Here is a 57671-nt window from a genome sequence, read left to right as displayed (position 1 = left end):
CTGACTCCCAACATATCACCGAACAGGCCTTTTTCGGGCGGCGTAAAGCCCAGTGCGGATCCATCCCACTCAGGGGCAGAAGCCGCCACGTTTCCAGCGAGCAAAAACATGATAATTGTGCTGATGCGGGTTAACTTCAAAAACTTTCGGTTATTTCGCTCAGTTAAAAGGTGAGTGTTATTCTCTGGACACAAGATGTCCTTTATTTCTGAAAAATAATGTGAGATCCGTTTCATCATTTATTCCTTGCTTAAAGCTTATAGTTATAAGTGGCCATGCAGGATAAATTCCCGGAGCCGGTTTCGTGTTTAAATAATAATGAGGGCAGGGAACTGCCCTCAGAGAGGCATTATTTTAATGAAGCACCGTTCGACTGAATAACTTGTTGGTACCAGTAAAAACTTTTTTTGCGTTTACGCTCCAGCGTGCCCTGGCCGTCATCATCGCGATCGACATAGATAAAGCCGTAGCGTTTGGAGAGCTGAGCCTGTGAGGCGCTGACCAGGTCGATCGGCCCCCAACTGGTATAACCCCAGACCTCCACGCCGTCCTCAATCGCTTCACGGACCTGCACCAGGTGGTCATTGAGATAGGCAATACGGTAGTCGTCGTTAATGCTGCCATCGGCCTCCACTTTGTCGCGGGCGCCCAGGCCATTCTCCACGATAAACAGGGGCTTCTCGTAACGATCGTACAGCTCGTTCATCAGCAAGCGCAGACCTTGTGGATCAATCTGCCAGCCCCACTCTGAAGCGGGCAGGTGCGGGTTCGGTACCATATCGAGGATATTGCCGCGCAGCTGTTGCTGATTTTCATCGGCAGTTACGCAACCCGTCATGTAATAACTGAAGGAGATAAAATCGACCGGCTGGCGCAGCTCGGCTTTATCCTGCTCGCTGATGTCAAGCTGGATGCCTTGTTCGCGGAAGAAACGGGTCATATAAGCCGGGTAATAACCGCGAACCTGCACGTCACCAAAGAACAACCACTCCCGGTTTTTTTGCAGCGTTTCCAACATATCGGCCGGTTTGCAGCTCAGCGGATACAGCAGGCCGCCCAGCAGCATGTTGCCAATTTTGCCATCCGGAACAATCTGGTGACAGCTTTTAACCGCGCGGGCGCTGGCAACCAGCTGATGATGGATAGCCTGATAGATCGCTTGTTTGCTGCTCTCTTCCGGCAGGCCAACTCCGGTGAACGGGGCATGCAGCGACATATTGATTTCGTTGAAGGTGAGCCAGTATTTCACCTTATCTTTGTAGCGTTCGAAAACCGTGCGTGCATAGTGTTCAAAAAAGCCGATGGTTTTACGATTGCCCCAGCCACCATAGTTTTTTACCAGGCCCCAGGGCATTTCATAATGGGAGAGGGTCACCATTGGCGTGATGTTGTATTTCTGCATCTCATCAAAAAGTCGATCATAAAAGGCCAGACCTGCCTCACAAGGCTCTGCTTCATCTCCGTTGGGAAAGATACGTGTCCAGGCGATGGAAGTGCGCAACACGGTAAAGCCCATCTCAGCGAACAGCTTAATATCCTGCGGATAACGATGATAGAAATCGATGGCAACATCTTTAATGCCGTAATCACCTGGCTGACGTTCTGCCCGCTCACCAAAGATACCTTTGGGTTGAAGATCCGAAGTCGACAGGCCTTTTCCTCCTTCCTGCCAGGCTCCTTCCACCTGATTGGCCGCCACGGCACCGCCCCATAAAAATGAGTCCGGAAAACGTTGAGTCATAATCATCTCCTTGAGCAAAATTAAACGAAAAGCGTCAGCAACGGCGTATTTTCCTGCACTTCTGTCTCCCTGCTGGCAGGAAGAACTTCAAGATAGTCATCGGTGTTACTGACAATAATGGGGGTGGTCAGGTCATAGCCCGCCCGGTTGATGGCCGCCATATCAAATTCAATCAGCAGATCACCGCAGCGAACCGGCTGGTTCTGAGTAACGTGAATGGTGAAGTGTTCCCCCCCGAGTTTGACGGTATCCAGCCCGACGTGGATCAGCAGTTCCACGCCGTTATCTGCCAGCAGCCCGATAGCGTGTCCGGTGCGGAACAGAGAGGCAACACAGCCGTTAACGGGTGACACCACACGACCTTCAGCGGGGACAATGCCGACGCCTTTACCCAGCAGGCCGCTGGCGAACGTCTGGTCAGGAACCTCTTCCAGCGGGATCACCTGCCCTGACATCGGGCTGTTCATCGTCAGCGTTTTTAGCAGGGAACTGGCTTCGGGTTCAGAGTTGGAGGCTTTCGCTTCTGCCACCAGCGCAGCAGCCTTTTCAGCGGGCAGGCCGAAGAAATACGTGGCGACTGTCCCTACCACGAATGCCAGTAATGAACCCGTAAAAGCGGCAATCACCGTAGCGTCGATCCCGCTATTGGGCACCGTCTGGAACAGTGTGAAGATATTGGCAAGGCCGAAGGAGTAAACCTTGGCTTGCCAGAAACCGATAATTGCCGCGCCGAGCGCGCCACCGATGCAGCCAAAGATAAACGGACGGCGGGCAGGCAGGGTGACACCGTAGACTGCCGGTTCAGTGATCCCGAACCAGCAGGTGCTGAAAGCAGAAGCGGCAATCCCCTTTAATTTTTGGTCGCGGGTACGTAACAGAACCCCCAGTGTGGCTCCGGTCTGGCCCAGTACAGCGGCCAGCAGCAGTGGCAACATTGAATCCTGCCCGTAAATACTGAGGTTATTGATCATCAGTGGCACCAGCCCCCAATGCAGGCCGAAAATGACAAAAACCTGCCAGAAGCCACCAACAAACAGCCCGGCGGCCAGCGGGCTGAGTCCGTAAACCCACAGATAGCCATTAGCCAGCAGATGGCTCAGCCAGGTGGCAACCGGGCCGATCAGCAGAAAACTCAGCGGCACCACAATGGCCAGACAGACCAGTGGGGTGGTGAAGTTACGTATCGCTCCCGGAAGGCGGGGATTGAGGAGACGCTCAATCAGGCAGGAAACCCAGGCAGCCAGAATTATTGGGATCACCGAAGAGGCGTAGTTGATCAGGATAATCGGCACGCCGAAGAAGTGCATCGGCGCCTGGCCTGCCTGTTCCTTGCTAAAGGCCTCCAGCATCACCGGATGCATCAGTGCGGCACCAATTGTCATGCAGACAAACGGGTTGCCGCCAAATTTTTTCCCCGCGCAATACCCCAGCACCACAGGCAGAAAATAGAACAGGGCGTCACTGGCGACAAAAAGGGTTTTATAGCTGCCGCTCTGCTCGTTCAGCACTCCCAGCGCCATCGCCAGAGCCAGCAGGCCTTTGAGAATACCGGAAGCGGCCATCACCCCGATAAAGGGGGTAAATATCCCGGAAACGATGTCAATAAAACGGGCAAAAAGAGTCTGTTTTTCTGCCGGTGAGTCGCCGTCTGCATTGTCACCGTCGCTGAGACCGCCCTCACTAAGCAAAGCCTGATACACCTCGCCGACGTGATTGCCAATCACCACCTGGTACTGGCCGCCGCTTTCCACGATGGTGATGACATCCGGGTTTTGCTTTAACCCCGAATCTGTTTTACGCGAGTCTTTCAGCCGGAAACGCAGGCGTGTGGCGCAATGTACGACCGACTGTATGTTTTCCCTGCCACCCACTCCCGTCAGGATCTGCCGGGCCAGCTGCTGATATTTCATCATTTTCACTCCTTCGAACCTCAGTTTCAGCACGGGATGGCTGAATAACGACAAAAAAAAAACCTAAACCGCTTATCTCCGCCCCGTAAAGGGGGAAAGAAGCGGTTTAGGTTTTGCCTGATTAAACAGTCACAATCCTCTTAGCTGGGAGAATATTTCCTTACTGGCCGGGAAATAACAAGCAATGGTGTGAGGAGGATGTGTAATTCGTGAGCCGGATCTGGTTTTATTCGCAGACTGATACGTTTTTTAACGGTTATCGTTCACACGCCCATTTTGCATCGGCTCAGGCTCAGGCTAGACTGTATCATATTGATAATATTAAATGCGGAGTGGCTGTGGACGTCATTGAAGGTAAAGATCTACAGATATCGGACGCCATAATTTCCTGCCAGCTTGATGGCAAAGGTGGGTTAATTCCCATTGACGATAAAGATGTGATTCACTGCGATAAGCCCTGCTGGCTGCACCTGAATTATACCCACCGTGAAAGTGCAGACTGGCTGGTGTCCACTCCGCTGTTGCCTGACGCGGTGCGGGATGCGCTGGGCGGCGACAGCATGCGTCCGCGCGTGAACCGTCTGGGGGATGGCACCATGATTACGCTACGCAGCGTGAACCTGAACAGCGAGTCACGTCCGGACCAGCTGGTGGTGATCCGCGTATTTATTAACGACAGGCTGATTGTTTCCACCCGTCAGCGTAAAGTTTTCGCGATTGATGAAGTCCTGACCGACCTGCAAAACGGTAATGGGCCGGTGAATGGCGGAAGCTGGCTGGTGGAGGTTTGCGATGCACTGACCGATCATACCAGTGAATTTATCGAGCAGCTGCATGATAAAATTATCGATCTTGAGGATGCCGTGGTGGACCAGCAGGTGCCGCCAAGAGGAGAGCTGGCGTTGATCCGCAAGCAGTTAATCATTATGCGTCGCTATATGGCTCCGCAGCGCGACGTATTTTCCCGTATCGCCAGTGAGCGCCTGCCGTGGATGAGTGATGATGATCGCCGTCGTATGCAGGATATTTCCGACCGGTTAGGGCGTGGGTTGGACGATCTGGATGCCAGCGTGGCGAGGACGGCAGTGCTGGCCGACGAAATCAGCACCGTCATGGCGGAAGCGATGAACCGACGCACTTACACTATGTCGTTACTGGCGATGGTCTTCCTGCCCACCACCTTCCTTACCGGGCTGTTTGGCGTCAACCTTGGCGGCATTCCTGGCGGAGGCTGGCACTATGGCTTTGGCGCATTCTGCTTGCTGTTAGTATTACTGGTGCTGGGTGTTGCGTGGTGGTTAAGGCGACGTAAATGGTTATAGAAAGTACAGCAGGCATTATGGGAAAGGGCGTAAAAGGGGCCTTAAAGCTGATCAACATCAATAAAAACCCGTCACAGCTGAGGCAAACTCTTTTTCGCAGGTGAATGCAACGTCAAGCGATGGGCGTTGCGCTCCATATTGTCTTACTTCCTTTTTTGAATTACTGCATAGCACATTTGATTCGTACAAGCCGGTGATTACCGGCTTTTTTTTGTGCATTTGCCAGCACTGGCCAGCGTGCCTATGCTTAAGGTTCATGCCAGAAAAGAGGAGGAAGACATGAATTCAGCCATGAAAATGGATACTCCACGAGCTTCTGAGATCCCCACCGAACCTGTTCCGATCCCCGAGCCCATCCCGACACCACAACCGATGCCCGATCCGCCGCCCTCCGATCCGGATCCGATCCTTGACCCACCACCCCATATGTAAGAATACTCAGCCGGTTGGCAGGTAAGGCTGCCAACCGGCCAGTTGATACCTTCACCACCGTTCGACAGGGCGCACTCTGTTTCAACCTTTTCTAAAAAAAAGTATAATTGCCCGAAATCAGTCAGGTACAGGTTGCATCCGTGCAGTCTTCAAATTTAAATATGATGAATCAAGAAGATACAAGAAAAGACACCCTCGAGTTCAATAAGCTGCAGAAGCGCCTGAGGCGAAACGTCGGCAATGCCATCACCGATTACAACATGATCGAAGAGGGCGATGTGGTGATGGCCTGCATGAGCGGCGGCAAAGATTCGTTCGCCATGCTGGACATTCTGCTCAGTCTGAAAAAAGCCGCCCCGATTCGTTTCGAGGTGATTGCCGTCAATCTGGACCAGAAACAGCCGGGCTTCCCGGAGCATATTCTGCCAGCCTATCTCAGCAGTCTTGATATCCCTTATTATATTGTGGATAAAGACACTTATTCCGTGGTGAAAGAGAAGATTCCGGAAGGCAAGACAACCTGCGGATTATGTTCACGCCTGCGCAGGGGAACGCTGTACTCCTTTGCTGAGAAAATTGGCGCGACCAAAATTGCACTGGGTCACCATATGGATGACATCGTTGAGACGCTGTTCCTGAATATGTTTCACGGCGCGAAAATGAAGGCAATGCCTCCCAAGTTGCGTTCCGATGATGGACGTAACGTGGTGATCAGGCCGCTGACCTATTGCCGTGAAAAAGATTTGATCCGCTACGCGGAACAGAAAGACTTCCCGATTATCCCCTGTAATCTTTGTGGTTCTCAGGAGAATCTACAGCGCCAGGCGGTGAAAGGGATGCTGACAGAATGGGACCGTAAGGATCCGGGCCGCGTGGAAAGCGTGTTTAAATCCCTGCAGCATGTCAGCCCAAGCCAGCTGGCTGATAAAAACCTGTTTGATTTTGAACAGCTGCCGCTGGACCGTACCGGAGACAGGGCGGAATATGCCTTTACCGAGGCAACGGTCTCTTCAACCAATATTGACGAGTCTCTCTTTATTAACGTCGCCAATATCTGAATCTGAAGCGATTAAAAAAGGCCGCTGCAGGTGATATGCAGCGGCCTTTTTATTTGGTCAGTCAGATTATCCCAGCCAGTAAACCATCACCGCAGCGAAAATACAGTAACCACCAAACAGGTGCCATCTGTCATGCTCCAGCCAGCGAGAAAGCCAGCGCAGTGCCAGCAGGCCCGCGAGGAAACTGAATACCATACCGATCAGAGAAGGAACCACTACGCCGTGCATTGCACCGGTCGCAGCTCCCGCTCCGGATGTCACGGCAGCCTGACCGTCTTTGTAAACCCGATAAACTTCTTTCACGATCACTGCCGGAGTCAGCACTACGGCCAGTGCGAAACTGAACTCCTCCACACGCTTGCGGGCTACACCGGCCGACAGACCGGCAGAAATTGTTGCCCCGGAGCGTGAGAAACCCCGGAAGGGCAGACACAGCCCCTGGACCACACCAATAATCGCCGCACTTTTCAGCGTTAATTCGCCGTCTTTCTTTTCTTTAAGTTTCGAAGAAACAATAATCAGTATCCCTGCCGCCAGCAAACCGCAGGCAATCAGGGTACTGTTGCCAAATAACATTTCAATCTGGAAGCCGGGATGGATTTTCGCATAATAAGATTCAATTGCCTTCATTAATATCAGGCCGACAATGCCGGTACAGAGCGTCGCAAGGATAATTAATATCGCGTTCTTTTTAAAAGCCTGACCTGAGCTGAAATAAGTCTCCACCCAACTTTTCCAGAAATAAACAATGACGGCAAACATGGTTCCTGTGTGTAACATCACCAGAAGGAGTGTCATGTCCGGTGCGCTGGGGTCCAGTCCCAGTAACTTTTCTGTCATAATCACGTGCGCCGAGCTGGAAACGGGCAACAGTTCGGCCAGCCCCTGAACAACAGCAAGCAACAGTACATGGAAAAAACTCACGGCGTACTCCCTTTATTACAAAAGCTGAAGACGAAAATAAACCTGCTGCAGAAATGCAATGAAAGATTATCACAGCAATAAATTCTTACTCATAAGTTAATTCTTAAATGCAAAGAAGTATGTTTCCGTTTCTTTCCATGGTTACAAGGTGTCATTCATTTAAGTTTTAAATTCATTGCTGCATTTAAACCCATTCTTAACGCTAATTTAATTCTGTTTAAGGTTTATTTAAGGAAAGGGCATTATCGCAGCAATAATTAAACAACCCGGCCTGTTCTGCACATTCTCTCTGTGGCCTAATGGCCATCCCGGGAGAAAACCGCCCGTGCCTGTAACGGCTGGCAACGGTTTTCTGCTACACTCAGCCACAATCCTCCCTCCGGTTTTCTCAGAGAGTAATTTGTGACCGCTTTTTCAACCCTGACTTCACTACCAGCCAGCCAGATCGATAATCTGAACGAACTTGGCTACCACACCATGACCCCGATTCAGGCAGCGGCGCTGCCGGCTATTCTGGAAGGGCGTGACGTTCGCGCGCAGGCCAAAACCGGCAGTGGCAAAACAGCAGCCTTCGGGCTTGGCGTGATGCAGCGCATAGATGCCACTCAGTTTGTCACCCAGTCGCTGGTGCTGTGCCCGACCCGGGAGCTGGCCGATCAGGTGGCTAAAGAGCTGCGTCGTCTGGCGCGCTTTACCGCCAACATCAAAATTCTTACCCTTTGCGGCGGGCAGCCAATGGGCGCTCAGCGGGACTCGCTGGTGCATGCGCCGCACATTGTGGTGGGCACTCCTGGCCGTATCCTCGATCACCTGCAGCGTGAGACGCTAAAGCTGGACCAGTTGAAAACACTGGTGCTGGATGAGGCGGATCGGATGCTGGAGATGGGTTTTCGCGATGATATTGATACGGTAATGGGTCATTGCCCGGCATCACGTCAGACGCTGCTGTTTTCCGCGACCTGGCCGCAGGATATTGCGAAGATCAGCCAGCGTATTCAACGCGACCCGCTGACCGTGGAAACCGACGTTGTTTCGGATTTGCCGGCGATTGAGCAGAAGTTTTATGAAGCCAGCGCCCGTGAGAAGCTGCCCGCGCTGATTGGTTTACTCAGTGAGCAGAAGCCATCGTCCTGCGTGGTGTTCTGTAACACCAAACGTGAATGCGATGACATTGCCCACACGCTGGAGAACAGTCAGATCAGCGCGCTGGCGCTGCATGGCGATCTGGAGCAGCGTGACCGCGATCAGGTGCTGATCCGCTTCGCTAACGGCAGCTGCCGGGTGCTGGTGGCTACGGATGTCGCGGCCCGTGGGCTGGATATTAAGTCGCTGGCCATGGTGGTGAACTATCAGCTCTCTTTCGACCCGGAAGTACACGTTCACCGCATTGGTCGTACTGCCCGTGCCGGTGCAGAAGGGTCAGCGATCAGCTTCGTCTCGCCCGATGAGATGGTGCGTGCTCATGCGCTGGAAGAGTTCCTGGCTCAGAAGCTGAGCTGGGATGGCGTTTCGGCGCTGAAAGCGGTCAGGCCCCAGCCGCTGCTGGCTGAAATGGCAACGCTGAGCATTGACGGCGGCAAGAAAGCGAAAATTCGTCCGGGGGATATTCTCGGTGCGCTGACCGGAGAGGCCGGTCTGAGCGGTGATGCGATTGGTAAAATTGATATTGCGGCAACTCAGGCGTACGTGGCTATCCGTCACGACAGCGCCCGTCAGGCAATGAAGCAGCTGCAACAGGTTAAAATCAAAGGTAAATCCTGCCGGGCACGTCTGCTGAAATAGTTTGACTGACCAGCAAAAAAACAAGGCCAGAAAATCTGGCCTTGTTTAGCTTCAAATCACATCTTTATCACTTCTGGCGGCTGTGCCAGCAGCGACGCAGACTCTGCCATCAGCGTTTTAAAGTGTGCCTGGTCACCGTGGAAATCGACGGCTGCCGCGTCTTTCCAGGTCTCATGGAACAGGAATACGTTGCCATCTTCCACGCTGCGGTACAGATCGTAATGCAGACAGCCTTCTTCCGCGCGGGCTGGCTTCACCCCGGCATTCAGCACTCTCTTCAACTCATCGGCTTTGCCGGCTCTGGCGATAAACTTCGCCACGATACGAACGTTTTTATCGGTCATGCTGTTCTCCTTTATCACCTTTGGCAGGCAGGCCAGAATCCGGCCTGTTCAACGTTCTTCAGCTCTCTGCTTTTCCGGCCATCTGCGCCAGACGCTGATAATTACGCTGAGCTTGTTCACTGGCATCATGCCGCAATTTTTTCGCCACTTCAGGCTGTTGCGCATTCAACCGGCGGAAACGCTGCTCGTTCATCAGTGCCATTTCCAGCTCACTGGACGGCGCGCGCGAATCCAGCGACAGGGGAACTTTACCCTCGTCGGCACGACGTGGATCAAAGCGGTAGAGCGGCCAGAAGCCGCTGCTGGTCAATTGACGCATCTGATCGTGGCTGAGTGCGAGGTCGTAGCCATGCTCTTCGCACGGGCTGTAAGCAATGATCAGCGACGGACCATCATAAGCCTCAGCCTCCTGAATGGCCTTGACGGTCTGGTTCAGCTGCGCCCCCAGCGAAATCTGCGCCACATACACATGGCCGTACATCATTATGCTAACGCCCAAATCTTTCCTGGCCTTACGCTTCCCATGCTCTCCAAACTTGGTCACCGCGCCCAGTGGGGTAGCCTTGGAAGCCTGACCACCGGTATTGGAGTAGCACTGCGTGTCCAGCACCAGGATATTGACATTCTCAGTCAGGCTCAGCACGTGGTCCAGCCCGCCAAAGCCGATGTCATAAGCCCAGCCGTCACCGCCAATCAGCCAGATTGATTTGTCGACCAGCGCATCGGCACTGGCAACCAGCTGCCGGGCTTCTTCACTGCTATCCGCAGAGAGTGTGGATCGTAACCCGGCAATCAATTCACGCTGGCGATCAACGGTGACAGTGTCACTTTGTAGTTCCTCTGCCAGCTGGCCAGGCAGGCGATCGGCCAGAGAATCCAGTAGCCGGCTCACACGTCGACGGTGCTGATCCACCGTCAGACGGAACCCCAGCCCGAACTCCGCATTGTCTTCAAACAGTGAATTAGCCCAGGCCGGACCTCGTCCCTCCGCATTGGTGGTGTAAGGTGTGGAGGGCAGATTGCCACCATAAATCGAGGAGCAACCGGTCGCGTTGGCGATCAGCAGGCGGTCACCATACAGCTGGGTCAGCAGCTTGATATAGGGTGTTTCGCCACAGCCGGAACAGGCCCCGGAGTATTCGAACAGCGGGGTGATCAGCTGCGAGGTACGGATATCAATACGTTCCAGCTCAGCCGCAGTGATTTCCGGCATCTGCAGGAAGAAGTCGTAATTAATTTTCTCCTCTTCCACATGCTCGAGGCGTGGCAGCATATTGATGGCTTTCACCGATGGATCCTGGCGGTCTTTGGCCGGGCAGACTTCCACGCACAGATTGCAACCGGTACAGTCTTCCGGTGCCACCTGCAGCACGTATTTCTGGCCTTTCATGTCGCGGGATTTTACATCCAGCGACTGCAGCGCCGATGGGGCATCCGTCAGTTCGTCTGGCTGAACCACTTTGGCGCGGATTGCCGAGTGCGGGCAGGCCGCCACGCAGTGGTTACATTGGGTACACAGGTCTGGCTTCCAGATGGGGATCGCTTCGGCGATATTGCGTTTTTCCCAGCGGGTGGTGCCCACCGGCCAGGTGCCATCTGGCGGCAAAGCGGAAACCGGCAGGGCATCGCCCAGCCCGGCCAGCATCGCCGCCGTGACTGTTTTGACAAAATCCGGCGCGGCATCGGACACAACCGGCGGACGATGCGGGCTTTGCGTGTCCACCTCCTGTAGCCCGACCGGCTGCACAGCCTTGAGTGCGGCAGCCAGCGCCTGCCAGTTGCGCTCCACCAGCTCCTGACCTTTGCTGCTGTAGCTGCGGGCGATGGCGTTCTGCAGCTCAGTCAGCGCAATATCGCCGGGCAGGATTTGGGTCAGATGGAAGAAGGCCATTTGCATGACGGTGTTAATACGTGCGCCCAGCTGGCATTCACGGGCTATCTTTGCAGCATTGACCACGAACAGTCGGGCCTGTTTCTGACGCAGTTCGCTCTGCACTTCCTGCGGCAGCCGGTGCCAGACGTCACCGGCGTCGTACGGGGTGTTCAGGAGGAAGATACCGCCAGGTTTGAGCTTCTCCGCCATCTGGTATTTATCGATAAATTGCAGCTGATGGCAGCCGACAAAATCGGCCTGCTCAATAAGATAAGCGGAGTTGATCGGCTGCTGGCTGACGCGCAGATGGGAAACCGTCAGACCCCCGGCTTTCTTGGAGTCATAAACGAAATAGCCCTGGGCAAACAACGGCGTGGCGTTGCCGATGATTTTGATGTTGTTCTTGGTGGCTGAGACGCTGCCGTCGCTGCCCAGCCCGTAAAACAGTGCCTCAAGCTGAGCATGAGAAGGCAGAGTTTCGTCCGGCAGTGGCAGGGACAGATGGGTCACATCATCATAAATACCCACCGTAAAGCGCGGCGGCGGCGAGGGTTGCGCAAGGGCGTTAAACACCGCCAGTACACAGCGGGGATCGAACTCCTTCGAAGAGAGACCGTAACGGCCACCGATAACGCGGGGCAGCGTTTCCCGTTCACCCAGACTCCAGGCTTCGGCCAGCGCGGTCATCACGTCAAGGAACAGCGGTTCTGCCTGAGCGCCTGGCTCTTTAGTGCGGTCGAGCACGGCAATGTTCCTGGCAGAGTGTGGGATTGCCGCCAGCAAATGGCAGGCGGAGAAGGGCCGGAACAGCCGGACTTTGACCATACTCACTTTTTCACCGCGTTTCAGCAACTCATCGATCACTTCTTCACAGGTCCCCGAAGCCGATCCCATCAGCACAAGGACTCTTTCGGCCCGGGGATGACCGTAATACTCGAAAGGCTGGTATCGCCGTCCCGTTTCCTGCGCAAAATCATCCATCGCTTTCTCAACGTGGGCAAAAGTGGCGTTGTACCAGGGATTGGTTGCCTCACGGGACTGGAAATAGGTATCCGGATTAGCAGAGGTTCCGCGTATCACCGGATTGTCCGGCGTCAGCGCGCGCTGGCGATGCTGGTCAATAGCCTGCTGCGGCATCAGCTTACGCAGTGTTTCATCGCTTAACGGGGCAATTTTGTTGATTTCATGAGAGGTGCGGAAGCCGTCGAAGAAATGAATAAAGGGCACGCGGCTGTTCAGCGCGGCCATTTGTGAAATCAACGCAAAATCCTGCGCTTCCTGCACGTTTCCTGCCGAAAGCATCGCACATCCGGTTTGCCTGACCGCCATCACATCTGAATGATCGCCAAAGATGGAGAGCGCGTGGGTGGCAACGGTTCGCGCCGCCACGTGGAGCACGAAGGGGGTCAGTTGTCCCGCCAGCTTATAAAGAGTTGGGATCATCAGCAGCAAACCCTGCGATGAAGTAAACGAGGTGGAAAGGGCACCGGTCTGTAAAGCACCATGCACGGTGGCAATTGCGCCAGCCTCGGACTGCATCTCAACCACGCGGGGCACGTCACCCCAGATATTACACCGGCCATCACCGGCCCAGGCATCGGCCTGTTCGGCCATCGTGGAGCTGGGAGTAATAGGATAAATAGCGATGACTTCACTGGTGCGAAAAGCAACGGAAGCGGCTGCGTTGTTACCGTCGGTTGTGATCATAAAAGGTCCGTAAACTTAATAACGCGAAGAAACTGCCATGCTGACAGTGAGGTTATTAGAAGTTTAGCAAACCTGCCCGAGACGACTTTGACCTGAGTGCGTCGTCAGGGAGCAAACGCACCGGCGGATAAATCTGGCGATTTTTAATGCATTTCTACCGACGCTACGCCTTTTATTTCCAGAAGTGAGTCGTAGATCTGGTGCGGGGCAATCTTGCGTGACAGGGTCACATCAATCATCATTTCACACAGTCCGGACTCAGCGTCCCGGTTAACCACCGAAACCTGCCCGGTACGCACCCGCTCTTTCTCCAGCGCTATCAGCACCATCGGCACGCTCTTCGGTTTGAGATGGAAAACCAGCGTGTGATGACGGCCGATGATCCAGTGGCTGATGCGACGGAAAGTTTCCAGCACGATCAGCGCCAGCAGGGTGCCATAGATCCCTATCTCATACAGCCCGCTACCAATGACCAGCCCGATGGCCGCCGTGACCCACAATCCGGCAGCGGTGGTCAGGCCTTTGACAACCTGTTTCTGAATAATGATGGTGCCGGCACCCAGAAAGCCCATCCCGCTGACCACCTGAGCCGCAATGCGGCTTGGATCCAGCCCGATATGGGTCTGGCTGAGAATATCGTCAAATCCGTATTTGGAGACGATCATAAACATGGCGCTGCCGATACCCACCAGAATATGGGTACGCAGACCGGCCTCTTTAGCCCTCAACTGGCGTTCCAGGCCAATTAATCCCCCCAGCGCCCCCGCCAGCGCAATCCGCAAAAGAAGATCCATTAACATAAGCTATCCTTTTGTTTTAAAGTGATGTTTAGTCCTGCTTCGGGGCTATTTATAAAATAAGACCAGAAGCTATTGCTATTTTACTGCTTTTAATTTGGTAAATATTCGTGACAGCTCTCGACCCGCTCTGGTTCGTAGCTTATGCTGGCTTTCTGCCTGTTTATCAATCCCGGAGTTTCTGAATGAAAGCAGCGACCTTTCTGCTTGTGGGTGCCGCGCTATTGCTGTCTGGCTGCAGTAGCGATACCGACAACGAACCGCCGCAACAAGCAACCGCCGCACACGCGCCACCGCGGGTGGTGATGTCCAGCCTCGCTGAAAGCGCCTGCTCGAATGCCGGAGGAACATTGGCCCTCTCGCGTCAGCTGGATGGCAGTGCGATCGGGATGTGCCAGTTAGCTAATGGTCGCCGCTGTGGTGAAAGTGCGCTGGCCAGCGGCAGTTGCGCACGCTGACACCAGTGTAGTCAGTCAGGCCGGAGAAACCGGCCTGAAGTCGCATAAATCAGACCTTCAGCTCATTCGGGCAGGACTGGCCGTTTTCCAGCAGGCGCAGGTTTTCCAGCGTGGTTTCAGCAATGCTGGTCAGTGCTTCAGCCGTAAGAAAAGCCTGGTGACCGGTAAACAGTACGTTGTGGCATGAGGAAAGGCGGCGGAACACGTCATCCTGGATAACATCGTTTGACTTATCTTCAAAGAACAGATCGCGCTCATTCTCATATACATCCATGCCCAGCGATCCGATTTTCTGCATTTTTAGCGCATCAATAGCCGCCTGCGAATCAATCAGGCCACCCCGACTGGTATTGATAATCATCACGCCATCTTTCATCTGCTTAAATGCTGACATATTCAGCAAATGATTATTTTCCGCTGTCAGAGGACAGTGCAGAGAAATCACGTCTGACTCTTTGAACAGCGTATTCAGATCGACATACTCTGCGCCCAGCTCCAGTGCCAGTGGGTTTGGATAGGGATCGAAGGCCAGCAGACGCATGCCGAAGCCTTTCAGTATGCGCAGAGCGGCGATACCTATTTTGCCGGTGCCGATCACTCCGGCAGTGCGGCCATGCATATTAAAGCCAATCAAACCTTCCAGAGAGAAGTTGGCATCGCGGGTGCGCTGATAAGCGCGGTGGATGCGGCGATTCAGCGTCATCATCATGCCAACAGCATGCTCGGCGACCGCTTCCGGAGAGTAGGCGGGAACGCGAACAACTTTGATCCCGAACTCTTTAGCTGCTTCCAAATCGACGTTATTAAATCCGGCACAGCGCAGCGCCACAAATTTAACCCCCAGCTCCGCCAGCTCTTCCAGCACTGCGCGGTTGCCATCATCATTAACGAAGAGACAGACGCCCTCGCAGCCAGTGGCCGTTTTGGCCGTTTTCTCAGTCAGCAGAAAGTCAAAAAACTCCAGTTCATAACCGTAGGCTGCGTTGACCTGCTCGATTGATTTCCGGTCGTACTGTTTGGTGCTGTAAACCGCGAGCTTCATTATCCCTCTCCTGTGACCGTAAGGTTAAAATTGCCTGAGTTAATAGTAACACGGGATATAACGTGCCATCATTCAGCCCTATGATATTCACGGAAAGAACGGAATTTTTACTGTCATGACCCGGGGCTGGAAGCTGTTTACTGCGGCGGTAGCGGCATTGCTGTTGTTGATGGCGGCACTGTTGCTCACTGTCACCCACTGGCTGCCACGACTGGCGGGGATATGGCTGCCTGCGGAGACCTCAATCCGTCTGGATGGCAACCCGCGCTGGAGCAATGGGGGGATCGCTCTGTCCGGCGTTCATTATCGCGTGGGGGAGTGTGAACTGGCCACCGTCAGCGACTTGTCTCTGAAGCGGGCTGGAGGTCGCTGGCACCTTAACGCTGGCAAGGTGGATGTGGACAGCGAATGCGCGAGCAAACTTCCCCAAACCGATCAACCCACAGCGCCCAAATCACTGGCCGAGTGGCAGGCGATGCTGCCTGCAGCAGAGGTTACGGTGGGACAACTGACCCTCACCCCCTGGCAAACCTGGGCCGGTTCGCTGCAGCTGAACCTGGATGGGCAGCAGCAAAAAATCAGCTATCAGGGTAAAAATGTTTCCCTGCAGGCTGAGTTACAGGGGCAGGAGCTGGCTATCCGGTCTCTGGTCCTGCAAGCGCCCGGGGTGCCGCAGCCAGTCAAAATAGCCGGAACCCTTTCTTTACCGAAAATCCCGGATTCATTGCCAGCCGCCGGTATGCTGACCGCAGACCTGGCGATGGAGGGCATTCCTGCTCCTCTGAGCGCAAAACTCAACTGGCAGCAGGATAAGGGCGAACTGGTGGTAATCCAGCAGAATGAAGCGACGCCGCTGGTTTCCCTGCCGTGGCAGGTTTCAGCCGACCGCATCAGCATTCAGCAGGGGCAGTGGCGCTGGCCCTATGCCGCACAACCCTTATCCGGTGGCGTTAACCTGACGCTGGGTCACTGGCAGCAGGGCCTTCCCGCCACCGACATCAGCGGACGGCTGAATGTGCTGACTCAGGGGCGCGGCGGTAAGGGTAACGTGGTGCTGACGCTTGGACCAGGCAGGCTGGACTGGATCAACAGTCAGCTGCCGTTCCGGGTTACCGGCGACGCGAAAATGGCGCAGCTGCTTTTCTTTGCCGGTATTCCTGGTGAGGTGCAGGGGCCATTGCTCGATCCGAAACTGTCTCTTAAACCGGGTTCGCTGCTGAGAATGCGCGGCCGTCTGCTTTCCACGCTGGAAGTGGATGAAGCCCGCTGGCCACTTTCCGGTCTGACCGTTTCTTCTGCGGGCATCGACGGACGGCTGCAGGCGATCCTGACCGCGCACGATCCGACCATGGGCCGCTTCAGGCTGCATCTTGATGGCCGGGCAACCGATTTCTGGCCGGACAAAGGGCAGTGGCAGTGGCGATACTGGGGGGATGGCCTGATGGCACCCCTGTCCGCAAAGTGGGATGTCAGCGGGCGCGGGCGCTGGGAGGATCGGCTGATTGAGCTGGCGTCACTGTCGACCGGCTTTGACCAGATTGATTACGGCAGCGTCAATGTTCATGCCCCCAGGCTGAAGCTGGATGACCCCATACGCTGGCAGCGCGATCCGGAAAATCCCTCCTTCTCGGGCAAACTCCGGCTTGATGCGCAGCAAACCTCCTTCAGCAGCGGAGGTTATTTGCCACCAGCCACGCTGACGCTGACGCTGGCGCTGAAGGGGCACGATCCGGCCAGTTTCCTGTATAACGGCACGCTCGAAGCCAGGCCTATCGGACCGGTACGTGTGCAGGGGCGCTGGGATGGTGAGCGTCTGCGCGGACAGGCATGGTGGCCGCAGCAGCCGCTGAGTGTATTCCAGCCACTGCTCAGTGACGATCTCAAAATGAAAATTCAGGGCGGTACCCTTAAAGCCCAGGTGGCGTTCTCTGCTGCCAGCGATCAGGGCTTTGAAGCGGGAGGCCACTGGGCGGTGAGAGATGGCAGCGTGTGGATGACGGATAATCAGTTCAACGGCATCGACTTCTCGCTGCCGTTCAGGCTGAAAGCTCACCAGTGGTACTTTGGTGCCAGAGGGCCGGTTTCGCTGCGAATCAAAGAGATTACCAATCAGTTTGCCCTGCAAAATATTACCGCCGATCTGCAGGGTTGGTATCCATGGAACGCCCGTCAGCCGCTGCGCCTGACCCATGTCGGTGTGGACGTGCTGGGCGGTAAAATGAGCCTGGAAAGCCTGCAAATGCCCCAGACCGAAGCCGCCACACTGCGGCTGAAAAACATCAGCATGAGTGAGCTGGTCACCGCCATCCGCCCGAAGCAGATTGCCATGTCCGGCCATATCAATGCCGCACTGCCGCTGTGGCTCAATGACTCGCGCTGGCTGGTGAAGGACGGCTGGGTTGCCAACAGCGGGCCGCTGACCGTGCGGCTGGATAAAGACTTTGCCGACGCGCTTTCGGCCAATAACCTCGCTGCCGGTGCGGCAATGGACTGGCTGCGTTATATGGAAATTTCACGCAGCTGGGCCACGCTGGATATCGATAATCTTGGTCAGATGACGCTGAAGGCGCAGGTTAACGGTACCAGCCGCTTTAGTGATAAGAACCAGCGAGTGTCACTGAACTACTCGCAGCAGGAAAACCTGTTCCAGCTCTGGCGCAGCCTGCGCTTTGGCGATAACTTGCAATCCTGGGTGGAACAGAATGCCACCCTGCCGACGCAGAAGGAAAACACAAATGAAACGCATTAGCCTGCTGATGCCTGCCGGAATACTGCTGCTCAGCGGCTGTGTTCCCCGCATTGAGGTGGCTGCTCCGAAGGAACCGATCACTATCAATATGAACGTGAAAATTGAGCACGAGATCCATATCAAGGTCGACAAAGACGTTGAGGCACTGCTGAAAAACCAGAGCGGTCTGTTCTGAGGAGAAAAAATGAAACAGCTGAAAAGTTTGCTGCTGGTGTGGTTACTGATCTCCCCGGCGGTGATGGCGCTGACGCTGGATGAAGCCAGAAAGCAGGGACGGGTGGGGGAAACGCTGTCCGGCTACATTGCGCCTGTTAAGCAGGACGGTGACACGCTGGCGCTGGTGGAACGCATTAACCAGGGCCGCAGGCAGCAGTACGACGCGCTGGCACAGAAAAATAACCTCACCAGCGTTGAAGTAGCCCGCATTGCTGGCCAGAAACTGGTTGAACGCGCCGCTCCCGGCGAATATGTCCGCGGAATTAACGGGCAATGGCTGCAGAAAACGCCATAAAAAAAAGCAGCCAGATGGCTGCCTTCTCTCAAACCTCAACGTCACTTAAGCAGCAACGATCTGCTTCAGCACGTCTTTCGCGTCGTTAGCGGCTTTGGTGGCCACTTCTGGTCCGTACGCGATGCCTTCAGCGAAGACAAATTTCACGTCTGACATGCCCAGGAAGCCCAGGAACAGCTTCAGATAAGGGGTCAGCAAATCGCTTGGGGTATCTTTATGAATGCCACCACGGCTGGAAATAACCACCACTTTCTTACCGGTAACCAGGCCTTCCGGACCGTTTTCGCTGTAGCGGAAAGTCACGCCTGCACGGGCAACCAGGTCGAAATAATTTTTCAGCTGGGTTGGGATGTTAAAATTGTACATTGGCGCGGTAATAACGATGGTGTCGTGAGCCTGCAGCTCAGCAATCAGCTCGTTGGACAGGTCCAGTGCTTCCTGCTGACGTGGAGTCAGGGTAGCATCGGAAGGACGCAGAGCACCAACCAGTTCGCCGTCCAGTACCGGGATTGGGTTCGCAGCCAGGTCACGTACGGTGATTTCATCGCTGCCGTGAGAAGCTTTCCACTCTTCAACAAAGTGATCGGCCAGCTGGTTGGACTGAGAGTAACCGGCAAGAATACTGGATTTCAGAACTAAAACTTTGCTCATGATAATTTCCTGTGTGTTATGCGGAAGGCCTTCCGCTCAATGATTTACACTCTATGAGGAAACCTCAGCGAGTGATAGTTCAATATTCTGAGGCCTATGTTCGAATTTACTGAACAAGCTTACCTGCCTGGGGGCCTGGCTAAGTGATTGTCTGTGCTACACTACGCAAAATTTTGACAACCGAATCATCAGAATCAGCCAGTCTGCTGGCGACTAGCGAGCTTTAAACTTTATGTCTGATACACCTCATTCGCCACTGGCGGCACTCTCACCGCGCCTTGACTCGCTGATGCTGCGCGACCGCCAGCGTCTGCTCAAACGCCTGCACGGTGCAAAAAAAGTGAAGAATCCTGAGGCACAGCAGGCGATAGCCGAAGAGCTGAGCGGAGAGATCGCCATCGCTGAGCTGCGGATCAGCCAGCGCCGCGCGGCTACGCCAGTCATCCGCTATCCGGAAAATCTGCCGGTCAGCCAGAAGAAGCAGGAAATTGCCGATGCCATCCGCGACCATCAGGTGGTGATTGTGGCGGGTGAAACCGGCTCCGGTAAAACCACTCAGCTGCCGAAAATCTGTCTTGAGCTGGGCAGGGGGATTACCGGGTTGATTGGCCACACGCAGCCACGTCGTCTGGCTGCCCGTACCGTTGCCGACCGTATCGCAGACGAGCTGGAAACCACGCTTGGTGGCTGCATCGGCTATAAGGTGCGCTTTAACGATCAGGTCGGTGAAACCACTCAGGTTAAACTGATGACCGACGGTATTCTGCTGGCCGAAATCCAGCAGGATCGCCTGCTGATGCAGTACGACACCATCATTATCGATGAGGCGCACGAGCGCAGCCTGAACATCGACTTCCTGCTGGGTTATCTGCGCGAGCTGCTGCCGCGTCGTCCGGATTTAAAGGTCATCATTACCTCTGCGACCATCGATCCGCAGCGCTTCTCAAAGCACTTCCACCACGCCCCAGTGATTGAGGTTTCTGGCAGAACTTATCCGGTTGAAGTTCGCTATCGTCCCATTGTGGAAGAGGCCGACGATACCGATCGCGACCAGCTGCAGGCTATTTTTGACGCTGTGGATGAGCTGGGTAACGAAAGCCGCGGCGACATTCTGATCTTTATGAGCGGTGAGCGCGAAATCCGTGATACCGCCGACGCACTGAATCGTCGCGATATGCCGCACACCGAGATCCTGCCGCTGTATGCCAGATTATCGAATGCCGAGCAGAATCGCGTATTTCAGTCGCACACGGGGCGTCGCATTGTGCTGGCGACCAACGTGGCGGAAACGTCACTGACCGTGCCGGGCATTAAATATGTCATCGATCCGGGGACGGCACGTATCAGCCGCTACAGCTTCCGCACCAAGGTGCAGCGCCTGCCAATTGAGCCAGTTTCTCAGGCTTCGGCCAACCAGCGCAAAGGTCGCTGCGGCAGGGTTTCTGAAGGGATTTGTATTCGTCTCTATTCCGAAGACGATTTCCTCAGCCGCCCGGAGTTTACCGATCCGGAAATTCTGCGCACCAACCTGGCGTCGGTCATCCTGCAGATGACGGCGCTGGGCCTGGGCGATATCAGTGCGTTTCCTTTTGTTGAGGCACCGGACAAACGTAATATTCAGGATGGCGTCAGGCTGCTGGAAGAACTGGGGGCGATTACCCAGAGCGACGATCAGCACTATAAACTGACGCCCTCAGGGCGTACGCTTGCTCAATTGCCGGTCGATCCGCGGTTGGCGAAAATGGTGCTGGAAGCGCAGAAGTATGCCTGTACGCGCGAGGTGATGATCATTACTTCCGCGCTTTCCATTCAGGATCCGCGTGAGCGCCCGGTGGAAAAACAGCAGGCATCTGACGAGAAACACCGCAGGTTTGCTGACAAAGAGTCTGATTTTCTTTCGTTTGTGAATCTGTGGGACTATCTGCAGGAGCAGCAAAAATCGCTCTCTTCCAGCCAGTTTCGCCGCCTGTGCAAGACCGATTACCTGAACTACCTGCGAGTGCGCGAATGGCAGGATATTTACACCCAGCTGCGCCAGGTTGTGCGTGAGCTGGGGACCCCGCTGAACAGCGAACCAGCCGATTTCCGTGGCGTGCACACGGCGCTGCTGACCGGCCTGCTGTCGCATATCGGGCAGAAAGATGCTGAAAAGCAGGAGTTCACCGGCGCACGCAACGCCCGCTTCTCGATTTTCCCAGGATCGGGTTTATTTAAAAAACCGCCGAAGTGGACGATGGTTGCCGAACTGGTGGAAACCAGTCGCCTGTGGGGACGCATTGCCGCCCGCATCGATCCGGAATGGATCGAGCCTGTTGCGCAGCATCTGATCAAACGCAGCTACAGTGAACCACACTGGGAAAAAGCCCAGGGCGCAGTCATGGCCAGCGAGAAAGTCACGCTGTACGGGCTGCCGATCGTTGCCGCGCGTAAGGTAAATTACAGCCAGATCGATCCGGCACTGTCGCGTGAGCTGTTTATCCGCCATGCGCTGGTCGAGGGAGACTGGCAGACCCGCCATGCCTTCTTCCGGGCTAACCTCAGGCTGCGTGAAGAGGTCGAGGAGCTGGAGCATAAATCCCGCCGCCGCGACATCCTGGTGGATGAAGAGACGCTGTTCAACTTCTACGACCAGCGCATTCCGCATGAGGTGGTGTCCGCGCGTCATTTTGACAGCTGGTGGAAGAAAGCCAGCCGCGAAGCGCCGGAGCAGCTGAATTTCGCCAAAGAGATGCTGATCAAAGAGGGCGCGGACAATGTCAGCAAGCTTGATTACCCAAACTTCTGGCAGCAGGGCAACCTCAAGCTGCGCCTGAGTTATCAGTTCGAGCCGGGCACTGATGCCGATGGCGTGACGGTGCACATTCCGCTGCCGCTGCTTAATCAGGTGGAAGAGAACGGATTTGAATGGCAGATCCCCGGCCTGCGTCGTGACCTGGTGATTGCGTTGATCAAGTCACTGCCCAAACCGATACGTCGAAACTTTGTTCCGGCACCGAACTATGCCGAAGCTTTCCTTGGCCGCGTTGCCCCACTGGAATTGCCGCTGATGGAAGCGCTGGAGCGCGAATTCCGTCGGATGAGCGGGGTAACCATTGAACGCGAAGCCTGGCAATGGGATCAGGTGCCCGATCACCTTAAAATGACTTTCCGCGTGGTGGATGAGAACAACCGCAAACTGAGTGAAGGCCGTGACCTCTCAGCGCTGAAGGTGGAACTGAAAGGTAAGGTTCAGGAAACGCTGTCGAAAGTCGCGGATGACGGGCTGGAACAGAGTGGCCTGCACATCTGGAGCTTTGGCAACCTGCCCGATCACTTCGAGCAGAAGCGCGGCAACTACAGCGTCAAAGCCTGGCCCGCACTGGTGGATGAAAAAGACAGCGTGGCGATCCGCCTGTTCGATTCTCAGCATGAACAGCAGAAAGCGATGTGGCGTGGGCAGCGCAGGCTGCTGTTACTGAACATCCCGTCGCCGATTAAATATCTGCACGAGAAACTGCCGAACAAGGCCAAGCTGGGGCTGTACTTTAACCCTTATGGCAAAGTGCTGGATTTGATTGATGACTGCATAGCATGCGGCGTTGACAAGCTGATCGCGGAACATGGCGGCCCAACCTGGCAGGAAGAGGAGTTCACTAAGCTGCACGATAAGGTGCGCGCCGGGCTGAATGATACGGTGGTGGATATCGCCAAAAAAGTGGAGCAGATCCTCACTTCAGTGTTCAACATCAATAAGCGCCTGAAAGGTCGGGTGGATATGGCAATGGCCCTTGCGCTGTCTGACGTCAAAGCGCAGATGGGCGGACTGGTCTATCGCGGGTTTGTCACGCAGAACGGCTGGAAACGTCTGTCAGATACGCTGCGTTACCTGAATGCGATTGAGCGCCGTCTGGAAAAGCTGCCGGTGGACCCAAACAGCGACCGGGCCAGAATGCTGAAGGTGGAAAAGATTCAGCAGTCATGGAGCAGCTGGTTTAACAAACTGCCTGCTGTGCGCAAGGATGATGAAGACGTGCAGGATGTTCGCTGGATGATTGAGGAACTGCGGGTCAGCTTATTCGCCCAGCAGCTGGGTACGCCTTATCCGGTTTCCGAGAAGCGTATTCAGCAGGCAATGGATGAGATCGTGCTCTGACAGAGATGGCCTGCGCTGGAAGCGCAGGCCCATCACCACTCAGCCTGATTTTGTCCGGCGGCTGCCGGGCCTGAAGCCGTGAGTGCGGGCTGACCACGCAATAACAAAACCCGCCAGCAACAGCAGCAGCATCACCGGAGGAAAGGCAGACGTTCCCCACCAGTTGAGCAGTGCTCCACCTGCCAGACCACCGCCAGCAATCGCGCTGTTCCACGCCACCACGTTCATCGACAGCGCCACGTCTGCACCGTCTCCTGCCGTATCGGCCAGCGCGGTTTGCAGCAGAGTGGCTGCGCCACCAAAGGTCAGTCCCCATACCGCAACGCCAATACAGATGAACAGAGCAGAGCCGGATAACCAGATAAACAGTAAAGCGATCAGAGCAAAAGTCGCCAGGCTGACCAGCACGGCGGGGCGAAGATAATGATCGACAAGACGCCCGACGATAAAGATGGCTACCAGTGCCGCCACTCCAAACGTCAGCAGCACCCAGTCCACCTGGTGCAGTAGCCCTGCCTGCCGGATAAACGGTGCAATATAGGTATAAAGAATGTTGTGTGCGAGCATCCAGGCAATCACCACCGCGAGCACGGGCTTCACGCCGGGAGTGGTAAAGACCTTACGTAATGGCAGCCGGTCCTGACTGGCCTGTCCGGGATAATCCGGCACTTTCGCCAGCACCCAGACAATCAGGATAAGCGTCAGAGCCGACATCACGCTGAAGGTGCTACGCCAGCCAGCGACACCGCCCAGCCAGGTTCCCAGCGGCACACCCAAAGATAAGGCGATGGGTGTGCCAACCATCGCCACGGCCAGCGCTTTGCCCTGCTGTGCGGGGGGGACCATACGGCGTGCGTAACCAGCCAGCAGGCTCCAGGCCAGCCCGGCAGCCACGCCAGCGAAAAATCTCGCCGTCAGCGTCAACCAGTAGCTGGAAGACCATGCCGTCACTGAATTGAAGATCAGGAATCCGGCGATGGTCATCAGCAATACCGTGCGCCGACGCCAGCCCTGAGTTGCAATGGTCAGCGGAATGGCCGCCAGCAGGGAACCCAGAGCGTAGGCGGTTACCGTCTGCCCGGCCAGAGAACTGGAAACATTCAGCCCCAGCGCCATCTGCGGCAGTAGTCCGGCAGGCAGTGTTTCGGTGATGATGCAAATAAATCCGGTCATCGCCAGGGCAAGGAGGGGAGCCATTGGTAGCCGGTTCTCCTCTTTACTGGCCTTTGAGGCGTGTCGGGTTGTCATCGTTTTCCTCAGTGTCATAAAAATCCCCATCTGAACTGAATGCTTGTTTTGTATCGATTGGTATGTATTTGAGTGAGAAAACCTCATGACGGACGAGGTAGACGAAAGCCAAACGGAATCGCTTGCTGAAATATATATACCGATCGGTACGTTAATCGGGTGGAGTTGGATTGTCAAACACATCTGTATCGATTAGTATACCTGTCAATTGAACAGGTCAGTTTCCGGAGATCACCATGGCCACAATGGGACGTCCGCGCACCTTCGACCGCGATCGTGCAATCGAACAGGCGCTGCATATCTTCTGGCAGAACGGCTATGAATCCACTTCGCTCAGCCAGTTAAAAGCGGGTATCGGTAACGGCATCACTGCCCCCAGTTTTTACGCGGCCTTTGCTTCGAAAGAGGCGCTGTTCGGGGAGTGTGTGCAACGTTATCTGCATACCTATGCCAGAGTCACCGATCCCTTGTGGGATTCGGCATTGACACCACGCGACGCGATCGAAACCGCGCTGCGTCACTCCGCCAAAATGCAGTGTGAGCGGGGGCATCCTAAAGGGTGCATGGTGGCACTTGGGATCCTGAGTGCGCCTTCTGAAGTGAACAAGTCGGTAACAGAACCACTCACTCGTTCACGCGAGCGGACCCGTGCGGGCATTAAGGCCTGTGTGCAGCGGGGGGTAGAGAGCGGAGAGTTACGTACAGGCGTTGATGTGCGTGCCCTGACCACAGTTTTTGACTCTTTCCTGCTTGGATTGTCGACGCTGGCGCGCGATGGTGTACCTCTGGCGGCGATGAACGCAGGCATCGCACAAATCATGACGGTCTGGGATGCCTCTTGTCAGCACGTTTAAGAATGGAGTCACTCGTCCCTGAGTCTGCTTACTGCGCCAGCGCTTCCAGATTATCGCGGAAGGCCGTAACGGCTATCGCCCGGTTATCGGCCAGATAACGGTCTTTCGCTGCCGGTGCTGAGCTTTGCACCGCAATCAGCTGCCATGCATTGTCCACCTTCATTAACAGCGGAGAACCGCTGTCGCCAGGCAGGGTATCGCACTGGTGCGAGAGCACGCCTTTCTGTGCCCAACCGGTGACCAGGCAATCGCTGTGAGAATAGAGCGTGTCCAGATGATCCAGAGGATAACCAGCCTGGGTCACACGTCGCGAGGCAGTTTTCAGCGCGGCTGCAAGATCGCTGCGGCTGCCATCAAATAACGGCAAAGGCGTAATGCCCGAAGGCGGATTCCTTAAAATTATCAGGCCGTAATCATAAGGAGCGGCGGAAGAAGGGACGATCCAGCCTTCGCCATCGGCCTTGAGTTTTTTACCCAGTTCCGGATCGACGCGGCTAATAATGTCGTGGATTTCATAGCGCCAGCCGCCTTTGCCGTTGGAGATAAAACGCAACGCGATGGCCTTGTCGAGTTTACCCGGAGGGGCGAACAGACAGTGTCCGGCAGTTAACGCCAGATGAGCAGATATCAGGGTGGCGGTGCAGAGGTTACCGCTGGCGGTTTCCAGCTGGCCAATGGCTTCCCAGGGTTGTGTCGCCGTTTCGGTGATCGCCTTGCGGTCATCTTTCCCGAAGAACAGCGTTTTGACTTCCGCCGGGCTTGGGCCTTCATCATCATCGTCAGCATGGGCATAAAACGAAAAGGCTAAACATCCGATTAAAAAAACAGCAGTCAGGCGCATATCTCTCTCTGAGTGGAGAATTATTGGAAAGTGTCGGAACCACCAGTGACGATAACTATAGTCGGATAGTGAGAAAAAAGGGAGTTGAATATTGGAATATCAGTAAGCAGAGTATTAAAGATAGAAGCTGACAGCGACAACGCCGCAGAGGATCATTAAACCCAGGATAATTTCGAATAAATAGCGACGCACCATCATCCGATACTCCAGAAAGAAACACCCGGACGAACCGGGTGTTTAAGTTATCAGTCTTGAGAGGGAGCAAGGCTCCCGCTTCATCAGTTATGCTTTAGGGGCAGCGGATTTTTTAGCCACTTTTTTGTGATGAACTTTTTTAGCAGCCTGAGCTTTCTGAGCTACTGGCTTTTTAGCTACTTTTTTGTGGTGTACTTTTTTAGCGGCCTGAGCTTTCTGAGCTGCTGGTTTTTTAGCTACTTTCTTGTGATGCACTTTTTTAGCGGCCTGAGCTTTCTGCGCTACAGGTTTTTTAGCTGCTTTTTTGTGGTGCTTTTTGGCAGCCTGAGCTTTCTGGGCAGCGGCTTTCTTTGCCACTTTCTTATGATGTACTTTTTTAGCAGCCTGAGCTTTCGCAGGTACAGCTGAAGTCGTGGTAGCAGCAGGAGCAGCTGGAGCAGCGGTGGTTTCAGCTGCGAAAGCAACTGAAGACAGACCCATAGCAGCGGCTACAACCAGAGCAAATAATTTTTTCATTGCAAAACCCTCAAAGTTTATTTCACGTGTCAGCCCACTGCGGGGCCGGTGAAACAAATATATGAGATAGCGATGATGGTTTCCGTGAGTGATTGGTATCGGCGTGTAACCGATTGTACAAAGCAGAGAGGGGAGCGAAAAACTGAGGATATACAGCATTGCGGCCCCAGCATAAAGGTTTATGGCAGTGACCGCAATCCATCAGCCTGCTACCGGTTGTTGAGGTAGCGGTTTTCAAGATGCTGTTTAAAATACAGCGGGTTAAGATCTTCACCGGTGGCATTTTCAATCAGCTGGCGGGTACTGAAGCGGCTGCCGTGCTGCCAGATATTCTGTTCCAGCCAGTCAAATACCGGCTGCAGATTGCCTTCACGCAGCAGCTCGCTGACCTGAGGTAACGCTTTTTTCACTCCCTGAAACAGCTGAGCAGCGTACATTGCGCCCAGTGTATACGTTGGGAAATAACCAAATGCGCCATCAGTCCAGTGAATATCCTGCATACAACCATCGCGATAATTGCCGGTGGTATCAATACCCAACAGGGATTGCATCTGTTCCTGCCACAGCGCCGGAATATCATCGACCTCAATTTCTCCACCAATCAGCGCTTTTTCGATTTCATAGCGCAGAATGATATGTGCCGGATAGCTGACCTCATCAGCATCCACACGGATCAGGCCAGGCTTCACACGCTGATTCAGAGCGATAAAGTTGGTTTGCTCCAGCGCCGTTTGATCGCCCAGCAGCAGCTTTACATGTGGCAGCAGCAGGTTAAGAAATTCTGCGCTGCGGCCCAGCTGTTTCTCAAAAAACAGGCTCTGGGATTCATGAATTGCCGTGGAGCGTGCATGGGCAACCGGCTGGCCTGCCCACTGTTTGGGCAGATTTTGCTCGTAACGGGCATGTCCGGTTTCGTGGATGACTCCCATCATCGCGCTGGTGAATTCGTTCTCGTTGTATCGCGTAGTAATGCGGACATCTTCCGGCACGCCACCACAGAACGGGTGCGCACTGACGTCCAGCCGCCCGGCGTTAAAATCAAAATTCAGCAGCTTCATAATCGCCAGTCCCAACTGTTTCTGGGATTCAACCGCAAACGGGCCGACCGGGATATCAACCGTCTCCTGCGCCTGCTTGTCAACGATGCGCTGAAGCAGGGAAGGCAGCCACTGTTTGATTTCACCAAATGTCTGATCCAGCCTGGCGCTGGTCATTCCCGGTTCGAAAACGGACAGCAACGCATCATAACGTGTGCAGCCGTTGGCCTGCGCGCGGATCTCCGCTTCCTCGCGGCTCAGCTTTACCACCTCTTTAAGGTTTGCGGAGAATCCCTGCCAGTCATTGGCCGGGCGCTGCTGACGCCAGGCGTGCTCACAGCGGGAGCCGGCAACCGATTTGGCTTCCACCAGCGAGGCCGGAAGCAGGGAAGCCTGCTGCCAGGCACGCTGCATTTCGGACAGGTTGGCACGCTCAACATCATTCAGTTGATCCTGTGCCGCTTCTTCCAGCCACTGGCCGACCTTTTTGTCGGTCAGAATTTCATGCTGTAGCACGCTCAGTTCAGCCAGTGCAGCCCCACGGGCGCTGCTGCCACCTGGCGGCATCATGGTCATCATATCCCAGCCGGTGATGGCGGAAAGATGGCTGAACCGGGACAGGCGGGTGAAGGTTTTCGTCAGATTAGCGTAGGCAGATGACATGGGTATCCTTGACGTTTTCGGGCGCTGTCAGGCAGCGCGGGGAGGAGTTAAGGGTAAATCAACCGGCCAGCAAAAGCGAACGCTTGCACCGCCAAGCGGGCTGGCGTCAATGACCACGTGGCCACCAAATGCCTGGGCAACGGAGTGGACGATAGCCAGACCCAGACCGCAGCCGCCGGTAGCACGGTCACGGCTGGGATCGAGGCGGACGAACGGCTCAAATACCCGCTCGCGTTCGGCCTGCGGGATGCCCGGACCGTCATCCTCAACCTGCAGGCAGGCAACGTTACCGTCAAACCACAGGCCGACGCGCAGGTGCTTGCCTGCATAGCGCAGGGCATTATTCACCAGGTTATCGAGTACACGCTCCATCAGGCGGGTGTCCGCTACGCCGACGTTCTGCCGCTGCGGAGTGTTCAGCTCAATCTCAAATTCGGGATGAACAGAGCGGATATCATCCAGTCGCTCACCCAGCCACTCAGCCAGATCCAGCGACTGCAGGCTGAGATCGACTTTGGGCCGGTCCAGGCGGGCATAGGTCAGCAGCTCTTCGATCAATGCCTCCAGCTGGCCAATATCCCGGTTCAGCGCAGCCGCTTCGTCATCGCTTAAGTTGTCACTCATTTCCAGCCGGTATCGCAGGCGTACCAGCGGTGTACGCAACTCATGGGCAATGCCGTCGATCAGTTGCTTTTTACTGGCGACCAGCGTGTTGATATTGTCAGCCATTTGGTTAAAGGCCACCCCAAGGCGCAGCAGGCTGGAAGCACTGTCAAAGTGAATGCGTTCATCCAGATGCCCCTGACCCAATCGCTGAGCCGCCGACTCCAGCCGCAGCATGTCCTTCCAGTGCGGACGCATCCAGATAAACACCGGCAACGCCAGTGAAATACCAATAAACGCCAGCAGCGCGATATCAAGAATGCGCATTTCATGCAGGAAAAACAGATAAGGGATTGGCCCAACGGCCAGCACATAATGGCTGCGGGGAATATGCTGCAGGAAGGTGTATTCATCATCCAGCGCCACAATCTCTCCGGCGCGCAGGCGGCGCAAAGTAACCGGATCGAGCTGGTATTTGCTCATCGGTTCAATATGGAGTTTGAACGACAGATTCAGCTCCAGATTATCAATGGTTTTATTCCAGTCGCGCGGTGGTATTTCACGCAGCTCGCTGCGCATCAGATACAACGAGCTTTTCATCAGATCGTCCATCGACTGACGCCCGGCTCGTTCGGCGGTAAATTTGTAAACCAGCCCGACCAGCATGGCCATAACCAGAAAGCAGACAAACAGCAGAAGATAGAATTGGATAAAGAGCTTTCTCATTATTCATCACCATTAAAACAATAAGTTACCAATGCTTCCCCCGCTGGCAAGGGCATGTCGGGAACGGTAATGTAACCGCCAGTGTGCTTATCTGACCGTCATCCAGTGCATTTATCCACGCGCAGCGCACTGTGTAAACCATTGTTTGTGATTTCTCACCATGGATCGGAGAGTTTCAGCTTATCTCTGATAGCGATATCACGTCGGCTTTTATTTTCTTCGTTTTTCAGAAAGGACTGAGTTAAGGGGATTGTTGATGAAAAATACATTTTGAAATAAACACAAATATTGAAAGCATTGTAATCGAAGGGATCGCGCGATCGGGCAAGAAAGCAGCTAAAAGAGAATATTATCAAAGCAACTGATGGAATGCAGACAACAATGATATTATTCATAAAATCATCCCAAAACAAGCGTGATGATTTTTTAACTTAATCAGCCTCATAATATCATCAGCAATCCTTCTTTTGCGGTTTTGGCTGAATTATGAAGAGTTGAACCGTATAAATGGGGCAATGGTAAAAGCTGCTTTATTGCGCATCCCAGGCATGCGGTGCAAACAGATACCCTTTATTACGAATAGTTTTGATGCGATAGGGCTCCGTTGCGCTGTCCAGCAGCTTTTTGCGCAGGCGGGAAATTGCCACATCAATACTGCGATCCATGCCGTCATAGCTGACCCCGCGCAGGTTTTTCAGCAGTGCGTCACGGTTCAGGATCGAACCGGCATGCGTAGCCAGTTCCCACAGCAGATCAAAGTCGGCGGTGGAAAGGGCGATGATTTCACTCCCCAGCGTGACCTGACGGTTAATCGGATCGACAGACAGCGTGCCAAAGCGCAACGTTTTTTGTCCAGGAACCGCAGGGGCAATCTCGTCACTCTGAGCATGCGTCCCGGCCTGGCGCAGATGTAAACGCAGGCGTGCCAGTAAAACAGCGGGTGGGGTAGTTTTCAGAATATAGTCATTCGCCCCCATTTCCAGCGACAAAATATGGTTCATATCGCTGTCCAGTGAGGTCAGCAGCACGATAGGCCCCGACCAGATTTTACCGGCCCGCAGGTCGCGGCACAGGGTCATCCCATCTTTGCCTGGCAGCATAATGTCCAGCATCACCAGGTCCGGATTGGCGGCGGCGATGGTAGCTTCAGCCCGGTCACCGCGACTTTCCACAATGACTTCAATGTCATGGCGGCACAGATAAGCTGCAATCAGTTCACCCACATCCTGGTCATCTTCCACGAAAACGATTTTGTTCATAGCGCTATTTATCTGAGGAGGAAAGGTTAGATTACTATTTGTTAACAGGGACTACTATGTCTCCGCGCTAAATAACTCTCGATGTATAGTAAAGGAGTCACTAAATATGCCATTATATCCGCAGGGTTGCTTCAGGCCGCCCGGGAGATTTTTTTCGGTGAAAGGAGAGCATAGTGTTGGATAAAGAACTGGCTCCAGCAGTACACAGTGACCATATCTGCCTCAATTACATCGATTTTCTTGCGGCTTCATGCAAAAAACGCTGGAGTTTTGTCGACGCTATCTACGGCGTAATGCCCATCTTTGGCATGGTCACCCGAAAGTCGCAGGATCTGCCCGGTGCCCCTTCAGAACGGCTGAAGGTGCTGGCATTACAGATCATCTCCACCCAGGTGAGTGATGAGATTAATATTGCCCGATTGATAACGTTAGCTGAACAACAGCACATCTCGCAGTTCGATATTTTACTGCCTTACCCGCTTTCAGAGCAGCAACTTAAAGGTATTCGCCTGGAGTACGTCAAGTCGCTGGATCTTGAGCAGTATGATGACCGACTGACGGTCACCCTGCCTGCCTTTTCGCATTCGCACTGATTACCGCACCAGCATCCACATCGCCGGAGCTGAACCGGCAATCAGCAACAGCATCCCCACTTTTTCCAAACCGCTAAGTTTTACGCTGCTTCTTCCACCGCGGCGGGCAAACAGAAACAGCAGAACGCCGGGAGCATACAACACCACCGACAGCAGCAGATGCAGCGGGCCAGAGGCATAAAGCAGCCACAGGCTATAAGCGCTTGCGCCCACGGCTATCACCATCACTACAGGCCGGTTGAGAGAACGGGCCACCTTAAACAGATAAGCGCCGACCAGGAAATAGGGCACCAGCACCATCTCTGAAGCGATAGTCAACAGCGTGTTGTAATCCGAACCGGTCAGCCAGATCAGCACCAGACAGACCTGAATACTGATGTTGGTCAGCCACAGGGAGGCAGCAGGTGCGCCATGCCGGTTCTGTCTTGCCAGCGAACGGGGGAATGCACCGTGCCTGGCCGCCATCATCGGTACTTCTGCCGCCATGATCGTCCAGCTCAGATAAGCGCCACATACCGAGACAACCAACCCTGGCGCAATGATCATATTGCCCCAGTGACCAATCAGTTGAGTCATCAGGCCGGCCATTGAGGGGTTGCGCATCTCAGCCAGTTCTGCCCGCGGGACGATCCCCAATGCGAGCAGGGTGACCAGCAGGTACACCACCAGAGCAGCCATTACGGCCAGCAAAGTGGCACGGCCCACATCTTTTTTGTTTCGTGCCCTGGCCGAAACCACCACTGCGCCTTCCACTCCGATAAATACCCACAGGGTGATTAGCATGGTGTCTTTCACCTGCTGCCAGACGGGTGTACCCAGCTTCAGCCCGGTGAAGTCAAAGTGGAAGCGATCGTAATTAAAGCCCAGCACCGCCAGCACAATAAACAGTCCAAGCGGCACCATTTTGCCCAGCGTGGCGGCCAGGTTAATGCTGGCCGCAGTTTGCACGCCGCGCAGCACCAGCCAGTGCACCAGCCACAGCAGGACCGACGCACCGAGAATTGCCTGCCAGGTATTGCCATCGCCAAACACCACATGGCCTGGAGAGTCGGTGAAAAAGCTCAGTGCCGAAAAGACAATCACCAGGTAGGAAACGTTGGCGATCACCGCACACAGCCAGTAGCCCCAGGCGGAGCAGAAACCGACCAGTTCGCCAAAGCCTGCGCGGGCGTAGGTGAAGATCCCGCCGTCCAGCTCAGGTTTCAGGCGGGTCAGCAGCAGCAGCGCCAGCGACAGTAAAATAATCCCCGCGCCGGTAATTGCCCAGCCAATCAGCAGGGCTGCCGGGCTGGCGACAGCGGCCATGTTCTGTGGCAGGCTGAAAACGCCTGCGCCGAGCATGGAACTCAGAACCAGCGCCGTGAGAGCGGTAAGACCTAATTTTTTGTCCAAAAAAGCATCCCAAATGCAGAATAAAAAACCATTACAGCGGCAATGATGCGTTTTTAATTCGACCGGCTGCGCTTAAAATTGAATGAATGCCCCGTAAACCGGCGGCGATTTTACGGAGTGAGCCAGACAGATGCAATGCGGAGGGGACGAAAAGATGCGTGGTTATGCAAAATGCAGCGGAAGATTATGCATGGCGGAGGCGACCGAAAGCCGCCTCCTTTAAAGCTTACTTAAACAGGTCAGCAGAAACGGTGAGGTTACCGCCGCTCTGATTGGACCACTGACGGGTGATATGGTAGTACTTCGCGCCCTTATCGATAGCGGCACGGCCCACGGCGTCAGAGATTTCGGTAGGGGTACCGAAGTGACCGGTGAAGGTCACGCTGTCAAACGGCTGCATCTGCGCGGCGGTAACAGCGTTAACTTCCTGCACGCTTTTACCGTCTGGTGTTTTAACAGTGTAGCGCTGACCCGTAGAAGACTGAGTCTCAAAGAAACGACCCACTTTAGTGCTTGGGGTTTCAGAAGAGGCGACGCCGGGGATCTGCACGGTTTTGGCGGCAGCGCCACCGGCTGCCAGGGCGGCTTTGCCCGCCTGAGAATCCGCCGGGATCAGGTCAGGGGACTGTACTTTACGCTCCGGCGCATCCGCTTTATAGATATAAGCAGTAATGTACTGGTTGCCGCCGCTGTTGGCGTCAATCTGACGGATAATAAAGAAGGAAGCAGCACCTTTGCTTTTTGCCTGCTTGGTGATGGCATCGTTCACATCCGGCTGGCTGCGGTAAAAGCCGCTGATAGAGACGGTATCGTAAGGCTCCAGCTTGTAGGCTTCACTTTTGGTCAACTCACGAACGCCGTTGATCACACGATCCTGGTTTTTAGTGGCCTCTGGCGCATCTGCATGATATAGGTCTGCCACCACACGCCAGTTACCGCTGTTGCCGTTGCTGTCGTTGATCCCCTGAATATAGTAGGAAGCCGCACCCAGTTCATCGGCACGTTTAGAGATGGCATCGCTCGCATCACCAATCGCATTAAAGCGGCCTGAAATCGCAATACGATCGAATGGCTTCAGTGATGCCGCTTTTTCTGGCGTCAATTCCTGTGCCGCATAAGCGGATAATGATGTGAGTGACAACAGGGCTGATGCCAGAATGGTATTCTTCAGCTTCATAAAAATAATCCTTCGCCTTACGCAAAAAATGAGTACGAAAACGTGCTGGACTCTTGATGTGTAACAGATTAGCTGCCGATTATTGCATGTAATAATGCATCCTGTCTCAGCCATTTTGAGCGAAACAGGGCTGCGGGGAAAAGTCACGGGCAGCAAGATATTAAAGAAATGTTAAATTGCGGCTTTTGTCACCCACTTACCAGTTATGGCGGTTATTGTTACCTGTTATATAGTTAATTCTTTGTTAAATAATGTTTTTTAACCTCCGTCCTGCAATGTCATCCCGGATTTCGTTAGCAGATTATGCGTAATTTCCAGTTAAATTCAGTGCCGATATAGCGTTATTGGGACTTGCCTCTGAATTTTTATATGAAAAGCGGAGAAATGCGCGCAGGACGGCTGGATCGTAAGTCATAATTTCAGTAGGTTATAAACAGTTTGCAACAGTTCCTGCGAGGGCCAGTTCGGGCCAGCGCAGCGAGGATCAATCTCCATCACCTTTGATGAAAGGGAATATTATGCTAATTGGAATTACCAAAGAGCGATTGCCCAACGAAGCACGAGTGGCTGCCACGCCGAAAACGGTTGAGCAACTGCTGGCTTTGGGCTTCAGCGTCGCCGTTGAAAGCGGGGCAGGTAAGCTGGCTAGTTTTGATGACGCTGCTTATGTCGCTGCCGGTGCAACACTCACTGATACCGCCACTGTCTGGCAGTCCGATATCGTTCTTAAGGTTAATGCGCCAACGGATGAAGAGATCGCGTTGACCCGTGAAGGCAGCACGCTGGTGAGCTTTATCTGGCCTGCTCAGAATCCGGAATTGCTGGAAAAACTGGCTGCCCGTAAGGTCACGGTGATGTCGATGGATGCGGTGCCGCGTATATCTCGTGCACAATCCCTTGATGCCCTGAGCTCAATGGCGAACATCGCCGGTTATCGTGCAATTGTCGAAGCTGCGCATGAGTTTGGCCGCTTCTTTACCGGCCAGATCACCGCTGCAGGCAAAGTGCCACCGGCGAAGGTGATGGTGATTGGGGCTGGTGTGGCCGGTCTGGCCGCGATCGGTGCGGCCAACAGCCTCGGTGCAATCGTCCGCGCATTTGATACCCGCCCTGAAGTCAAAGAGCAGGTGCAGAGTATGGGTGCCGAGTTCCTCGAACTGGATTTTGAAGAGGAAGCGGGCAGCGGTGATGGCTATGCCAAAGTGATGTCCGAAGCCTTTATTAAAGCGGAGATGGCCCTGTTTGCCGCTCAGGCAGAAGAAGTGGATATTATTGTTACCACCGCGCTGATCCCAGGCCGTCCGGCACCAAAGCTGATCACCGCAGAGATGGTGGCTTCGATGAAGCCAGGCAGCGTGATTGTCGATCTGGCGGCGCAAACCGGCGGTAACTGTGAGCTGACCGTAGCGGATCAGGTGACCACTACCGAAAATGGCGTGAAGATTATCGGTTATACCGATCTGCCAGGCCGTTTGCCGACCCAGTCTTCTCAGCTTTATGGTACCAACCTGGTGAACCTGCTGAAGCTGCTGTGCAAAGAGAAAAACGGCGACATCACCATTGATTTCGAAGATGTGGTTATTCGCGGTGTCACCGTAATCCGTGATGGTGAAGTGACCTGGCCAGCGCCACCAATTCAGGTATCAGCCGCGCCGAAAGCTGCGCCTGCAGCTGCGAAAGTGGCCGAAAAGGTGGAAGAGAAACCGGCCTCGCCGTACCGTAAATATGCGCTGTTCGTGCTGGCTATTGTGCTGTTTGGCTGGTTAGCCAACGTGGCTCCGCCTGCGTTCCTCTCGCACTTTACCGTATTTGCCCTCTCCTGCGTGGTGGGTTACTACGTGGTGTGGAACGTCAGTCATGCTCTGCATACCCCGTTAATGTCGGTGACCAATGCCATTTCCGGCATCATTGTGGTCGGTGCTGTGCTGCAAATCGGTCATGGCGGCTGGGTCAGTTTCCTGTCCTTTATCGCCGTGCTGATTGCCAGCATCAACATCTTCGGTGGATTCACCGTTACTCAGCGCATGCTGAAAATGTTTCGTAAGAACTAAGGGGTAATCAATGTCTGGCGGATTAGTGACTGCAGCATACATTGTTGCCGCAATTCTTTTTATTTGCAGCCTGGCCGGGCTGTCGAAACATGAAACGTCCAAACAGGGCAACCTGTTCGGCATCAGTGGGATGGCAATTGCACTGCTGGCGACCATTCTGGGTCCGGACAGCGGCAACGTTGCCTGGGTTCTGCTGGCAATGGTTATTGGTGGCACGATCGGTATTCGTCTGGCGAAGAAGGTCGAAATGACCGAAATGCCAGAGCTGGTGGCCGTGCTGCACAGCTTCGTTGGTCTGGCTGCGGTGCTGGTAGGCTTTAACAGTTACCTGGATCACGCGCCAGGTCTGGAAGCGGTGATGGAAAATATCCATCTGACCGAAGTGTTCATCGGTATCTTTATCGGTGCGGTGACCTTCACCGGTTCGTTGGTCGCTTTTGGCAAGCTGCGCGGTAAGATCTCTTCCCGTCCACTGATGCTGCCGCATCGCCATAAGCTGAACCTGCTGGCGCTGGTGGTTTCGTTATGCATGCTGATCATCTTTGTGCGTACTGACAGCACCGTGGCGGAAGTGTTTGCGCTGATCATTATGACGCTGATAGCACTGGCCTTCGGCTGGCATCTGGTGGCGTCTATCGGCGGGGCGGATATGCCGGTGGTGGTCTCAATGCTCAACTCCTACTCAGGCTGGGCGGCGGCCGCGGCGGGCTTTATGCTCAGCAACGACCTGTTGATCGTCACCGGTGCGCTGGTGGGCTCAAGCGGGGCGATCCTCTCTTACATTATGTGTAAGGCGATGAACCGTTCGTTTATCAGCGTGATTGCTGGTGGCTTTGGGACGGACAGCAGCTCAACCGGTGAAAGCGAAGAAGTGGGCGAGCACCGTGAGATTGATGCGCAGGGTACGGCTGAACTCCTGAAAAACTCCAGCACGGTAATCATCACCCCGGGCTATGGCATGGCGGTAGCGCAGGCACAGTATCCGGTGGCTGAAATCACCGAGAAGCTGCGTGCGCGTGGTATCAAAGTTCGTTTTGGTATTCACCCGGTGGCCGGTCGTCTGCCTGGTCATATGAACGTGCTGCTGGCCGAAGCCCGCGTGCCTTACGATATCGTTCTGGAAATGGACGAGATCAATGATGATTTCGCGGATACTGACACCGTGCTGGTGATCGGCGCTAACGACACCGTCAACCCGGCCGCGCAGGAAGATCCGCGCAGTCCGATTGCGGGCATGCCGGTACTGGAAGTGTGGAAGGCGCAAAATGTGGTGGTCTTCAAGCGTTCTATGAATACCGGCTACGCCGGGGTACAGAATCCGCTATTCTTTAAAGAGAACACCCAGATGCTGTTTGGCGATGCGAAAGCCACCGTTGATGCAATTCTGAAAGCACTGTAAACAAAATGCCCCTCAACGGGGGCATCTGTTTGGCCAGTCTGATGCGGCCAGCGAAAAGGGGCAGAAAAATCTGCCCCTTTTTTACGTTAAAACCTGGGATCAGTCGTCTTCGTCGTCGTCCAGTTCCACAGGCGAGTTGAAGCCATCTGGCTTGATCGCCAGCAGATCGCAGCGCAGATGATCGATAACCTGTTCGGCGGTATTTCCGAGGAAAGCGGCTGACAGGCCGGTACGGCCAATCGTTCCTAATACCACCACACCGGCATCCAGGTGAGCGGCCAGATCCGGAATCACTTCCTCTGGCAGGCCTTTATCGACGTGGGTAAATTTCTCGTCGATGCTGAATTTCTGCCGCAGGGCCTTCATCGCCAGCAGATGCTGCCCACGGATTGCATCATTGTACACGCTGGGATCGAAATCAGGCAGTTCGATAGCGATATTGATCGGGGTGATGGGATAGGCTCCCACCAGGTGCACTTCGGTATGATTAACCATCTCCGCCAGTTCCAGCGTCTCTTTCACCAGCTTGGTGTTGAGCGGGTCATGATGCGGTTCTTCACTGGCAAGGTTGACGGCCACCACTGCTTTACCGCCTTCCGGCCACGGCTGATCTTTCACCATCCAAACCGGGCAGGGACATTTGCGCAGCAGATGCCAGTCGGTTGGGGTGAAGACCACCGCCTGCAGACGGTCATGCTGGTGTGCCATTTTGATCACCAGATCGTAACGGCCATTCAGCACCTCCTGGATAATCGCCTCGTACGGGCGGTTATGCCAGATCACTTTGACATCAATATCCACGCCAGCCTCAAGATAGGCCCTGGCCTGCTCGCGGATCCATTCCGTGCGCTGGCTGACAACGCCTTTACGCATGTTGGTGCGTTCATCGGGCGACAACAGGGTGGTCATCTCATACGAGAAGTCGTAGATAGGAAGGAAGGCGGTGATCCGCCCGCCAAGTCGCTGATTCAGATAAACAGCACGGCGGAGCGCTGGCTGATCGTCCTGTTGAGGATCGATAGCTACGAGAATGTTTTGATACTTGGCCATAACGGGTTCTCCATACGCTGGGTAGGTTAAAGATAGCCCAATAGCGGCGAGTGCAAAAGGAAAAAGTTATAGTCGGATCAATATTATAACAAATAATAAGCAGGCTATTTACAGGCCAGGGATAAGCAAAACAGAAGCTGGCCGGGTCAGGAGGGTAACCCGGCCAGAGAGTCAGGCAATGGCGCGGCTCTGACCAGCAAGCTGCGACAGCTCGTCGTGATTCTCAATAGTAATATATTTGCCTTTTACTGCCAGCATGCCACTCTTCTGGAAACGGCCAAGCAGGCGACTGATCGTTTCTACGGTCAGGCCAAGATAGTTACCGATGTCACCACGGGTCATGGTCAGGCGGAACTCGCGCTGCGAGAAACCACGCTCACCAAAGCGGCGGGACAGGCCATAAATAAAGGCTGCCAGGCGCTCTTCAGCATTTTTCTTCGACAGCAGCAGGATCATCTCCTGGTCGCCTTTAATCTCGCCGCTCATCAGACGCATCATCTGCTGACGCAGGCTCGGCATCTTACCGGAGAGATCGTCCAGGGTTTCAAAAGGAATCTCACAGACCATTGCTGTCTCCAGCGCCTGTGAGAAGCTTGGATGCTGACCGGCGCTGATCGCATCGAAGCCCACCAGATCGCCCGCCAGATGGAAGCCGGTAATCTGCTCATCACCCTGTTCGGTGATGGTATAACTTTTGATGGTCCCGGAGCGGATAGCGTACAGTGACTTCAGCTCGTCTCCCGCTTTGAACAGCGTCTGGCCTTTCTGGATCGGCTTTTTGCGTTCAATGATGTTATCCAGCTGATCGAGTTCATGCTCGTTCAGCGTGAAAGGGATGCAAAGCTGGCTGATGCTGCAATCCTGACAGTGAATCGCACAACCGCCAGACTGAATACGTCTGCTGATAACACGCTTTTCAGGGATCATAGTTATAGGCTCGATTGATTATTGACTGAGGTCAATTTTATCATTTTTTAGTCACTAAAGGGAACTGATCAGAGCAGTTTTAGGCACATTAAAGTCAGGGATGTCATCCTCAGTGACTTCCCGTTTAAAAATGTGCCTTATTCGGGCGTTAAAACTTATTCTGTGCCGTTGCAGCAGGCCGGTAGTGGTTTGTTTCTTTTTTGGTAACAGAGCGAGCAGGTTGTTCCACCTTTATGATTAGCGTCAAAATACCCGCAAACAGGTAGAGAGCAGTGTAAGTCCAGACCACCCCAACGATATCAAAGAAGGGCAAAACCAGTGAGGCAATCGCCGGGGCAAGGAAGTTACTCAGACCGGCAGAAAGGTTATAAATTGAAATCGCCGCGCCCTTATGTTTCGGCTCCAGTACCGGGAATACGGCGGTCATCGGCACAAACGCCGCAACGGTAATCCCCAGCATCACTGCCGGGATCATCGCCACCCAGAAGTTATGTCCGAAGGTGACGGGCAGATAATAAAACGCCAGGCTGGAAAGGGCGCAGCCCAGGCAACCGAACCAGCGCACCTGACGGATCCAGCCAATATACTCCCCCAGCACTCCCCACATCACGTTGGTGAAGATGGTGACAAAGAAGAACACCGCCCAGATTTGCAGCCATTCTGACATGCTGAAGCCAAGACGGCCGACAAACAGCATCGGCATCACCACTGCAAAGCCAAACAGTGACAATGTGTTGATTATGCGGATAAGACAGGCAAGAAAGATATTGCGGTTGGTAAACAGGATCGTCACCGCGCGTGAAAGCTCGGTGAATTTCTCGCGGGTGGTCAGGTTGGCTTTTTGACTCTCGCCGCCGACGTTGCGCAGCAGAATCATCGCCATCAACCCACCCACGACCACCCAGGCAATCGCAAACCACAGCGTTCCGGTTTCCCCCATCCACGGGATGGTGAAGCTGGGGAGATAGCTGCCGATACAGCCGATGCCAATGGAATACATTGCCCAGAACCAGCCCATCGCGGAGGAGAGCTGTTGCTTTGGTACGTTCTGTACCACCAGCATCACAAAAGAGTAGATAAACAGAGGATAAGCCAGACCGCGAATGCCGTAAAACAGCAGCATCAGCGGATAGTTACGCATGCCCAGTCCCAGCGTCATAAACAGGATATGCATGACCACCCACAGCACAAAACCGATGCGCATGGCGCGCTGCGGGGTGATAATTTCAGCCACCACGCCGGAGCTCCAGGCTGCCAGCGCGGCTGCGGCACCGTAAAGGGTAAACACCATCGCGGACTGAGCGGGCGAAAAACCTAAATCGGTGATGTGCTTTGACAGGAAGGCCATTTCAAAGCCGTCCCCGCTCATAAATACGGCTATAGCGATATAGCCCCAGAGTAAAGACAGTGGGAGACCGAACCAGTTTTTTGCTGATTTCATGATAATTCCTCGGGGGATGCAGGGCCCGGACGGACATTGCGTCCGGGTCAGGGTTCAGAAGCCGGGTGCGCGAGCCTCGCGCTGTTGTTGGTATAGCAGGCGAAAATAGTCGAGCCGTTTTTGCAGATACTTTTGACGCCCGGGATCGGGCAGATAACGTTTCAGTTCTTTAGGTTTGCGGCAGACTTCTGACTCGTCGCCACCGTCGGCCAGCCAGCCCAGCCTTGCTGCGCCCAGCGCGCCGCCCGCTTCGCCACCCGGATGAGTGACCACCGGCAGATTCAGCACGTCAGCGATCAGTTGTGCCCACCACGGGCTGCGTGCGCCGCCACCAGTCAGCGAGCAACTGGTCAGGGTGGTTCCCGCTTCCTGCAGTACCTTCAGCCCATCGGCCAGACCAAAAGTCACCCCTTCCAGAACGGCATAGGCCAGCGAGGCCCGCTGGGTGGAGAGCGTCAGGCCATGGAACGATCCGGTGGCCTGTGGGTCGTTGTGCGGCGTGCGCTCACCGGATAAATAGGGCAGGAAAACCGGCGCTCTGCGCTGGTCAGCACCGCTCAGAGTGGCCACTTCCGACAACAATGTGGTTTCAGAAGCGCCGATCAGTTCACACAGCCAGCGCAGGCTGCTCGCCGCTGTCAGCATCACGCTCATCTGATGCCATCGGTCAGGCAGAGCATGGCAAAAAGCATGGACCGCCGAGGCAGGATTAGGGCGGAAGCGATCGTTCACTGCAAACAACACGCCGGAGGTGCCAAGAGAGATAAATGCATCTCCTGGATTAATTGCGCCAATGCCTACTGCGCTGGCCGCATTATCACCGCCGCCTCCAGCAATGATCACCTCTTCGTTTAATCCCCACTGGCGGGCCAGCTCAGGGCGCAGTTTTCCGGCCGGTTCGGAACCTTCCACCTGGCGTGGCATATGGTCGCGAGTCAGACCACAAGCCGCGAGCAGGCTGTCAGACCAGTCACGACGGCCGACGTCCAGCCACAGCGTTCCGGCGGCATCGGACATGTCGCTGAGTTTCTCACCGCTCATTTTCCAGCGCAGATAATCTTTTGGCAGCAGTATGCTGGCGGTCTGCTCAAAGATTTGCGGCTCATGACGGGCAACCCACAGCAGCTTCGGCGCGGTAAAGCCAGGCATCGCCAGGTTACCGGTTACGCTGTGCAAATCAGGAGCCAGTGCGGTAAGTTCCGCACATTCGGCCGCGCTGCGAGTGTCATTCCACAGGATGCAGGGCCGTAGCACCTGATTATCACGGTTGAGCAGAACTGCCCCATGCATCTGCCCGGAAAGACCAATCGCCCGGATTTGCGACCAGTGGTCACCCACTTTCTGACGTAATTCACTGACCGCCTGCTGAGTGGCCATCCACCATTCCGCCGGATCCTGTTCTGACCAGTGAGGATGCAGGCGCTGCACCGTAAGCTTTGCCCCGGCAGTGGCGACAATCTCTCCCTGACCATCAATCACCAGCGCTTTGATTTCTGAGGTTCCGGCATCGATTCCAAGATACATAGCCCGCTCCTTACTCACTGACCGGCTGTGGCTGTCTGGCCCAGGATTGCAGGCCGGAAACCGTTTCTGCCAGCAGGCTGGCGAACTCGGCACGTTTTGCCAGCGGCCCGAAAAGCGTTTCATCAGCCGCGAAACGGGCCAGCGCGTCTGGTTTGCTGAGCAGGGTGTGCAGCGCATCATCATTCAGTGCGCCATCCTGATACTCATAGGGCAGTTCACCCTGATGCCAGCGCTGCAGGAAGAGAAAGAACAGCGCTGGCAACACAGTAGTGGCCCTGGGTGTTTCATTGCGGGCATAGCTTTCAACCAGAGTTGGGGTGATAAACCCCGGAATTTTTGACAGGCCATCGGCAGCCACACGCTGATTGGTGTCGCGAATATAAGGATTGGCAAAGCGCGCCAGCACCACGTCGCGGTACTCTTGCAGATCCAGCGGGCTGGGCAGCAGAGAGGGGATCACATCCTGAGTGACATATTCCCAGGCCATCTCCTTGATCTCCCGGGTGCGGGTGCTCTGATGGATATACGACTGGCCCACCAGCGTACCGGCCCAGGCAATGCAGCTGTGGCTGGCATTCAGGATGCGGATTTTGGCTTCTTCCCATGGCAGCACGGAACTGACCATCTCCACGCCGACGTTTTCCAGCGCCGGTCGTCCGGCAGCAAAATCGTCTTCAACCACCCACTGAATGAAGGCTTCGCCCATCACCGGGGCACTATCGCTGAAGCCGGTCTCTTTCAGCACGCGCGGGGCGATATCTGCGGTGGGACGTGGCGTGATGCGGTCAACCATAGTATTGGGTGATGTGGTGTGTTGTTCCACCCACTGCAACAGCGCTTCTTCACCCCGTAAGCCGAGAAATTTCAGGAAACCCGCCCGGAAGCGCTCGCCGTTATGTCGCAGGTTGTCGCAGTTCAGCAACGTCACCGGGTTACCGTGCGCTGCCTTGCGGGCCAGTAAAATTCGCGTCAGCGCACCATAAAGAGTACGGGCTTCGCCTTTTAAGTCAGCCTGAATGTCCGGATGGCGTGGGTCCAGGCGGTGATCGTTATCCAGGTAATAGCCGCTTTCTGTCACCGTAAAGGCAATCACGCGGGTGGCCGCATCCGATCCCTGCTTAATCATGCCGTTTAACTGGCTGTCCCACGGCACGATGGTTTTGATTGAGGTGATTTTCTCATACGCACGCTCACCCTCCGGAGTGACGGTTTCCAGCACGTACTCCCCGTTTTGTGCTGCAAGGGTTTTCAGCAGCGGTGCGGCATCCTCACGAATATTGCTCAGGGCGATGTGCCAGCGATGATCCCCCTGTTGCAGCAGGCGGTGCAAATACCAGGCCTGATGAGCACGATGAAAAGAACCCGCACCGATGTGCATCCAGATTGAGGCTGTAGCAGTCATAACACTCTCCTGTTTGTTTGAGCAATTGCTCTCTAAAAGGGCTTTTGCTTGATTGGGTAACAGCCTGCGGATTAAGCCGCCGTATGTCTGCGGGCGGGATCACAAAATTTGCAATTGCCCTAATGGTGGGCAATTATTCGGAGTAAGCTGGAAAAAACCTTACAGAGCCTTATGATGATCAAGCACGATAAGAAACTGGATCAGGCGGCCAGAGCGGCCTGGATGTATTACGTGGCGGGAGAAACTCAGCATGACATTGCCGATAAACTGGGCGTGTCCCGCCAGGTGGCGCAGCGTCTGATTGCGCTGGCGGCAGAGCAGGGGCTGGTCAGCGTCAACATTACCCACCCGGTGGCGGACTGCATGACGCTGGCACAGCAGCTGAAAGAGCGGTTTGATTTGCAGGTTTGTCAGGTGGTGCCGTCTTCAGGCGTGGAGGGCGACGGACTGCAGAAGATGATTGCGGTGGCGGGAGCCGAAGTCATGGCACAGACCCTTAAGCTCGATCAGGCGCAGATCGTTGCCGTTGGTTCAGGCCGGACGTTACGCGCCACCATTGATGAATTACCGGAGTTTGACAAGCCGCAGCACAGCTGCGTTTCCCTGATTGGTGCAATAGCCAGCGACGGTTCCTGTACCCGCTACGATGTTCCGCTGTGGATGGCAGAGAAAACTCAGGGGCGGTATTTCATTCTGCCTGCGCCGCTGTATGCCGACAGCGCCGAAGACCGCGATCTCTGGTGCAATCATCGCATTTATCGAACGGTGACGGAGAAATCTGAGCAGGCTGACGTGCTGTTTGTCGGTATCGGTCAGGTCAATGCAGGATGTCCGTTGAATGCGGACGGTTTTATCAGCGATCGCCAGGTGGCCACGCTGGAATCACAGGGAGTGGCTGCGGAGATCGTCGGGCATTTTATTGGCCAGAATGGGGAAAGGCTGAACAGCGAACTGGATGAGCGGCTGACCAGCGTGCGGCTGACCGCCCATAGCGGGCGCAATATTATCGCTTTTGCCGGTGGCAGTGATAAACATCAGGCGATTGCCGCCGTGCTGAAAGGTCGCTGGGTCAGGGGGCTGATCACCGATGAAGAGAGCGCCCGTTTCGCTCTTGAGCTGCTGTGTTGAGATCTCAATTCAGAAGAGTTTTGCTAAACTAGCCCGGTGGGTCTGAAAATCCACGCCATCATTTTTGTTGCCACCGGGGATCCGCATGATGAGCCTTGATGATAAAGATCTGTTCAAAGACGCGATGGAAGACGTCACGCCGCTGAAAGATTGCGCCAATATTCTCTGGTTGAAATCCCCCTCGACCAAATCTCCCCGCCAGACGCTGGAGGATCAGCAGCTCGACAATCCACTGGTCAGCGGCTTCCTTACCGTAGTCCCGCTGGAAACCCCGCTGGAATACAAAGCCGAGGGCATTCAGCAGGGCGTGCTGGATAAGCTGCGGTTTGGCAAGTATTCGCTGGATGCCAGCCTGAATCTGCTGCGTCAGCCGGTAGAGATCTGCCGTCAGTCACTCTACAGCTTTATGCTGACTGCGCAGCACGAAAATTTTCGCAATCTGCTGATTATTCACGGTAAAGGCCGGAATGATGACTCTCATGCCAATATCGTGCGCAGCTACCTTTTCCGCTGGCTGCAGCAGTTTGAAGAAGTGCAGGCGTTCTGCAGCGCACAGCCACAGCATGGTGGCAGCGGGGCCTGTTATGTGGGGCTGAGGAAAAGTGAGCAGGCAAGGCTTGATAATCGCGAACGACACGCCAAACGCAGCCGTTAAGATGCGGAGAAAGCTTGACTCTGGCGCTGCCGTTTACCAGCGGCTAGCCAGAATGAGACTTACGAATAGTCGCCATCAGCACTTCAGCATTCAGGCTCAGTGACGCGCCGGTGCGGGTAATAATCCCCACCGGCTCACCCGGCCCGTAGGAGGCTATTGGCAGGGCCGCCAGCGACTGGTGCAACAGATCGTCTTTGATGGCACCGGAAGGAACAAACCAAACATAATTATAGCGAAGGGCCAGCTGTCGGGCGAGAGAAGTGGCCGAAGTCTCAACCAGCGAGGCGGGGAGCTGACAGCCCTGTTCCCTGATCATCGTATCCGCAATCCGGCGAGGAGCAGTGCCTTCCGGTGAAATGACCACCGGCCAGGTGAGGGCACGTGACAATGTGACATTGTCACTTAAAAGGGGGTGGTCCGGACGGACCACCAGCTGCAAAGATTCCAGGAACAGCAGCTCATAAGTCAGACCGGTCATCATTTCCGGATCTGCCATGCGGCCAATCCCGACATCGAACTCACCGGCTCTTAACCCGGCCAGCAGCACATTATTGTGCAGCGTGGCGACCTGAACCAGCGTCTGTGGCTGCTGCTGATGAAAACGCTCAAGAATGGAGGGCAGCATGCCCAGCGCCACGGTAGTCAGCACGCCAACCCGCAGAGTGGCAGGCTCATGCTGCAGGGCGGGACTGAAGGACTGACCGGCATGATTTAGCGCATCCAGAATGCGCACCGCATGGGTCAGGAACTGCTCGCCCATGGTGGTCAGCTGTGCACCCAGTCGCCCGCGCTCAAACAGCCTGGCTCCCGCCAGCTCTTCAAGTTCGTTCAGGGTTTTCGACAGCGCAGGCTGGCTGAGAGAAAGCGTCTCGGCGGCGCGACCCAGCGTGCCCTGCTGAGCCACGGCAACAAAAGTATGTAAGTGGCGCAAGCGAATGCGCTGATTAAACAGGTAATTTTTGTCCATAACCCAGCGTAGCCAGCGGTGGTATTGACAGGCAAGCCTGTGACGAGAGATTTGTTAACCTTATTGCAAAATTTAGTTAACATTCGCCGCTTCTGCACGCTTTTCCATCACTTTCTTTATTATCTGCCCATCGTCGCCATCAGTTTCGCTGATGAAATTTTCTCATTGTCCCCCTGTTCAGGGATTTCCCACCGCCGCAGGGTGCAATTTAACAGGTGAAGCGGATAACAATCCGTTACTATAGCCGACACATGTTTTCAGGAACTACGCCAGCCGGCCATCGCGCGCTGGCACATGGAGCGCTATCGTGGAAAGTACCGCTGCGACAGATGTGCGAGCCTTGATTAACGAGGGCTGCATCAGTCGCTATCAGCAACGGATTATCGTCCTTTGTTTTGCCGTGGTGGCAATGGACGGCATGGACATCGCCCTGATGGGCTTTATTGCCCCGGCACTGAAAACCGCCTGGGGCGTCACCACCCATCAGCTGGGTGCGGTAATAAGCGCTGCCCTTATTGGCCTGGCGCTGGGCGCGATGTTTGCCGGGCCGCTGGCTGACCGCTTTGGTCGCCGGGTGATCATCATCAGCAGCGTGTTCTTCTTCGGCCTGTGGACGCTGGCTACCGCCTTCTCGCAAAACATCGATCAGATGATGTTGTTCCGCTTTCTCACCGGGCTGGGACTGGGTGCGGCGATGCCTAACGTCGGCACGCTGGTGGCGGAATACTCTCCGGAACGTAAACGCGCCTTTATCATTACCGTGGTGTTCTGCGGCTTTACCTTCGGGGCTGCCGGTGGGGGTTTTGCCGCCTCATGGCTTATCCCCGATTATGGCTGGCATGCGGTGCTGGTGGTCGGTGGTTTACTGCCGCTGATGATCGTGCCGGTGCTGCTTTCATGGCTTCCCGAGTCGGTGCGATTCCTGCTGTCCCGCAACGCGCCCGTTGGACAGATCCGCCGCATAGTGGAGAAAATGGCACCAGGCCGGGTGCATCATGACAGTCACTTCGCAATGGTGGAGCACGCGCACCTTCACGGCGCGGTTCGCCTGGTCACCAGCCGTCCTTACCTGCTGGGCAGCTCGCTGCTGTGGGGCGGTTATTTTATGGGGCTGTTCCTGGTATATCTGATAGGGAGCTGGCTGCCGTCGCTGGTCAAAGATATGGGCATGACCGTGACCCAGGCTGCGCTGGTGACGGCGATGTACCAGGCTGGCGGCACGGTGGGGTCGTTGTTCGCGGGTTGGATGATGGACCGCTTCAATGCAAACCTGGCGCTGGCGGTGATCTACTTTGTCGGCGCGATTGCCACCATGGCAATTGGCTATGCGCCTGCTCACACGCTGGTTCTCAGCCTTGTAGCTTTCTGTAGTGGTTTTTGCCTGAACGGGGCCAACACCGGAATGAACGCCCTGTCGGCCAGCTATTATCCCACCCATGCCAGGGCGACAGGCTCCAGCTGGATGCACGGCGTGGGGCGAATGGGAGCGATCCTCAGTGCCTTTGCCGGGGCGCAGATGCTGTCTATGGGCTGGACGATCACCGACGTGTTCAGCAGCCTGGCGATTCCGGCAGTGCTGACCTCGCTGATGCTGGTGGCAAAATATCGCTACGGCTATCGTCGTGACGGGGTGTAATAAGCCCTTTCGGTGCCGGATCACAGTTTGCTAATTATTCTCCCGGGCGGCCTGGGATTCCAGTAATCTGACAACATATTCGTAACAGAAAGGTCAGATGATGGCAGATTCATGGGTGACAGCAGACAGTATCCGCGCCGGGTTCGCCAGCGCGATGTCGGCAATGTATCAGCAGGAAGTGCCTCAATATGGGACGCTGCTGGAGTTGGTGGCACGGGTTAACGAAGAAGTGCTGGAACAGAACCCCATGCTGAGAAAACAGCTGTCAGATGCCGGTGAGCTTTCCCGGCTGAGCGTGGAACGGCATGGCGCTATCCGCGTGGGTACGGCGGCGGAGCTGTCGATGCTGCGGCAGTTGTTCGCCATCATGGGGATGTACCCGGTTGGCTATTACGATCTCTCTCAGGCTGGTGTCCCCGTACACTCAACGGCGTTTCGCCCTAAGGACGAGACCGCATTAAACAACAATCCCTTCCGCCTGTTTACCTCGCTGCTCCGGCTGGAGCTGATAGACGATCCGTCGCTGCGTCAGCAGGCGGCAGAGATCCTCGCCGCCCGCGATATTTTCACTCCGCGCTGCCGTGAACTGATCGCTATCCATCAGCAGCAGGGTGGGTTTAATGCTGCAGAGGCCGAAGAATTTATTACGGAGGCGCTGGAAACGTTCCGCTGGCATCAGCAAACCACCGTCGACAGTGCAACGTGGCAGGCGCTTCAACAGCAACATCGGCTGATCGCCGACGTGGTCTGCTTCCCCGGCTGCCATATCAATCACCTGACACCGCGCACGCTGGATATCGACCGCGTGCAGGAACTGATGCCGCAGGCTGGTATTATTCCTAAAGACATTATTGAAGGGCCGCCGCGCCGCAGTGTCCCGTTGCTACTGCGCCAGACCAGCTTCAAAGCGTTGGACGAGCCGGTGCGTTTTCTCGATCGGCAGCAGGGTACGCACACCGCAAGATTCGGTGAAATTGAGCAGCGTGGCATCGCGCTGACCGCGAAAGGTCGGGCGTTGTATGACCGACTGTTGCAGGCAAGCTCTCAGGGAACGGATAACGCTGGACATCAGCAGCAACTTGCTGAGGTGTTCCGGCCTTTCCCGGATGACGAAATGAGTTTACGCCAACAGCAACTGGCCTGGTTTAACTGGACTCTGACCGAAAAGGGAAAAGCCAATCCACAGCTTATTGCTGAACAACAGGATGTGGAAAAGCTGATTGAGCAGGGGCTGATCAGGGCGACACCGATGATCTATGAGGATTTTCTGCCGGTCAGCGCTGCCGGGATTTTCCAGTCAAATCTGGGCAGTGAAGCGAAAAAGATGTCCCAGGGTAATGCCAGTCAGCAGGCTTTTGAGCAGGCTCTGGGTGTGCAGGTCGAAGATGAAATTGCGTTATATGCCCGGCGTCAAACAGCCAGTCTGCAACGCTGCGGGATAGAATGAAGCAAAAGGGGCGAACCAGCGCCCCTGTGCTGAGTTATTGCAGGCTGGTGTTGCGAATTAAGCAGTATCTGCCTGCGCCAAGCAGCATTACGGCGAATGCGCCGAAGAAATAGAACGCTTCACCTTCCAGCGCCCAGGCACCCACGCCAGTGCGGTGCCACACAGCGCCCGTTTTCACCAGCAGCGTTGCCACCACCAGATTCACCGCGATGATAAAGGCAGCCGGACGGGTCATCAGTCCGATAATCAGCATAATCGGGGCGATGACTTCACCCACGTAGGTGCCATAAGCCACAAAAGCAGGGATACCGTGCGCCTTCAGAATGGAGGCGATCCAGCCCACGCCGTGCACTATTTTAAATTCACCATGAAACAGCAGCAGCGCACCGAGAGAGAGGCGAAGCACCAGTTTGCCAAAGTCAGGATGATCGCCGAGGCGGGAAAATCCGCTGTTGATAGCTGCAAACATGTTGGTTCCTTATTTTGAAATTTGAGCCACAGTTAAGCTTAAAGCTGCTGAAAACTCAATTTTCGTCAATATCCTGAGCCGCATCTGCACTTTTATCCCGCGCAGTAAAGAGCGCGAGCGTACCCTGTAAACTGACATCCACCTCGCGGAAATGCTGATGCAGCATGGTTTTCAGATCGGACAACGAATCCTGGCCGTTACTGAAAATGCCCTTCCTGTTATAGACCCTCATCAATTCGCGACCAGACGCATTGTGGCTGACGCCGCTGCCGGGAATGGTTGTGCAGGCAATTCAGGTGGCGGGAGAGAACAATACGTCTGGCGGCTGAGGTGAGACTGGCGGAATTTAAATCCAGTAGCGTCACATTCTGCAGATATGGCTGCAATTTTTCGAGGTAGTAACCGGTGCCCACGCCAACATCCACTGGTGTTCTCCCCGATGACGCCGGAAATGTGGAGGGAGTATCCCATCGGTCTGACAGCGCCATGCAAAACTGTTGGAGAGGCTGAGTACCCACCAGTCATAGAGTCTTAATGTGAGCGGTAAACAGACCTTCGCTCCTTTGGTGCTGTTGTTTTGCATATGGTGTCCTTACCTGAATATTCCGGTATTTATTATGGATATAAGGTAATGATTTCATGAGGTGATGACAATCAGACCGGACGGACATCGGGTTTCTCTCCAGGCATAATCTGCAAATGCTCACTGCGGTTGGACTTTGGCCTGGCGACTGCAAATAATGATTAGCAGGCTAGCTTTGGACGGACCAATGAAAAACGACCAGATGTTAAAAATACGCACGGCGGAAGGACTGCTGCGCGGCAACCTTGAGCAGGGCGTTTTTGTCTTCAGAGGGATCCCCTATGCCGCGCCGCCTACAGGTCATTTACGCTGGCGGGCGCCCAAACCGGTACAGCCGTGGGAAGGGGAGCGCGATGCCACCCTTTGGGGCAATGCCAGTTGGCAAAGCCGGGAATATTGCATGGCTGTTGGAGGAGGCGATCCGGGAGTGTTCAGTGAGGACTGCCTGTACCTGAACGTCTGGACGCCGGAAGTGGATCCTTCCCGGCCACTGCCGGTCATGGTGTGGATCCACGGTGGCGGCTTTGCCATCGGCGCGGGCGGGCTGGCTCCGTACGTCGGCTTGCCGCTGGCTTCGCGCGGCGTGGTGATCGTCACGCTGAATTATCGTCTTGGACACATGGGTTTTTTTGCTCATCCTGCGCTGGATAAAGAGTATCAGGACGGCGAGGTGGTTAACAATTTTGCGCTGCTGGATCAGATGGCCGCTCTGCAGTGGGTACAGCGCAATATTTCCTCTTTTGGCGGCGACAGCCGCAACGTCACTATTTTTGGCGAATCTTCCGGCGCCCGCAGCGTGCTGTCGCTGTTTGCCTCGCCGCTCTCAGCAGGCCTGTTTCATAAAGGAATCGCCCAGAGCGCCTATACATTGCCTGATATACCGCGCGAAACTGCACTGGAAACCGGAACAAAACTGGCAAAGCATTTCAACCTGGAGAATGCCACCGCTGAACAGCTACGGGCGTTGCCTGCGGACGCTTTCTGGCCGCTTGATCGCTCGCTGGCTAATGGCCCGGTGGCGATCTCCGGCGATCACGTTCTGCCTGAACCGATGCTAAGCGTGTTTAATCATGTCAGGCAGCACAAGCTGCCGTTGATGATTGGCAGCAACAGCGATGAGGCCAGCGTGCTCAGCTACTTTGGCGTCGACCCGGCGAAGGTGATTGAACAGGTCCGCCAGACGCAGCATATCGGCCTGCGGCTGAAGCTGATCCGCATGCTGTATGACGGTGTCTGGGATGACAGCGAGCTGGGGCGTCAGGTAGCCAGAGATATGACTTTTACCACCATGGGCTATGTGGCAGCGCTTTCTCAGCATCGCAACGGGGTGCCAGCATGGCGCTATTATTTTGACTACGTCTCAGAGAATGCCCGTGACCTTTACCCTAACGGAACCTGGCACGGCAACGAGATCCCTTACACGCTGAATACGCTTGATGCGCTGGCAACACAGATGGCCGATCGTCCCTTTACCGAAAATGACCGTGCTTTTGCCCATAAAGTCAGCGAGTACTGGCTGAATTTTGCCCGCGATGCCTCAGTGTTTTCCCACCAGTTGAAGGGGGAAATCGTGTGGCCAGCCTGGCAACCCTATGCCGATAATGTGATGCGCTTTGGCGAAAAGGGGGAAGCAGCACTGAAACTGGAGAAACGGTTTATGCGGCGGCGTACTCAGTTATTCCGCTTGCTGATGAAAAAAATGGTGCGCCTGAGAAAGTAGTTTCTCAACAAAATAGTCTCTTCAATAAACTTTTTTGGCATGGTTTTTAAGGAAAATATCAGTTGCGGCAAGCACTTATCTGAATAATGGTATTTGTAAGGGTATGAATCACAACAATTAATTACTCCAGTGTTGCGAGATGGTGCCGATAAACCGTGTTAAGCGTCCATTTATCAGGACGAGCTGACCCGGTTTATACCGTTACGGAGTAGTTATGAGCATGTTAAAAAACTTTACCATCCGCAGCGTGATGCTCTGGATCCTCGGGCTGTTTTGCCTGTTGTGGTCCGCCGTTGGCATGTACAGTGTCTACTCCCTGACGTCTCTGGGGAAAGGCAATGAGGTTGACCGTGAACTGGTTAACCAGACCAACACCCTCAGTAAGGGCAACGATCAGTACTTCCGGTTTATCACCCGCCTGAGCCGTGCAGTGGAGTCACGTCAGGCTGGCAGCGCCACGGCTGCAGCTGATATGGCTGCCGTGCAGAAGGCGCTGGATAATATGGCGAAACAGCTGGCGGATTTCAAAGCTGAAGCGCCTGGCCCCCTCGATGCGAGTTATTCCGCCGCAGTGATTGCCAGCTGGCAGAAGCTGCTGGATGAAGGTGTCCTGCCGCAGATGCGCCTGGCCCAGCAGCCGGTGCTGGATGATTTTAAACGCCATGCAGCTAACGTCACGCCGCCGCTGAGCCGCGATTTTGGTGCCAGCGTGGACAAATTCAATGCGGCAGCGAGCAGCAAGCTCGACGTCACCCGCGTCACGGTTGATCATCTGACTAACGTCACTAAAACGGTCATCGTGATGGCAGTGATTGCCGGGCTGATGATCCTGCTGTTTACCGACCGTTATCTGGTGAAAATGCTGGTGCGTCCGCTGGATGGTATGCGCGAGCACTTCCGCATGATTGCTGACGGCGATTTAAGCCAGCCTCTGGAAGACATCGGCCGTAACTGCGTCGGTAAGCTGGTGCCGCTGCTGCAGGTGATGCAGGACAGCCTGCGTGAAGCTGTAACCGCAATTCGCAACGGGACCGACAATATCTACCGTGGCGCTGCTGAGATCTCCTCCGGTAATAACGACCTCTCGTCCCGTACGGAAGAGCAGGCGGCCGCGCTGGAGCAAACGGCGGCGAGTATGGAACAGCTCACCGCGACGGTGAAACTCAATGCAGAGAATGCCGCCCACGCCAGCAAGCTGGCAGAAACAGCCTCGGTAACGGCCGGTAAAGGCGGCAAACTGGTCGGTGACGTGGTGACCACCATGCAGGGCATCTCCGGCAGTTCGAAAAAAATTGCCGAGATCACCAGCGTGATCAACAGCATCGCTTTCCAGACCAATATCCTTGCACTGAACGCTGCGGTTGAAGCGGCCAGAGCCGGTGAACAGGGCCGTGGCTTTGCCGTGGTTGCCAGCGAAGTACGCAACCTGGCACAACGCAGCGCCAACGCGGCGAAAGAGATTGAAATGCTGATTACCGATTCCGTCAGCCGGGTAGATAACGGTTCCCGCCTGGTCGGGGAAGCGGGGAGCACCATGGATGAAATCCTCAGGGCCGTGGGCGAAGTGACGGAGATTATGAAGCAGATTGCCTCAGCCTCTGACGAACAGAGCAAGGGCATCTCTCAGGTGGGCACGGCAATCACTGAAATGGACAGTGTCACCCAGCAGAATGCCTCTCTGGTGGAGGAAGTTTCAGCGGCGGCCAGTGCGCTGGAACGTCAGACGGAAGAGCTGACGCTGTCGGTCTCAAAATTCCGCCTGTCCCCGGAAACCACGCAGGTGAAAAAACCGGCCCCGTACCTCAGACCGGCAGGTATCGCTCGTCCGGTAGCCGCAAAAACCGCAACCTCTTCTGCTGACGAGTGGGTCTCTTTCTGACTGTCATTAATTATCCCGCCACCGGCTGTTGATAGCGGTGGCGTTTTTATTTCCCTTCGTTATCCCTTCTTTCCTCACAAGTAAACCCTCAGGAATATAACAATTCCCTTTAAGATGATTCCTATTAGTTTTTTTATCTATAAAATTCATCAAGTTATCATTTTTTACGCCATGGATGTTATTTTCAGAAAAAGGCCAATTTGAAGTTTATCTTCGCGTCATTGCGTTTTTATTTTGATAAAAGTCAAAAATGACGACTCATTCCAGGTAGGGCTGTTGCAATAAGGTTTTAAAGTCAGAATGAAAGATTTTTTCTTAAAGTTCATACGATTGATCTTTATAATGATAATCTTGCTGGCGCTTTTTCAAAACTGCCTTTCGATAACTTTTCACTAAATAATTACATTTGATACATGGATGATAAGGATGTAATTAATGTGAATAACCGTCAATGCCAATAAGGGCGATTGTCGATTTGTTAATTAACCCTGTGTTAGACTTATCTCCGTTTTCAGAAAACAATATAAATAATTGGTCCTAAATATTTAATTTAAATAAACCACAACAGGCCTGCTCATCCCGGCTGATGATTTCGGCTGCCTGTTATTTATTCAGAGTGCGGAAATGAACAAGATATTTAAAGTTATCTGGCATGCCAGGATGCAAATGTATGTCGTGGTTTCAGAACTTGCCAGAGGCCTTTGTCATGGCTCACAGGCGGCAGTCAAAGCAGAAAAAAAGCCCCCTGAATTAGTGTCCCTGATGACACCGCTGGCGCTGGCTATTGGCCTGATTTACGCGCCCTTATCAACAGCTGCCACGCCTGTCGACACCAGCTCTGCTCTGGATGGAGGATATGACAGCCTGGTGATCATCGGTGCCCATGACACCCTGCAAAGCCCTGATATACTATTGGGCATCAGTAATATCAATATTACACGATATTCCGTGCTGACACTGGACGGTTTTACATTTGGACTGGGCAAAGATCAACAGGACGAAGCCGGAACCGGCTACCGGATTGACACCTCCAGCGAGCTCGAAATTAAAACCACTTCGGACCTGATTTTTAAAAGTCATCTTTCAGATTCCGGCGTAATTAAAGTCGATACGAAGGGGACAACATTTAACTTCGACAGCAATAACGCCGGAGATGGTTTTACCGGGACTGTGGCGCTGAATAATACACATTTTGAACTTTCGGATATAAATACTCAGGCACTGAGTAAGGCAAAGCTGCGCGTTGAGAACGGCAGCATTACACACGTTGCTGAAGGCGAGCAGAAAATTGGCGGACTTGTTTTTGCAGGCGGGACCGTAAAATTTGATGGCGTTACGCCGGGTGGAACGACGTCTTCAGGCATGGTCCAGGCTAATGGTATGAATCTGCTGGGCCGGGGAACGGTGCAGGTCGATACCACCAGCGTCAGCAATGTTCGCCCTGAGGCGGATACTCAGAGTTCGATCCTTGAACAGGATGATACCGGTGAAATGATCAAACTGGGTAACTCTGATACCCAGGTCTGGGGCGGCGGCGGTAACCTGGTCCTGAAGGATGAAAACGGCAACGTTATTTCTGATGCCGTCGCCCATGACTTCACTCAGAACGGTGAAGTGGTAGCGAATGGCACTTACGATTATCGCCTCACCGGCGGTGAAGACTCTGACGGGTTGTATATCAACTATGGTCTGACTCAGGTTGAGTTACTGACCAGCGGTGAAAACGCGCTTAGCCTTGACGCGGAAGGTCATACTGCGGATGCGGCCGATTTAAGCGCCAAAATCATTGGCGGTGGCGATCTCGCTGTCGACAGCCAGCAGGGACAGACCGTGACATTATCCAACATGGATAACAGCTACACCGGGCAGACCGATGTTCGCAGCGGCAATCTGGCGATGCTGAATGACAACGTGCTCGGCAAGACCAGCGAGCTGAAGCTGGCGGAAAATACCGGCTTCGATATGCGAGGGCATTCACAAACCATTGGCGAGCTGACTGCGGCTGCCGGTTCGCTGACCGATCTGAATAGCGGGCATCTGACCATTGCTGAGGGGGGAACGTCTCTGGGCGAACTGGCCGGTGACGGCTTGCTGACGCTCGCTGGCGGCACGCTGGACGTGACCAGTGCAAATAACAATCTGCGTGCGACCGTCGCTATCTTGCAGGGAGCCACGGCAAATGTCGACAACACCCGGGGACTCGGCAGTGGCAACATTGACGATGCCGGTCTGATTAACGTAGATAATGCTGCGGGCGTGCTGTACAACAAAATCAGTAACAACGGCGAGGTGGCGCTGCACGGCAGTGATGTCGTGCTGGCTGGCGACAACTCCGGCTTCAGCGGGACATTCGCCATAGATCATGCCTCGATGCTGACTGCCTCTGAGCAGCGTCAGCTGGGTAGCGCCACAGTCGATGATTCAGGAACGCTGCTGCTGAATAACGCCAGTGACTGGACGCTGGCTAACGTGGTGACGGGCAGCGGTGGCCTGACCAAAGCCGGTGCAGGTATTTTAACGCTGAATGATAACGCGCAGTGGAGCGGCACGACAGAGATCGCGCAGGGCGAGGTGATTCTTGGCAGTGCAGCCGCTCCTTTAACGCTGGCCAGCAACCAGGTGAATATCGATGCTGCTGGCCGGTTGTCCGGATTTGGCGGTGTGGCCGGGAATATTGATAACCGCGGCGAGATGATTGTCGGCTCACAAGATGCAACAACCACGGCAGAAACGTTCAGCGTGGGCGGTAATCTGCAGAACAGCGGTAATGTGTGGATCGGCAGCAGCAATCAGCCGGTGGGAAATCATCTGGTAGTCAACGGTGACTATGCCGGGAATGGCGGTCATCTGCATCTG

The 57671-nt window shown here is 54.7% G+C and carries 44 protein-coding genes and 1 pseudogene (2 of these 45 only partly in view); 20 read left to right on the top strand and 25 right to left on the bottom strand.

The window, feature by feature from the left end; genetic code table 11:
* From GSQ70_RS05140 to bglF, 3 genes are all read right to left on the bottom strand, one after another.
* Positions 1 to 110, bottom strand: partial view of a carbohydrate porin gene (locus tag GSQ70_RS05140; protein WP_158781554.1) — the 5' portion only. It extends 1210 nt beyond the left edge of the window; only the first 110 of its 1320 coding nucleotides appear in the window; the start codon lies at positions 108 to 110; its stop codon lies beyond the left edge, outside the window.
* Between the two features lie 239 nt (positions 111 to 349).
* Positions 350 to 1741, bottom strand: a complete 1392-nt coding sequence (locus GSQ70_RS05135; RefSeq protein ID WP_158781553.1) for a glycoside hydrolase family 1 protein — start codon at positions 1739 to 1741, stop codon at positions 350 to 352.
* A 20-nt stretch (positions 1742 to 1761) separates the two neighbouring features.
* Positions 1762 to 3651 carry a PTS beta-glucoside transporter subunit IIABC gene (gene bglF, locus GSQ70_RS05130; RefSeq protein WP_158785225.1) on the bottom strand — a complete coding sequence of 630 codons (1890 nt, stop codon included), beginning with the start codon at positions 3649 to 3651 and terminating at the stop codon, positions 1762 to 1764.
* Between the two features lie 338 nt (positions 3652 to 3989).
* On the opposite strand from bglF, the gene zntB reads away from it, so the two are divergent.
* Together zntB and ttcA are read left to right on the top strand one after the other, a co-directional pair.
* Entirely contained in the window at positions 3990 to 4973 is a 984-nt protein-coding gene (zntB, locus tag GSQ70_RS05125) for a zinc transporter ZntB (protein WP_158781552.1), read from the top strand.
* A 596-nt stretch (positions 4974 to 5569) separates the two neighbouring features.
* Positions 5570 to 6463 (top strand): tRNA 2-thiocytidine(32) synthetase TtcA, encoded by an 894-nt coding sequence (gene ttcA / locus GSQ70_RS05120; protein ID WP_158785224.1) that lies wholly within the window; start codon positions 5570 to 5572, stop codon positions 6461 to 6463.
* A gap of 66 nt (positions 6464 to 6529) precedes the next feature.
* On the opposite strand, the gene GSQ70_RS05115 is transcribed toward ttcA, so the two are convergent.
* Positions 6530 to 7387: an undecaprenyl-diphosphate phosphatase gene (locus tag GSQ70_RS05115; RefSeq protein ID WP_158781551.1), complete on the bottom strand. Its 858-nt coding sequence runs from the start codon at positions 7385 to 7387 to the stop codon at positions 6530 to 6532.
* Between the two features lie 402 nt (positions 7388 to 7789).
* Here GSQ70_RS05115 and dbpA point away from each other — a divergent pair, with 402 nt between their 5' ends.
* Positions 7790 to 9169 (top strand): ATP-dependent RNA helicase DbpA, encoded by a 1380-nt coding sequence (dbpA, locus tag GSQ70_RS05110; RefSeq protein ID WP_158781550.1) that lies wholly within the window; start codon positions 7790 to 7792, stop codon positions 9167 to 9169.
* Between the two features lie 56 nt (positions 9170 to 9225).
* Here dbpA and GSQ70_RS05105 read toward each other — a convergent pair whose 3' ends face one another.
* From GSQ70_RS05105 to GSQ70_RS05095, 3 genes are all read right to left on the bottom strand, one after another.
* Complete coding sequence (locus GSQ70_RS05105; RefSeq protein WP_158781549.1) at positions 9226 to 9513, bottom strand: putative quinol monooxygenase; 288 nt, start codon at positions 9511 to 9513, stop codon at positions 9226 to 9228.
* Positions 9514 to 9571: 58 nt separating this feature from the next.
* The gene (gene nifJ, locus GSQ70_RS05100; protein ID WP_158781548.1) at positions 9572 to 13093 is read right to left on the bottom strand and encodes a pyruvate:ferredoxin (flavodoxin) oxidoreductase; all 3522 of its coding nucleotides are present in this window, start codon (positions 13091 to 13093) and stop codon (positions 9572 to 9574) included.
* A gap of 143 nt (positions 13094 to 13236) precedes the next feature.
* Complete coding sequence (locus GSQ70_RS05095) at positions 13237 to 13893, bottom strand: MgtC/SapB family protein (RefSeq protein WP_158781547.1); 657 nt, start codon at positions 13891 to 13893, stop codon at positions 13237 to 13239.
* A 182-nt stretch (positions 13894 to 14075) separates the two neighbouring features.
* Here GSQ70_RS05095 and GSQ70_RS05090 point away from each other — a divergent pair, with 182 nt between their 5' ends.
* On the top strand, positions 14076 to 14348 hold the full coding sequence (locus GSQ70_RS05090) for a DUF333 domain-containing protein (RefSeq protein WP_158781546.1): 273 nt from the start codon (positions 14076 to 14078) through the stop codon (positions 14346 to 14348).
* Positions 14349 to 14397: 49 nt separating this feature from the next.
* On the opposite strand, the gene GSQ70_RS05085 is transcribed toward GSQ70_RS05090, so the two are convergent.
* Positions 14398 to 15390 (bottom strand): 2-hydroxyacid dehydrogenase, encoded by a 993-nt coding sequence (locus GSQ70_RS05085; RefSeq protein WP_158781545.1) that lies wholly within the window; start codon positions 15388 to 15390, stop codon positions 14398 to 14400.
* Between the two features lie 115 nt (positions 15391 to 15505).
* Here GSQ70_RS05085 and GSQ70_RS05080 point away from each other — a divergent pair, with 115 nt between their 5' ends.
* Genes GSQ70_RS05080 through GSQ70_RS05070 form a run of 3 tightly spaced genes read left to right on the top strand, consistent with a single transcriptional unit; the run spans position 15506 to position 18650 of the window.
* The gene (locus GSQ70_RS05080) at positions 15506 to 18139 is read left to right on the top strand and encodes a YdbH family protein (RefSeq protein ID WP_158781544.1); all 2634 of its coding nucleotides are present in this window, start codon (positions 15506 to 15508) and stop codon (positions 18137 to 18139) included.
* Positions 18126 to 18314, top strand: a complete 189-nt coding sequence (locus GSQ70_RS05075; protein WP_041692015.1) for a YnbE family lipoprotein — start codon at positions 18126 to 18128, stop codon at positions 18312 to 18314. Before GSQ70_RS05080 ends, GSQ70_RS05075 begins: the two co-directional genes overlap by 14 nt.
* Before the next feature lie 9 nt (positions 18315 to 18323).
* Positions 18324 to 18650, top strand: coding sequence for a YdbL family protein (locus GSQ70_RS05070; protein WP_158781543.1), 327 nt, complete (start codon positions 18324 to 18326; stop codon positions 18648 to 18650).
* 45 nt (positions 18651 to 18695) lie between these two features.
* On the opposite strand, the gene GSQ70_RS05065 is transcribed toward GSQ70_RS05070, so the two are convergent.
* A complete protein-coding gene (locus tag GSQ70_RS05065) occupies positions 18696 to 19301 on the bottom strand; it encodes an FMN-dependent NADH-azoreductase (protein ID WP_158781542.1) in 606 nt (201 codons plus the stop codon).
* A 232-nt stretch (positions 19302 to 19533) separates the two neighbouring features.
* Between GSQ70_RS05065 and hrpA the strand changes: the two genes are divergently transcribed.
* Complete coding sequence (hrpA, locus tag GSQ70_RS05060; protein WP_158781541.1) at positions 19534 to 23433, top strand: ATP-dependent RNA helicase HrpA; 3900 nt, start codon at positions 19534 to 19536, stop codon at positions 23431 to 23433.
* Positions 23434 to 23472: 39 nt separating this feature from the next.
* Here the strand turns inward: hrpA and GSQ70_RS05055 are convergent, their stop codons facing one another.
* A complete protein-coding gene (locus GSQ70_RS05055) occupies positions 23473 to 24864 on the bottom strand; it encodes an MFS transporter (protein WP_158781540.1) in 1392 nt (463 codons plus the stop codon).
* 53 nt (positions 24865 to 24917) lie between these two features.
* On the opposite strand from GSQ70_RS05055, the gene GSQ70_RS05050 reads away from it, so the two are divergent.
* The gene (locus tag GSQ70_RS05050; protein ID WP_158781539.1) at positions 24918 to 25535 is read left to right on the top strand and encodes a TetR/AcrR family transcriptional regulator; all 618 of its coding nucleotides are present in this window, start codon (positions 24918 to 24920) and stop codon (positions 25533 to 25535) included.
* 28 nt (positions 25536 to 25563) lie between these two features.
* On the opposite strand, the gene GSQ70_RS05045 is transcribed toward GSQ70_RS05050, so the two are convergent.
* The 5 genes from GSQ70_RS05045 to rstA all read right to left on the bottom strand — a co-directional run bounded on the left by GSQ70_RS05045 (position 25564) and on the right by rstA (position 31375).
* Positions 25564 to 26376: a serine protease gene (locus GSQ70_RS05045; RefSeq protein ID WP_158781538.1), complete on the bottom strand. Its 813-nt coding sequence runs from the start codon at positions 26374 to 26376 to the stop codon at positions 25564 to 25566.
* A gap of 282 nt (positions 26377 to 26658) precedes the next feature.
* Positions 26659 to 27087 carry an acid resistance repetitive basic protein Asr gene (asr, locus tag GSQ70_RS05040; protein WP_158781537.1) on the bottom strand — a complete coding sequence of 143 codons (429 nt, stop codon included), beginning with the start codon at positions 27085 to 27087 and terminating at the stop codon, positions 26659 to 26661.
* 209 nt (positions 27088 to 27296) lie between these two features.
* A complete protein-coding gene (locus GSQ70_RS05035; RefSeq protein WP_158781536.1) occupies positions 27297 to 28787 on the bottom strand; it encodes a carboxypeptidase M32 in 1491 nt (496 codons plus the stop codon).
* A 27-nt stretch (positions 28788 to 28814) separates the two neighbouring features.
* Positions 28815 to 30116, bottom strand: coding sequence for a two-component system sensor histidine kinase RstB (gene rstB / locus GSQ70_RS05030; RefSeq protein WP_158781535.1), 1302 nt, complete (start codon positions 30114 to 30116; stop codon positions 28815 to 28817).
* Between the two features lie 530 nt (positions 30117 to 30646).
* A complete protein-coding gene (rstA, locus tag GSQ70_RS05025) occupies positions 30647 to 31375 on the bottom strand; it encodes a two-component system response regulator RstA (protein WP_158781534.1) in 729 nt (242 codons plus the stop codon).
* A gap of 173 nt (positions 31376 to 31548) precedes the next feature.
* Between rstA and GSQ70_RS05020 the strand changes: the two genes are divergently transcribed.
* Complete coding sequence (locus tag GSQ70_RS05020; RefSeq protein ID WP_158781533.1) at positions 31549 to 31968, top strand: hypothetical protein; 420 nt, start codon at positions 31549 to 31551, stop codon at positions 31966 to 31968.
* Here the strand turns inward: GSQ70_RS05020 and GSQ70_RS05015 are convergent, their stop codons facing one another.
* Both GSQ70_RS05015 and ydgH read right to left on the bottom strand, forming a co-directional pair.
* Positions 31969 to 33360, bottom strand: a complete 1392-nt coding sequence (locus tag GSQ70_RS05015) for a basic amino acid/polyamine antiporter (protein ID WP_158781532.1) — start codon at positions 33358 to 33360, stop codon at positions 31969 to 31971. It lies immediately after the preceding gene.
* A 226-nt stretch (positions 33361 to 33586) separates the two neighbouring features.
* Complete coding sequence (gene ydgH / locus GSQ70_RS05010) at positions 33587 to 34537, bottom strand: DUF1471 family protein YdgH (RefSeq protein ID WP_158781531.1); 951 nt, start codon at positions 34535 to 34537, stop codon at positions 33587 to 33589.
* A 518-nt stretch (positions 34538 to 35055) separates the two neighbouring features.
* Here ydgH and pntA point away from each other — a divergent pair.
* On the top strand, positions 35056 to 36588 hold the full coding sequence (gene pntA / locus GSQ70_RS05005; protein ID WP_158781530.1) for a Re/Si-specific NAD(P)(+) transhydrogenase subunit alpha: 1533 nt from the start codon (positions 35056 to 35058) through the stop codon (positions 36586 to 36588).
* A gap of 10 nt (positions 36589 to 36598) precedes the next feature.
* Positions 36599 to 37987: a Re/Si-specific NAD(P)(+) transhydrogenase subunit beta gene (gene pntB / locus GSQ70_RS05000; RefSeq protein WP_158781529.1), complete on the top strand. Its 1389-nt coding sequence runs from the start codon at positions 36599 to 36601 to the stop codon at positions 37985 to 37987.
* 99 nt (positions 37988 to 38086) lie between these two features.
* Here pntB and uspE read toward each other — a convergent pair whose 3' ends face one another.
* The 5 genes from uspE to dalD form a co-directional block, all read right to left on the bottom strand.
* Positions 38087 to 39037: a universal stress protein UspE gene (gene uspE, locus GSQ70_RS04995; protein WP_158781528.1), complete on the bottom strand. Its 951-nt coding sequence runs from the start codon at positions 39035 to 39037 to the stop codon at positions 38087 to 38089.
* 171 nt (positions 39038 to 39208) lie between these two features.
* Positions 39209 to 39964 carry an FNR family transcription factor gene (locus GSQ70_RS04990; protein WP_158781527.1) on the bottom strand — a complete coding sequence of 252 codons (756 nt, stop codon included), beginning with the start codon at positions 39962 to 39964 and terminating at the stop codon, positions 39209 to 39211.
* A gap of 148 nt (positions 39965 to 40112) precedes the next feature.
* A complete protein-coding gene (locus tag GSQ70_RS04985; RefSeq protein ID WP_158781526.1) occupies positions 40113 to 41405 on the bottom strand; it encodes an MFS transporter in 1293 nt (430 codons plus the stop codon).
* 54 nt (positions 41406 to 41459) lie between these two features.
* Positions 41460 to 42929 carry a xylulokinase gene (gene xylB / locus GSQ70_RS04980; RefSeq protein ID WP_158781525.1) on the bottom strand — a complete coding sequence of 490 codons (1470 nt, stop codon included), beginning with the start codon at positions 42927 to 42929 and terminating at the stop codon, positions 41460 to 41462.
* A 10-nt stretch (positions 42930 to 42939) separates the two neighbouring features.
* A complete protein-coding gene (gene dalD, locus GSQ70_RS04975; protein ID WP_158781524.1) occupies positions 42940 to 44331 on the bottom strand; it encodes a D-arabinitol 4-dehydrogenase in 1392 nt (463 codons plus the stop codon).
* 174 nt (positions 44332 to 44505) lie between these two features.
* Here dalD and GSQ70_RS04970 point away from each other — a divergent pair, with 174 nt between their 5' ends.
* Both GSQ70_RS04970 and smrA read left to right on the top strand, forming a co-directional pair.
* Positions 44506 to 45459, top strand: coding sequence for a sugar-binding transcriptional regulator (locus GSQ70_RS04970; RefSeq protein ID WP_158785223.1), 954 nt, complete (start codon positions 44506 to 44508; stop codon positions 45457 to 45459).
* An 88-nt stretch (positions 45460 to 45547) separates the two neighbouring features.
* Positions 45548 to 46114: a DNA endonuclease SmrA gene (smrA, locus tag GSQ70_RS04965; RefSeq protein WP_158785222.1), complete on the top strand. Its 567-nt coding sequence runs from the start codon at positions 45548 to 45550 to the stop codon at positions 46112 to 46114.
* Between the two features lie 43 nt (positions 46115 to 46157).
* Here smrA and GSQ70_RS04960 read toward each other — a convergent pair whose 3' ends face one another.
* Complete coding sequence (locus tag GSQ70_RS04960) at positions 46158 to 47081, bottom strand: LysR substrate-binding domain-containing protein (RefSeq protein WP_158781523.1); 924 nt, start codon at positions 47079 to 47081, stop codon at positions 46158 to 46160.
* Between the two features lie 307 nt (positions 47082 to 47388).
* On the opposite strand from GSQ70_RS04960, the gene GSQ70_RS04955 reads away from it, so the two are divergent.
* The gene (locus GSQ70_RS04955; RefSeq protein ID WP_158781522.1) at positions 47389 to 48717 is read left to right on the top strand and encodes an aromatic acid/H+ symport family MFS transporter; all 1329 of its coding nucleotides are present in this window, start codon (positions 47389 to 47391) and stop codon (positions 48715 to 48717) included.
* Between the two features lie 100 nt (positions 48718 to 48817).
* Entirely contained in the window at positions 48818 to 50164 is a 1347-nt protein-coding gene (locus GSQ70_RS04950; protein ID WP_158785221.1) for a VOC family protein, read from the top strand.
* A gap of 34 nt (positions 50165 to 50198) precedes the next feature.
* Here GSQ70_RS04950 and GSQ70_RS04945 read toward each other — a convergent pair whose 3' ends face one another.
* On the bottom strand, positions 50199 to 50633 hold the full coding sequence (locus GSQ70_RS04945; protein ID WP_158781521.1) for a DoxX family protein: 435 nt from the start codon (positions 50631 to 50633) through the stop codon (positions 50199 to 50201).
* Between the two features lie 55 nt (positions 50634 to 50688).
* Positions 50689 to 50817 carry a hypothetical protein gene (locus GSQ70_RS26340; RefSeq protein ID WP_370521036.1) on the bottom strand — a complete coding sequence of 43 codons (129 nt, stop codon included), beginning with the start codon at positions 50815 to 50817 and terminating at the stop codon, positions 50689 to 50691.
* 586 nt (positions 50818 to 51403) lie between these two features.
* Between GSQ70_RS26340 and GSQ70_RS04935 the strand changes: the two genes are divergently transcribed.
* From GSQ70_RS04935 to GSQ70_RS04925, 4 genes and pseudogenes are all read left to right on the top strand, one after another.
* Positions 51404 to 52936 (top strand): carboxylesterase/lipase family protein, encoded by a 1533-nt coding sequence (locus tag GSQ70_RS04935; protein WP_158781520.1) that lies wholly within the window; start codon positions 51404 to 51406, stop codon positions 52934 to 52936.
* 214 nt (positions 52937 to 53150) lie between these two features.
* Complete coding sequence (locus GSQ70_RS04930) at positions 53151 to 54815, top strand: methyl-accepting chemotaxis protein (RefSeq protein ID WP_158781519.1); 1665 nt, start codon at positions 53151 to 53153, stop codon at positions 54813 to 54815.
* A gap of 624 nt (positions 54816 to 55439) precedes the next feature.
* Positions 55440 to 55511: pseudogene (locus tag GSQ70_RS26335) on the top strand (ESPR domain-containing protein); the annotation flags it as partial.
* Between the two features lie 57 nt (positions 55512 to 55568).
* Positions 55569 to 57671 carry the 5' portion of an autotransporter outer membrane beta-barrel domain-containing protein gene (locus GSQ70_RS04925; RefSeq protein WP_370521105.1) on the top strand. It continues 1299 nt past the right edge of the window, so 2103 of the gene's 3402 nt are visible here — the first part of the coding sequence; the start codon lies at positions 55569 to 55571; its stop codon lies beyond the right edge, outside the window.

Source organism: Pantoea sp. BAV 3049, assembly GCF_009765445.1.
Lineage (GTDB): Bacteria > Pseudomonadota > Gammaproteobacteria > Enterobacterales > Enterobacteriaceae > Erwinia.
This window is presented reverse-complemented; position numbering and strand designations above follow the sequence as displayed.

Bases quoted from the DNA above. Each gene is read 5' to 3' on its own strand.
- rstB (WP_158781535.1), bottom strand. From the start codon at position 30,116: ATGAGAAAGCTCTTTATCCAATTCTATCTTCTGCTGTTTGTCTGCTTT.
- bglF (WP_158785225.1), bottom strand. From the start codon at position 3,651: ATGAAATATCAGCAGCTGGCCCGGCAGATCCTGACGGGAGTGGGTGGC.
- smrA (WP_158785222.1), top strand. From the start codon at position 45,548: ATGAGCCTTGATGATAAAGATCTGTTCAAAGACGCGATGGAAGACGTC.
- GSQ70_RS05080 (WP_158781544.1), top strand. From the start codon at position 15,506: ATGACCCGGGGCTGGAAGCTGTTTACTGCGGCGGTAGCGGCATTGCTG.
- hrpA (WP_158781541.1), top strand. From the start codon at position 19,534: ATGTCTGATACACCTCATTCGCCACTGGCGGCACTCTCACCGCGCCTT.
- GSQ70_RS05075 (WP_041692015.1), top strand. From the start codon at position 18,126: ATGAAACGCATTAGCCTGCTGATGCCTGCCGGAATACTGCTGCTCAGC.
- uspE (WP_158781528.1), bottom strand. From the start codon at position 39,037: ATGGCCAAGTATCAAAACATTCTCGTAGCTATCGATCCTCAACAGGAC.
- GSQ70_RS04935 (WP_158781520.1), top strand. From the start codon at position 51,404: ATGAAAAACGACCAGATGTTAAAAATACGCACGGCGGAAGGACTGCTG.
- GSQ70_RS05135 (WP_158781553.1), bottom strand. From the start codon at position 1,741: ATGACTCAACGTTTTCCGGACTCATTTTTATGGGGCGGTGCCGTGGCG.
- nifJ (WP_158781548.1), bottom strand. From the start codon at position 13,093: ATGATCACAACCGACGGTAACAACGCAGCCGCTTCCGTTGCTTTTCGC.
- GSQ70_RS05065 (WP_158781542.1), bottom strand. From the start codon at position 19,301: ATGAGCAAAGTTTTAGTTCTGAAATCCAGTATTCTTGCCGGTTACTCT.
- GSQ70_RS04970 (WP_158785223.1), top strand. From the start codon at position 44,506: ATGATCAAGCACGATAAGAAACTGGATCAGGCGGCCAGAGCGGCCTGG.
- GSQ70_RS04960 (WP_158781523.1), bottom strand. From the start codon at position 47,081: ATGGACAAAAATTACCTGTTTAATCAGCGCATTCGCTTGCGCCACTTA.
- dalD (WP_158781524.1), bottom strand. From the start codon at position 44,331: ATGACTGCTACAGCCTCAATCTGGATGCACATCGGTGCGGGTTCTTTT.
- GSQ70_RS05085 (WP_158781545.1), bottom strand. From the start codon at position 15,390: ATGAAGCTCGCGGTTTACAGCACCAAACAGTACGACCGGAAATCAATC.
- GSQ70_RS05070 (WP_158781543.1), top strand. From the start codon at position 18,324: ATGAAACAGCTGAAAAGTTTGCTGCTGGTGTGGTTACTGATCTCCCCG.
- asr (WP_158781537.1), bottom strand. From the start codon at position 27,087: ATGAAAAAATTATTTGCTCTGGTTGTAGCCGCTGCTATGGGTCTGTCT.
- ydgH (WP_158781531.1), bottom strand. From the start codon at position 34,537: ATGAAGCTGAAGAATACCATTCTGGCATCAGCCCTGTTGTCACTCACA.
- GSQ70_RS04950 (WP_158785221.1), top strand. From the start codon at position 48,818: ATGGCAGATTCATGGGTGACAGCAGACAGTATCCGCGCCGGGTTCGCC.
- GSQ70_RS05045 (WP_158781538.1), bottom strand. From the start codon at position 26,376: ATGCGCCTGACTGCTGTTTTTTTAATCGGATGTTTAGCCTTTTCGTTT.
- pntB (WP_158781529.1), top strand. From the start codon at position 36,599: ATGTCTGGCGGATTAGTGACTGCAGCATACATTGTTGCCGCAATTCTT.
- GSQ70_RS04985 (WP_158781526.1), bottom strand. From the start codon at position 41,405: ATGAAATCAGCAAAAAACTGGTTCGGTCTCCCACTGTCTTTACTCTGG.
- GSQ70_RS05095 (WP_158781547.1), bottom strand. From the start codon at position 13,893: ATGTTAATGGATCTTCTTTTGCGGATTGCGCTGGCGGGGGCGCTGGGG.
- GSQ70_RS05105 (WP_158781549.1), bottom strand. From the start codon at position 9,513: ATGACCGATAAAAACGTTCGTATCGTGGCGAAGTTTATCGCCAGAGCC.
- GSQ70_RS05055 (WP_158781540.1), bottom strand. From the start codon at position 24,864: ATGTGTTTGACAATCCAACTCCACCCGATTAACGTACCGATCGGTATA.
- GSQ70_RS04990 (WP_158781527.1), bottom strand. From the start codon at position 39,964: ATGATCCCTGAAAAGCGTGTTATCAGCAGACGTATTCAGTCTGGCGGT.
- GSQ70_RS05035 (WP_158781536.1), bottom strand. From the start codon at position 28,787: ATGTCATCTGCCTACGCTAATCTGACGAAAACCTTCACCCGCCTGTCC.
- GSQ70_RS04945 (WP_158781521.1), bottom strand. From the start codon at position 50,633: ATGTTTGCAGCTATCAACAGCGGATTTTCCCGCCTCGGCGATCATCCT.
- rstA (WP_158781534.1), bottom strand. From the start codon at position 31,375: ATGAACAAAATCGTTTTCGTGGAAGATGACCAGGATGTGGGTGAACTG.
- GSQ70_RS04930 (WP_158781519.1), top strand. From the start codon at position 53,151: ATGAGCATGTTAAAAAACTTTACCATCCGCAGCGTGATGCTCTGGATC.
- ttcA (WP_158785224.1), top strand. From the start codon at position 5,570: ATGAATCAAGAAGATACAAGAAAAGACACCCTCGAGTTCAATAAGCTG.
- pntA (WP_158781530.1), top strand. From the start codon at position 35,056: ATGCTAATTGGAATTACCAAAGAGCGATTGCCCAACGAAGCACGAGTG.
- GSQ70_RS05050 (WP_158781539.1), top strand. From the start codon at position 24,918: ATGGCCACAATGGGACGTCCGCGCACCTTCGACCGCGATCGTGCAATC.
- xylB (WP_158781525.1), bottom strand. From the start codon at position 42,929: ATGTATCTTGGAATCGATGCCGGAACCTCAGAAATCAAAGCGCTGGTG.
- GSQ70_RS05090 (WP_158781546.1), top strand. From the start codon at position 14,076: ATGAAAGCAGCGACCTTTCTGCTTGTGGGTGCCGCGCTATTGCTGTCT.